Annotated in this window: 54 protein-coding genes, 1 tRNA gene and 2 pseudogenes (2 of these 57 running past the window's edge); 27 read left to right on the forward strand and 30 right to left on the reverse strand. The window is 70.2% G+C overall.

All coding sequences use genetic code 11. The annotated features are described in order from the left end of the window. Nucleotides 1-246, reverse strand: partial view of a 3-oxoacyl-ACP reductase FabG gene (fabG, locus tag AB0I60_RS04715; protein ID WP_360725864.1) — the start only. Its footprint begins 528 nt before the window's first position; only the first 246 of its 774 coding nucleotides appear in the window; its start codon is at nucleotides 244-246; the stop codon falls past the left edge of the window. Between the two features lie 112 nt (nucleotides 247-358). On the opposite strand from fabG, the gene AB0I60_RS04720 reads away from it, so the two are divergent. Continuing rightward, nucleotides 359-1,141 carry an SDR family NAD(P)-dependent oxidoreductase gene (locus AB0I60_RS04720; protein ID WP_360725865.1) on the forward strand — a complete coding sequence of 261 codons (783 nt, stop codon included), beginning with the start codon at nucleotides 359-361 and terminating at the stop codon, nucleotides 1,139-1,141. 5 nt (nucleotides 1,142-1,146) lie between these two features. Continuing rightward, nucleotides 1,147-2,118, forward strand: coding sequence for a zinc-binding dehydrogenase (locus AB0I60_RS04725; protein ID WP_360725866.1), 972 nt, complete (start codon nucleotides 1,147-1,149; stop codon nucleotides 2,116-2,118). 43 nt (nucleotides 2,119-2,161) lie between these two features. On the opposite strand, the gene AB0I60_RS04730 is transcribed toward AB0I60_RS04725, so the two are convergent. The 5 genes from AB0I60_RS04730 to AB0I60_RS04750 all read right to left on the reverse strand — a co-directional run bounded on the left by AB0I60_RS04730 (nucleotide 2,162) and on the right by AB0I60_RS04750 (nucleotide 5,956). Further along, on the reverse strand, nucleotides 2,162-2,656 hold the full coding sequence (locus tag AB0I60_RS04730; RefSeq protein WP_360725867.1) for a DUF6319 family protein: 495 nt from the start codon (nucleotides 2,654-2,656) through the stop codon (nucleotides 2,162-2,164). Nucleotides 2,657-2,737: 81 nt separating this feature from the next. Further along, complete coding sequence (locus tag AB0I60_RS04735; protein ID WP_360725868.1) at nucleotides 2,738-2,959, reverse strand: hypothetical protein; 222 nt, start codon at nucleotides 2,957-2,959, stop codon at nucleotides 2,738-2,740. Nucleotides 2,960-2,980: 21 nt separating this feature from the next. After that, the gene (locus AB0I60_RS04740; protein WP_360725869.1) at nucleotides 2,981-4,165 is read right to left on the reverse strand and encodes a S8 family serine peptidase; all 1,185 of its coding nucleotides are present in this window, start codon (nucleotides 4,163-4,165) and stop codon (nucleotides 2,981-2,983) included. Between the two features lie 123 nt (nucleotides 4,166-4,288). Further along, nucleotides 4,289-5,473, reverse strand: a complete 1,185-nt coding sequence (locus AB0I60_RS04745) for a cation:proton antiporter (protein ID WP_360725870.1) — start codon at nucleotides 5,471-5,473, stop codon at nucleotides 4,289-4,291. Between the two features lie 3 nt (nucleotides 5,474-5,476). Then, nucleotides 5,477-5,956, reverse strand: a complete 480-nt coding sequence (locus tag AB0I60_RS04750; protein WP_360725871.1) for a TrkA C-terminal domain-containing protein — start codon at nucleotides 5,954-5,956, stop codon at nucleotides 5,477-5,479. Nucleotides 5,957-5,975: 19 nt separating this feature from the next. On the opposite strand from AB0I60_RS04750, the gene AB0I60_RS04755 reads away from it, so the two are divergent. From AB0I60_RS04755 to AB0I60_RS04805, 11 genes are all read left to right on the forward strand, one after another. Then, on the forward strand, nucleotides 5,976-7,118 hold the full coding sequence (locus tag AB0I60_RS04755) for a DUF1015 family protein (protein ID WP_360725872.1): 1,143 nt from the start codon (nucleotides 5,976-5,978) through the stop codon (nucleotides 7,116-7,118). A gap of 114 nt (nucleotides 7,119-7,232) precedes the next feature. After that, on the forward strand, nucleotides 7,233-7,952 hold the full coding sequence (gene cmk, locus AB0I60_RS04760) for a (d)CMP kinase (protein WP_360725873.1): 720 nt from the start codon (nucleotides 7,233-7,235) through the stop codon (nucleotides 7,950-7,952). A gap of 35 nt (nucleotides 7,953-7,987) precedes the next feature. Then, nucleotides 7,988-8,602 (forward strand): lysophospholipid acyltransferase family protein, encoded by a 615-nt coding sequence (locus tag AB0I60_RS04765; RefSeq protein ID WP_360726806.1) that lies wholly within the window; start codon nucleotides 7,988-7,990, stop codon nucleotides 8,600-8,602. After that, a complete protein-coding gene (gene der, locus AB0I60_RS04770) occupies nucleotides 8,599-10,011 on the forward strand; it encodes a ribosome biogenesis GTPase Der (protein ID WP_360725874.1) in 1,413 nt (470 codons plus the stop codon). The genes AB0I60_RS04765 and der overlap by 4 nt, the downstream gene beginning before the upstream one ends. A 21-nt stretch (nucleotides 10,012-10,032) precedes the next feature. Next, complete coding sequence (locus AB0I60_RS04775) at nucleotides 10,033-10,695, forward strand: response regulator transcription factor (protein ID WP_360725875.1); 663 nt, start codon at nucleotides 10,033-10,035, stop codon at nucleotides 10,693-10,695. Continuing rightward, nucleotides 10,689-11,807 (forward strand): histidine kinase, encoded by a 1,119-nt coding sequence (locus tag AB0I60_RS04780; RefSeq protein ID WP_360725876.1) that lies wholly within the window; start codon nucleotides 10,689-10,691, stop codon nucleotides 11,805-11,807. Before AB0I60_RS04775 ends, AB0I60_RS04780 begins: the two co-directional genes overlap by 7 nt. Before the next feature lie 173 nt (nucleotides 11,808-11,980). Then, nucleotides 11,981-12,054, forward strand: a tRNA-Pro gene (locus AB0I60_RS04785). A gap of 412 nt (nucleotides 12,055-12,466) precedes the next feature. Then, on the forward strand, nucleotides 12,467-12,739 hold the full coding sequence (locus tag AB0I60_RS04790; protein WP_360725877.1) for a hypothetical protein: 273 nt from the start codon (nucleotides 12,467-12,469) through the stop codon (nucleotides 12,737-12,739). 451 nt (nucleotides 12,740-13,190) lie between these two features. Further along, nucleotides 13,191-14,492, forward strand: coding sequence for an IS256 family transposase (locus AB0I60_RS04795; RefSeq protein WP_360725878.1), 1,302 nt, complete (start codon nucleotides 13,191-13,193; stop codon nucleotides 14,490-14,492). Nucleotides 14,493-14,771: 279 nt separating this feature from the next. Further along, on the forward strand, nucleotides 14,772-15,122 hold the full coding sequence (locus AB0I60_RS04800) for a hypothetical protein (RefSeq protein ID WP_360725879.1): 351 nt from the start codon (nucleotides 14,772-14,774) through the stop codon (nucleotides 15,120-15,122). 246 nt (nucleotides 15,123-15,368) lie between these two features. Then, nucleotides 15,369-15,626 (forward strand): RNA-binding protein, encoded by a 258-nt coding sequence (locus AB0I60_RS04805; protein ID WP_360725880.1) that lies wholly within the window; start codon nucleotides 15,369-15,371, stop codon nucleotides 15,624-15,626. A 217-nt stretch (nucleotides 15,627-15,843) separates the two neighbouring features. On the opposite strand, the pseudogene AB0I60_RS04810 reads toward AB0I60_RS04805, so the two are convergent. After that, nucleotides 15,844-16,441 (reverse strand): annotated as a pseudogene (locus AB0I60_RS04810) (transposase); the annotation flags it as partial. 138 nt (nucleotides 16,442-16,579) lie between these two features. Between AB0I60_RS04810 and AB0I60_RS04815 the strand changes: the two are divergent. Continuing rightward, nucleotides 16,580-17,215 (forward strand): HNH endonuclease family protein, encoded by a 636-nt coding sequence (locus tag AB0I60_RS04815; RefSeq protein ID WP_360725881.1) that lies wholly within the window; start codon nucleotides 16,580-16,582, stop codon nucleotides 17,213-17,215. Nucleotides 17,216-17,584: 369 nt separating this feature from the next. Continuing rightward, complete coding sequence (locus AB0I60_RS04820) at nucleotides 17,585-18,622, forward strand: hypothetical protein (RefSeq protein ID WP_360725882.1); 1,038 nt, start codon at nucleotides 17,585-17,587, stop codon at nucleotides 18,620-18,622. On the opposite strand, the gene AB0I60_RS04825 is transcribed toward AB0I60_RS04820, so the two are convergent. Then, nucleotides 18,584-19,825 carry a glycosyltransferase family 2 protein gene (locus AB0I60_RS04825; protein WP_360725883.1) on the reverse strand — a complete coding sequence of 414 codons (1,242 nt, stop codon included), beginning with the start codon at nucleotides 19,823-19,825 and terminating at the stop codon, nucleotides 18,584-18,586. The genes AB0I60_RS04820 and AB0I60_RS04825 overlap by 39 nt on opposite strands. Before the next feature lie 479 nt (nucleotides 19,826-20,304). On the opposite strand from AB0I60_RS04825, the gene AB0I60_RS04830 reads away from it, so the two are divergent. The 5 genes from AB0I60_RS04830 to AB0I60_RS04850 all read left to right on the forward strand — a co-directional run bounded on the left by AB0I60_RS04830 (nucleotide 20,305) and on the right by AB0I60_RS04850 (nucleotide 29,718). Beyond that, entirely contained in the window at nucleotides 20,305-21,828 is a 1,524-nt protein-coding gene (locus AB0I60_RS04830) for an RICIN domain-containing protein (RefSeq protein ID WP_360725884.1), read from the forward strand. A 69-nt stretch (nucleotides 21,829-21,897) separates the two neighbouring features. After that, a complete protein-coding gene (locus tag AB0I60_RS04835) occupies nucleotides 21,898-23,430 on the forward strand; it encodes an RICIN domain-containing protein (RefSeq protein WP_360725885.1) in 1,533 nt (510 codons plus the stop codon). Continuing rightward, a complete protein-coding gene (locus AB0I60_RS04840; RefSeq protein ID WP_360725886.1) occupies nucleotides 23,430-24,626 on the forward strand; it encodes an RICIN domain-containing protein in 1,197 nt (398 codons plus the stop codon). The genes AB0I60_RS04835 and AB0I60_RS04840 overlap by 1 nt, the downstream gene beginning before the upstream one ends. A 185-nt stretch (nucleotides 24,627-24,811) precedes the next feature. Then, a complete protein-coding gene (locus AB0I60_RS04845; RefSeq protein ID WP_360725887.1) occupies nucleotides 24,812-28,594 on the forward strand; it encodes an FAD-binding protein in 3,783 nt (1,260 codons plus the stop codon). 725 nt (nucleotides 28,595-29,319) lie between these two features. Then, nucleotides 29,320-29,718: an RNA polymerase-binding protein RbpA gene (locus AB0I60_RS04850; RefSeq protein ID WP_184671041.1), complete on the forward strand. Its 399-nt coding sequence runs from the start codon at nucleotides 29,320-29,322 to the stop codon at nucleotides 29,716-29,718. 121 nt (nucleotides 29,719-29,839) lie between these two features. On the opposite strand, the gene AB0I60_RS04855 is transcribed toward AB0I60_RS04850, so the two are convergent. Both AB0I60_RS04855 and AB0I60_RS04860 read right to left on the reverse strand, forming a co-directional pair. Then, a complete protein-coding gene (locus AB0I60_RS04855) occupies nucleotides 29,840-30,649 on the reverse strand; it encodes a hypothetical protein (protein ID WP_360725888.1) in 810 nt (269 codons plus the stop codon). Beyond that, entirely contained in the window at nucleotides 30,646-30,876 is a 231-nt protein-coding gene (locus tag AB0I60_RS04860; protein WP_360725889.1) for a hypothetical protein, read from the reverse strand. Before AB0I60_RS04860 ends, AB0I60_RS04855 begins: the two co-directional genes overlap by 4 nt. A 1,044-nt stretch (nucleotides 30,877-31,920) precedes the next feature. On the opposite strand from AB0I60_RS04860, the gene AB0I60_RS04865 reads away from it, so the two are divergent. Further along, nucleotides 31,921-32,727, forward strand: coding sequence for an NYN domain-containing protein (locus AB0I60_RS04865; RefSeq protein WP_360725890.1), 807 nt, complete (start codon nucleotides 31,921-31,923; stop codon nucleotides 32,725-32,727). Nucleotides 32,728-32,848: 121 nt separating this feature from the next. On the opposite strand, the gene AB0I60_RS04870 is transcribed toward AB0I60_RS04865, so the two are convergent. The 4 genes from AB0I60_RS04870 to AB0I60_RS04885 form a co-directional block, all read right to left on the reverse strand. Beyond that, a complete protein-coding gene (locus AB0I60_RS04870; RefSeq protein WP_360725891.1) occupies nucleotides 32,849-34,117 on the reverse strand; it encodes a hypothetical protein in 1,269 nt (422 codons plus the stop codon). Nucleotides 34,118-34,133: 16 nt separating this feature from the next. Beyond that, complete coding sequence (locus AB0I60_RS04875) at nucleotides 34,134-34,412, reverse strand: hypothetical protein (protein WP_360725892.1); 279 nt, start codon at nucleotides 34,410-34,412, stop codon at nucleotides 34,134-34,136. Next, the gene (locus tag AB0I60_RS04880) at nucleotides 34,409-34,573 is read right to left on the reverse strand and encodes a hypothetical protein (RefSeq protein ID WP_360725893.1); all 165 of its coding nucleotides are present in this window, start codon (nucleotides 34,571-34,573) and stop codon (nucleotides 34,409-34,411) included. Before AB0I60_RS04880 ends, AB0I60_RS04875 begins: the two co-directional genes overlap by 4 nt. 393 nt (nucleotides 34,574-34,966) lie before the next feature. Continuing rightward, nucleotides 34,967-35,107, reverse strand: a complete 141-nt coding sequence (locus AB0I60_RS04885) for a hypothetical protein (protein ID WP_360725894.1) — start codon at nucleotides 35,105-35,107, stop codon at nucleotides 34,967-34,969. Between the two features lie 653 nt (nucleotides 35,108-35,760). Between AB0I60_RS04885 and AB0I60_RS04890 the strand changes: the two genes are divergently transcribed. After that, the gene (locus AB0I60_RS04890; RefSeq protein WP_360725895.1) at nucleotides 35,761-36,897 is read left to right on the forward strand and encodes a hypothetical protein; all 1,137 of its coding nucleotides are present in this window, start codon (nucleotides 35,761-35,763) and stop codon (nucleotides 36,895-36,897) included. Nucleotides 36,898-37,128: 231 nt separating this feature from the next. On the opposite strand, the gene AB0I60_RS04895 is transcribed toward AB0I60_RS04890, so the two are convergent. From AB0I60_RS04895 to AB0I60_RS04940, 10 genes and pseudogenes are all read right to left on the reverse strand, one after another. Then, entirely contained in the window at nucleotides 37,129-38,160 is a 1,032-nt protein-coding gene (locus tag AB0I60_RS04895) for a hypothetical protein (RefSeq protein ID WP_360725896.1), read from the reverse strand. 490 nt (nucleotides 38,161-38,650) lie between these two features. After that, nucleotides 38,651-38,965, reverse strand: coding sequence for a hypothetical protein (locus AB0I60_RS04900; RefSeq protein WP_360725897.1), 315 nt, complete (start codon nucleotides 38,963-38,965; stop codon nucleotides 38,651-38,653). A gap of 431 nt (nucleotides 38,966-39,396) precedes the next feature. Further along, complete coding sequence (locus AB0I60_RS04905; protein ID WP_360725898.1) at nucleotides 39,397-39,663, reverse strand: hypothetical protein; 267 nt, start codon at nucleotides 39,661-39,663, stop codon at nucleotides 39,397-39,399. Beyond that, nucleotides 39,660-39,959, reverse strand: coding sequence for a hypothetical protein (locus AB0I60_RS04910; protein ID WP_360725899.1), 300 nt, complete (start codon nucleotides 39,957-39,959; stop codon nucleotides 39,660-39,662). Before AB0I60_RS04910 ends, AB0I60_RS04905 begins: the two co-directional genes overlap by 4 nt. Before the next feature lie 27 nt (nucleotides 39,960-39,986). Further along, a complete protein-coding gene (locus AB0I60_RS04915; RefSeq protein ID WP_360726851.1) occupies nucleotides 39,987-41,021 on the reverse strand; it encodes a hypothetical protein in 1,035 nt (344 codons plus the stop codon). A 354-nt stretch (nucleotides 41,022-41,375) separates the two neighbouring features. Beyond that, a pseudogene (locus AB0I60_RS04920) lies at nucleotides 41,376-41,987 on the reverse strand (helix-turn-helix domain-containing protein); the annotation flags it as partial. A gap of 352 nt (nucleotides 41,988-42,339) precedes the next feature. Continuing rightward, nucleotides 42,340-43,179, reverse strand: a complete 840-nt coding sequence (locus AB0I60_RS04925; RefSeq protein ID WP_360725900.1) for a helix-turn-helix transcriptional regulator — start codon at nucleotides 43,177-43,179, stop codon at nucleotides 42,340-42,342. 171 nt (nucleotides 43,180-43,350) lie between these two features. Then, nucleotides 43,351-44,211 carry a sigma-70 family RNA polymerase sigma factor gene (locus tag AB0I60_RS04930; RefSeq protein WP_360725901.1) on the reverse strand — a complete coding sequence of 287 codons (861 nt, stop codon included), beginning with the start codon at nucleotides 44,209-44,211 and terminating at the stop codon, nucleotides 43,351-43,353. A gap of 171 nt (nucleotides 44,212-44,382) precedes the next feature. Further along, nucleotides 44,383-45,102 carry a 7-carboxy-7-deazaguanine synthase QueE gene (locus AB0I60_RS04935; protein ID WP_360725902.1) on the reverse strand — a complete coding sequence of 240 codons (720 nt, stop codon included), beginning with the start codon at nucleotides 45,100-45,102 and terminating at the stop codon, nucleotides 44,383-44,385. Next, a complete protein-coding gene (locus AB0I60_RS04940) occupies nucleotides 45,099-45,584 on the reverse strand; it encodes a 6-carboxytetrahydropterin synthase (protein WP_360725903.1) in 486 nt (161 codons plus the stop codon). Before AB0I60_RS04940 ends, AB0I60_RS04935 begins: the two co-directional genes overlap by 4 nt. 523 nt (nucleotides 45,585-46,107) lie before the next feature. On the opposite strand from AB0I60_RS04940, the gene AB0I60_RS04945 reads away from it, so the two are divergent. The 5 genes from AB0I60_RS04945 (at nucleotide 46,108) to AB0I60_RS04965 (ending at nucleotide 51,505) form a co-directional block, all read left to right on the forward strand. Next, nucleotides 46,108-47,391, forward strand: a complete 1,284-nt coding sequence (locus AB0I60_RS04945) for a helix-turn-helix transcriptional regulator (RefSeq protein ID WP_360726808.1) — start codon at nucleotides 46,108-46,110, stop codon at nucleotides 47,389-47,391. 14 nt (nucleotides 47,392-47,405) lie between these two features. After that, nucleotides 47,406-47,765 carry a hypothetical protein gene (locus tag AB0I60_RS04950; protein WP_360725904.1) on the forward strand — a complete coding sequence of 120 codons (360 nt, stop codon included), beginning with the start codon at nucleotides 47,406-47,408 and terminating at the stop codon, nucleotides 47,763-47,765. 83 nt (nucleotides 47,766-47,848) lie between these two features. Continuing rightward, on the forward strand, nucleotides 47,849-49,165 hold the full coding sequence (locus AB0I60_RS04955) for a helix-turn-helix transcriptional regulator (protein ID WP_360725905.1): 1,317 nt from the start codon (nucleotides 47,849-47,851) through the stop codon (nucleotides 49,163-49,165). Then, complete coding sequence (locus tag AB0I60_RS04960) at nucleotides 49,158-50,066, forward strand: aminoglycoside phosphotransferase family protein (protein WP_360725906.1); 909 nt, start codon at nucleotides 49,158-49,160, stop codon at nucleotides 50,064-50,066. Before AB0I60_RS04955 ends, AB0I60_RS04960 begins: the two co-directional genes overlap by 8 nt. A 50-nt stretch (nucleotides 50,067-50,116) precedes the next feature. Next, on the forward strand, nucleotides 50,117-51,505 hold the full coding sequence (locus tag AB0I60_RS04965) for a helix-turn-helix transcriptional regulator (RefSeq protein WP_360725907.1): 1,389 nt from the start codon (nucleotides 50,117-50,119) through the stop codon (nucleotides 51,503-51,505). Between the two features lie 81 nt (nucleotides 51,506-51,586). Here the strand turns inward: AB0I60_RS04965 and AB0I60_RS04970 are convergent, their stop codons facing one another. The 6 genes in view from AB0I60_RS04970 to AB0I60_RS04995 are tightly spaced (at most 18 nt apart) and all read right to left on the reverse strand, a layout consistent with a single transcriptional unit that may run on beyond the window. Beyond that, the gene (locus AB0I60_RS04970; protein WP_360725908.1) at nucleotides 51,587-52,216 is read right to left on the reverse strand and encodes a PIG-L family deacetylase; all 630 of its coding nucleotides are present in this window, start codon (nucleotides 52,214-52,216) and stop codon (nucleotides 51,587-51,589) included. A gap of 5 nt (nucleotides 52,217-52,221) precedes the next feature. Continuing rightward, entirely contained in the window at nucleotides 52,222-53,076 is an 855-nt protein-coding gene (locus AB0I60_RS04975) for a 5'-3' exonuclease H3TH domain-containing protein (protein WP_360725909.1), read from the reverse strand. Beyond that, entirely contained in the window at nucleotides 53,076-54,218 is a 1,143-nt protein-coding gene (locus AB0I60_RS04980; protein ID WP_360725910.1) for a glycosyltransferase family 4 protein, read from the reverse strand. Before AB0I60_RS04980 ends, AB0I60_RS04975 begins: the two co-directional genes overlap by 1 nt. After that, entirely contained in the window at nucleotides 54,211-54,753 is a 543-nt protein-coding gene (locus AB0I60_RS04985) for a phosphoribosyltransferase family protein (RefSeq protein WP_360725911.1), read from the reverse strand. The genes AB0I60_RS04980 and AB0I60_RS04985 overlap by 8 nt, the downstream gene beginning before the upstream one ends. 18 nt (nucleotides 54,754-54,771) lie before the next feature. Further along, on the reverse strand, nucleotides 54,772-55,749 hold the full coding sequence (locus AB0I60_RS04990; protein WP_360725912.1) for a radical SAM protein: 978 nt from the start codon (nucleotides 55,747-55,749) through the stop codon (nucleotides 54,772-54,774). After that, nucleotides 55,746-56,704, reverse strand: the 3' portion of a protein-coding gene (locus tag AB0I60_RS04995; RefSeq protein WP_360725913.1) for a glycosyltransferase. The gene runs 118 nt beyond the window's last position; only the last 959 of its 1,077 coding nucleotides appear in the window; its start codon lies beyond the right edge, outside the window; it ends in the stop codon at nucleotides 55,746-55,748. The genes AB0I60_RS04990 and AB0I60_RS04995 overlap by 4 nt, the downstream gene beginning before the upstream one ends.

A 56,704-nucleotide genomic window follows, 5' to 3' on the forward strand; every position in this document is an offset into this window, starting at 1 on the left:
CGCGACCCGCTGCACGGCCCGGTCCACGGCGGTGCCGTCGCTCACGTCCACGCCCACGGCCAGGGCTGTGCCGCCGGCGGCGGTGATCTTGGCGGCGGGTTCCGCGCAGCGGTCCTCGTCCAGGTCCAGCAGCGCCACGGCCAGGCCGTCCTGGGCGAGTCTCGTCGCCACGGCCGCGCCGATGCCTCGTGCGGCGCCGGTGACGATTGCCACGCGTGCTTCCGGTCCGGGCACGTCGACCTCCATCGTGTGGGCTAAGCAAGCGCTTAGGCGACTACCGGCGAAGCTACCGGGCCGGTCCGCTTGACGCCAGGGGTGGGGGCCGTGACCATACCGACTGGTCGGACGGGGAGGGCTGGTGGAGTTCTCGGGCAAGGTCGCCCTGGTCACCGGGGGTGCCAACGGGATCGGGGTCGGGGTCGCGCGGAAGTTGGCGTCGTCGGGGGCCGCTGTCGTCGTCGCGGACGTGGACGAGGCCGGCGGGGCTGCGGTCGCGACGGAGGTGGGCGGGCTCTTCGTCGCCTGCGACGTGCGCGATCCCTCGGCGAGCACGGCGGCGGTGGCCGCCTGCGTGTCGTCGTTCGGTCGCTTGGACGTCGTCGTGCTCAACGCCGGTGTTGCGACGGGGTTCGGGCTCGGGGACGACTTCGACGTCGAGCGCTACCGGAGCGTCATGGGGGTCAACCTCGACGGCGTGGTGTTCGGCATCCACGCGGCGCTGCCGGAGTTGGTGAAGAGCGGCGGGCAGGTCGTGGTCACGGCGAGCATGGCCGGGTTGATGGCGATGCCGCTCGATCCCTTGTACGGGGCCAACAAAGCCGCCGTGGTCGCGTTGGTGCGGGCGTTGGGGCCGGTGCTGGGCGCGGACGGCGTGGCGGTCAACGCGGTGTGCCCCGGGTTCGCGGACACGGCGATCATCGCGGGGTTCAAGGCGTTCCTGGAGACCGCCGGGATGCCGGTCCTGAGCGTGGACGACGTGGTGGAGGCGTACCTCGCCGTGTTGCGCAGCGGGGAGACCGGGCAGTGCTGGTACGTCCAGGCGGGCCGGCCCAGCGAACCCTTCCGGTTCCCCACCCCGCCCGGTCCGCGCGCCGCCGACGGTGGGCGCGTCATCCTGCACGATCCGTCCCAGGAAGGCTGAAACCGTTGCGTGCCATACAGATCACCCAATTCGGCGGGCCCGAGGTGCTGCACGGGGCCACGGTGCCCGATCCCGTACCCGGTGACGGGGAGCTGCTGGTGCACGTCAGCCGCGCGGGGGTGAACTACGCGGACACGCACCAGGTGGAGAACTCGTACCTGGCGGGCATGGAGTTGCCGTTGGTGCCTGGCGGGGAAGTCGTGGGGTGGGTCGAGGACGACGGCGGGAGGCGCCGGGTCGTCGGGCTCACGGCTTCCGGTGCGGGCGGGTACGCGGAGAAGGCGGTGGTGGCGGCCGGGACCGCGTTCGACGTGCCGGACGGCATCGACGACCTGACCGCGCTGAGCGTCGTCGTGCAGGGCACCACGGCGTGGTTGTTGCTGCGCAAGAGCGTGCACCTGGAACCCGGCGAGAGCGTGGTCGTCCACGCCGGTGCCGGCGGGGTCGGGTCGATCGCCGTCCAGCTGGCCAAGCGGTGGGGTGCCGGGCGGGTCATCGCCACGGCGTCCTCCGAGCGGAAGCGCGCCCTGGCCTTGGAGCTGGGGGCCGACGTGGTGGTCGACTCGCGGTCCGCCGACCTGACGGCGGCCCTGCGGGAGGCCAACGACGGGCGGCCGGTCGACGTCGTGCTGGACATGGTCGGGGGTGCGGTGACCGACCAGGGCATCGCGGCGCTGGCACCGTTCGGCCGGCTCGCCTTCTACGGCGTGGCCGGGCGGGAGGAGCCCGCCGCCGTCGAACCGGCCCGGCTGCTGTCGCACTCGACCGCCGTCGTCGGCATGTGGCTGCCGCACGCCTTCCGGCTGCCGGGCCGGGTGGTGCACCGGGCGGTGGGTGAGCTGTTCGACCTCGTGCTCGCCGGTGACCTGCGGGTCGTCGCCGGGGGCGAGTACGGGCTGTCCGAGGCGCGCCGGGCGCACGTCGACCTGCGGTCGCGGCGCACCACCGGCAAGCTGGTGCTGGACCCGTCGCGGTGACGGGGGAGGGGCCGCCCCTTCGAAGTGGGCGGCCCCGGCCTCGTCAGTCCTCGCTCAGCTCGGCGAGCGCGGCCTTCACCTTGGCCAGCTCGGCTTCCAGCTCCTCCATGCGGGTGCGGTGCTGGGAGCGGGCGGCCTCGATGACCTCCTCGATGCCGCCGGCGATGTCCTCGTGCAGCTCCTTGGCCGCCTTGGACACGGCTGCGGCCGAGATCGACAGGCCCTGCACGACCCGCTTGGTGCCGTGCACCAGGTCGGCCTGCCACTCGCCGTCGGCCGTGCCGGTGACGGTGAGCGTCAGCTCCACCGTGCGGGTCTTCTTGGCCGTGCTCTTGGCGGCCCGGGGCTTCGCGGGCTTGGCCGCCGGGGTCGCTTCCTCCTGCTTCGGGGGTGCGGCAGGGGCTGCTTCGTCCTGCTGCACGGGCTCGGCGGGCGCCACGGCGTCCACCTGGTCTTCCTGCTCCACGAGCGTGTCCGCCTGCACGTTCTCGTTTCCTCTCTGCGCTTCCGGCTCGACCCGGCCGTGATCATAGAACACGTGTTCGATGGTGGGTCGATTGCCCCGCCCAGCGTAGGGCGTGCCGGGCGGGGGAGCGCCGGCGGTCGGCCGTCCGGGGTGTCAGACCGGTGGCGGCAGCCGCACCGCGCGCTGCCGCTCCACGGCGGCGACGCCGGGCACGTCCCGGAGCTTCCCGATCGCCTCCGGGGCGACCGATCCGGTGACCACGCCCAGCGCCTCCAGCACGTCGTCCACGTCGAGGCCCGCCTCCCGCAGCGCCGCGACCACCGAGCCCAGCCGGGAGAGGCTGTCGTCGGCGACCGAGACCACGACTTCGTCCACGGGCGCCTCCGGCGGTCGGTGTCAGGGAGCCTGCACCAATCCTGCACCCAAGTCCGTGGAAGGCAAGCCCAACCGGCGCGCGGACTGCATCAGCCGCGCCCACAGCTCCCAGCCCCGGGCGTTGTACCGCTGCGCCATGAGCGCCGCGACCCCCGCCACGTGCGGGGTCGCCATGCTGGTGCCCTGGATGCGCTTGTGCCGGGTGTCCTCGCTCTTCCCGTTCCAGCTGGAGTACACGTTCACCCCCGGCGCGACCACGTCGACCTGCCCGACGGTGTCGACCGTGCCGCAGGAGAAGAACGCGATGGCGCGCTGGTCGTCGACCGCGCCCACGGACAGGATCGACGGGCAGTTCGCCGGGTGGCCGACCGGGGCGACCGCGCCCGGCCGCCTGCTCTCGTTGCCCGCAGCCGCGACGATGAGCGTGTTCTTGCCCAACGCGCGCTGGGCGGCCTGCTCGAAGATCTGCGAGTACGGCGTGCCCGGCCGGACCGCCGCGCCCAGCGACATCGAGACGACGGCGCACCCGTTGGCGACGGCCCACGCGATGCCGTTCAGGATCCCGCCGTCGGAACCGAATCCGGCGTTGGACAGCACCTTGCCCGCGTAGATCTCGGCCTCGTGCGCGACGCCGAAACCGGGTCCCCTGGCGGGTTTGCGGGGTCCGGCGGCGGTGCCGATGCAGTGCGTGCCGTGGCCGTGCGCGTCGTCCACCGCCTCGCCGGCGATGAACGAGTTGGTGAGCACGGTCCGCCCGGTGAAGTCCGGGTGGTCGACGGTGAAGCCGGTGTCCAGCACGGCCAGCCGGACGCCCGCGCCGCTCGCGGAGCTCAGCGTCGCGCCGATCGCCTGCAGGCCCCAGGTGAACACGCTCTCGTCCACCAGGGTGGAGCAGGTCTCCTGCGGCGCGGGCGCGGTCAGCGCCCGCACCACCCGCTCCGGCTCGACCACCGCGATCGGGCCGGGTTCGTCGGCGGCGCGGGCCAACCGCGTCACCTGCTCGGGCGCGGCGTTGACCACGGCCACGCCGAGCTCCTGGAAGATGATCCCGTCGGCAGCGGCGAGGTCCTCCGGCGTGACGGATTCGACGGTGCTGGCGGCGGAGATGCCGGCGACGCGGTTCATCTCGCGCGCGCCGGCCGCCACCGCGTTGTCCTCCAGCAGCACGAGGTAGCGGCCGGTGGTGGTGTTGGTGTCCTCGGGCATGACGACCCCCTTCGGGGTTGGGCGGCAGTCAAGTGCAACCCCGGTGACCGGTCGGGTTCAAGCGGCCGAACGTGGGGTGGTTGCGTCATGTCCGAGGTCGTGCGCCGCCGCTCCGATACCGGATCAGGCCGTGGCGGGCCGAGCGTCACGCTTTCGGCCTACCAAGCGGGCCAACGGTTCCACCACCCGGGCGGCGACCGGGCCCAGCACGGCCATCAGCAGCACGTAGGCCGTCGCCAGCGCCGCCAGCTCGCCGTCCACCGCGCCGGAGGCCACGGTGAGGCTGGCGATGACGATGGAGAACTCGCCGCGCGCCACCAGGGCCGCGCCCGCGCGGGCCCGGCCGAGCTTGCCGATGCCCTGCCGCTGCGCGGCCCACCAGCCGGTGGCGACCTTGGTCAGCGTGGTCACCACGGCCAGCGCCACGGCCAGCCCCAGCACCGGCGGGATCGAGCGCGGGTCGGTGTTCAACCCGAACACCACGAAGAACATCGCCGCGAACAGGTCCCGCAGCGGTTCCAGCATCCGGGTGGCGTTCTCCGCCGTGGATCCGGAGATCGCGATGCCGAGCAGGAACGCGCCCACCGCCGCCGACACCTGGAGCTGCGAGGCAACCCCGGCCACCAGCAGCGCCGAGCCGAGCACCTTGAGCAGGAACACCTCGGGGTCGGGGCTGTCCACCACGGCCGAGACGTACTTGCCGAACTTGAGCGCGATCACCAGCACCACGGTGATCGCCAGCAGCGAGACGCCGACCGCCGTCAGCCCGCCGACGAAGCTCACGCCCGCCAGCACGGCGGTCAGGATCGGCAGGTACACCGCCATCGCCAGGTCCTCGAACACCAGCACCGACAGCACCACCGGGGTCTCCCGGTTGCCCAGCCGGCCCAGGTCGCCGAGCACCTTGGCGATGATCCCCGAGGAGGAGATGTAGGTGACGCCCGCCATCGCCAGCGCGCCCACCGGTCCCCAGCCCAGGACGAGCGCGGCGATCGCGCCCGGTGCGGCGTTGAGCACGATGTCCACGACACCGGCCATCCACGACCGCTTGAGACCGGTCATCAGCTCGGCCGCCGAGTACTCCAGGCCGAGCAGGAGCAGCAGCAGGATGACGCCGATCTCGCTGGAGATGTGCGAGAAGTCCTCGATGCCGTGCAACGGGATCAGCCCGCCCTGCCCGAAGGCCAGGCCGCCGATCAGGTAGAGCGGGATCGGCGAGATGCCGATCCGCCAGGCCACCTTCCCCAGCAAGCCCAGGCCGAAGAAGACCGCGCCGAGTTGGACCAGTGCGATCGCTGTGTCGTGCAACGCTCAGCCGTCCAGGATGTCGGCTGTCTTGGCCAGCCCGTCGACGGTGCCCACCACGACCACCAGGTCGCCGCCCGCGAACAGGAAGTCCGGCCGGGGCGACGGGTGCACCGCGCCCGAGCGCACCACGGCCACGATCGAGGCTCCGGTGCGGGTGCGCAGCTCGGTCTCGCCCAGCGTGCGGCCGTCGAAGGTCGAGCCCGGCACGATCGGGAACTGCTTGGTGGAGATGCCCGCCACGTCGCGGTGCTGGTCCTCCAGGTGCGCCACGAGCTGCGGGGCGCCCAGCAGGCCGGCCAGCGTGCCCGCCTCGACCGGTGTCAGCGGTATCGACGCCGAGCAGTTGTCGGGGTCGTCCTTGCTGGAGACGATCAGCTCGAACTTCCCGTCGCGGTAGGTGATCACCCCGATCCTGCGGCCGGCTCGGATCATGAAGTCCTGTCGGGTGCCGATTCCCGGCAAGGGCGTGACCTCGACGTTCATGCCAACCATCATAATCGGCATGACTGTTCGGGTGCGGGCCGTGCGCGGCGGCTGGGTGGTCCGGGACCGGGTGCCGGGTCCGGACGTGGACGAGTTCGCCGAGCCCGAGCGGGTGGTGGCGGCGCTGGCCGCCGCGCGCGGCGAGACCCTGCTGGCGGTGCAGCACCCGCACCGCACCCCGTCGGCGCTGGCCGCCGGGCTCCGCCTGCTCGACGCGTTACCGCAGGCCAGGAGCACTCTGGCGCACCTGCGGCGGACCGCGTACCGGCAGGTCTCAGACGTGGTCGCGCCCTACCGGGTGGACGGACCGGACGGCACCGCGTACGGGCTGCTGTGCCTGGCCGACCCCTCCGCCGTCGGGCACACCGAGGAGGTCTACCCCGACGTCGTCGCCGAGCGCGCCGGCGTCCTGGCCGGGCTGGGCTGCGTGACCAGCGCCGCACTGCTGGTGCCGGTGCCCGGCGACGGGCAGCGGGGTGCCGAAGTCGTGCCCGAGCGCTCGGAGCTGACCCGGCTGGTCGCCGAGGTCGACTCCGCGCCCGCCGTGTCCGTGGTCGACCCGGGCGGCCGGCGGCACTGGCTGTGGCTGGTCGGGCCCGGTCACCACCAGGACGCCCTGCTGGCCGCCGCCGGCGCGCACCCGCTGATGGTCGCCGACGGCAACCACCGGGTCGCGGCGGCGGCAGCCGCCGGCCTGACCGGGCTGCTCGCGCTCGTCACGGCCGGGCCGGACCTGCGCGTCGGGCCGATCCACCGGGCCCTGGTCGGCACCGGGCTCGGCCTGGACGACCTGGCGGCGGCGTGGCGCGGGATCGGCCTCGACGTGACCGCGACCGACCCGTCCACCCGGCCGTCACCGGGCGTGGTGGTCGCGGTGGCCGGCGCGCGGGCGCTGCGCGTCGGGCTGCCGCCGTCCGGGCTCGACCACGCCGTCGTGGAGTCGCACCTGCTGGAGAAGGCCCTCGGCCTGGACCCGGAGAGCCCGCACGTGCGCCCCGTCACCAACGGCGTGCCGCTGGACGTCGAGGCGTTGCTGCTGATCGCACCCGTGCCGGTCGCGGACGTGCTCGCGGTGCACGCGTCCGGCGGCCGGATGCCCCGTAAAAGCACCTACTTCACCCCCAAGCCGCGCAGCGGTCTCCTGCTGGCCGACCTCGACTGACCCGGGCCCGCGCACGGCTCACCGCCCCCGACCCGGGCCGATTCGGGTGTGACGGTTCACACCAGGCACAATAGGAGGTTGACGACAGGGCACGCGTGCGAGGAGGAAAACCCGGTGGGACACGGTGAGCTGCGTGGCGTGGTGGCCCTCGACGGGCCGTCCGGCACCGGCAAGTCCTCCGCCGCGCGCAGGCTGGCGGCGACGCTGGGCGCGCGGTACCTGGACACGGGCGCGATGTACCGCGCGGTGGCGCTCGCGGTGCTGCGCGCGGGCGTGGACCCGGCCGACGCCGCGCGCGTCGCCGAGGTCGCCCGCGCCACCCGCCTCGACCAGGGCGACGACCCGGAGCGGTCGACCACGGTGGTCGACGGCGTGGACGTCGGCGCGGAGATCCGGGGCCCCGAGGTGACCCTCGCGGTGTCCCCGGTGTCGGCCGTGCCCGAGGTGCGCGAACTGCTCGTCGCCCGGCAGCGCGAGATCATCGACGCCGCGCTGGGCAGCGCCGGCGGCATCGTGGTCGAGGGCCGCGACATCGGCACGGTGGTCGTGCCCGACGCCGGCCTGAAGGTCTACCTGACCGCCGACGCGCAGGCCCGCGCCCAGCGGCGGACCAAGCAGGACAACGCGTCCGGCCGCACGTCCACAGTGGACGCGACGCTGGCCGACGTGCAGCGGCGCGACACCTACGACTCGACCCGCGCGGTCTCCCCGCTGCGGCCCGCCGACGACGCCGTGGAGCTGGACACCACCTCCCTAGACCTGGCCGGCGTGCTGGCGGCCCTGGTCGAGCTGGTGGAGCAGCGCGGGCTGCGGGTCGCGGCGGTGACCGGGTGAACGAGGACCTGCCCGAGAGCACCTGGCCCTGGCTGATGGACCTCGGCCGGCTGATCGGCCGCTACCCGGTCGCCAAGTCGTTCCGGGTGCGCCTGGCCGACCAGGCAGGCATCCCGAGGACCGGGCCGGTGGTCCTCGTCGCCAACCACAGCTCGATGGTCGACGGGCCCATCCTGTTCGGGGTCCTGCCCCGGCGGGTGGTGTTCCTGATCAAGCAGGAGATGTTCCGGGGCCTCGCCGGGCGCGGGCTGCGGCGGATCGGCCAGCTCGCCGTCCGCCGGGGCGTGCCCGACCGCGCGCCGCTGCTCGCCGCCCAGCAGGTGCTGCGCGGCGGCGGCGTCGTGGGGGTCTTCCCCGAGGGCACCCGGGGCTCCGGGGACGTGGCGCAGGCCCAGCAGGGCGCGGCGTGGCTGGCCCGCTCGACCGGCGCCCTCGTGGTGCCCGTCGCGTGCCGGGGCACCCGGCGCCCCGAGGGCTCCGGCCGGAGGTTCCGACCCGTGGTGGACGTGCTCGTGGGCACGCCGTTCGAGCTGCCCGCCGACAAGGGTCGGCAGGCGCTGGAGAAGGCGACCGAGCAGGTCCGCGACCGCTTGGCCACGCTGGTGGCCGAGCTCGACAGCAGGCGAAGCGTGAGCGGAGAAGCAGGATGACGGACTTGGACGGCACCTGGGCGGACGAGTCCGAGTGGTCGGCGTTCGACGGTGACGGCACCGACGGCGAGGACGGGGGCGGCGTCGTGCCGCAGCCCGTGCTGGCCGTCGTCGGCCGGCCGAACGTCGGCAAGTCGACGCTGGTCAACCGGATCATCGGCCGCCGCGAAGCGGTCGTGCAGGACGTGCCCGGCGTGACCCGCGACCGGGTCGCGTACGACGCGCTGTGGAACGGCCGCAAGTTCACCGTGGTCGACACCGGCGGCTGGGAACCCGACGCCACCGGCATGATGGCCTCCGTCGCGGCGCAGGCCGAACTGGCCATGAGCACCGCCGACGCGATCGTGTTCGTGGTCGACTCGACGGTCGGCGCGACCACCACCGACGAGGCCGCCGTGAAGGTGCTCCGGCGCTCCAAGCGCCCGGTGATCCTGGTCGCCAACAAGGTCGACGACGAGCGGCTGATGGGCGAGGTGGCCATGCTGTGGTCCCTCGGCCTGGGCGAGCCCGTCCCGGTCAGCGGCCTGCACGGGCGCGGCTCCGGCGACCTGCTGGACAAGATCCTGGACGCGCTGCCCGAGACGCCGCGCGACACGTTCGGCGCGAACGCGGGCGGCCCCCGCCGGGTCGCGCTGGTCGGCCGGCCCAACGTCGGCAAGTCGTCGCTGCTCAACCGCCTCACCGGCGAGGAGCGCTCGGTGGTCGACGCGGTCGCCGGCACCACCGTCGACCCGGTCGACTCGCTGGTCGAGCTGGACGACGAGGTGTGGCGGTTCGTGGACACCGCCGGCCTGCGCAAGCGGGTGAACTTCGCGTCCGGCGCGGAGTACTACGCATCGCTGCGCACCAAGGCCGCGATCGAGTCCGCCGAGGTCGCCATCGTGCTGCTGGACGCGTCCGAGCCGATCAGCGAGCAGGACCTGCGGGTGCTCACCATGGCCGTCGACTCCGGCCGCGCGGTCGTGCTCGCGTTCAACAAGTGGGACCTCGTGGACGAGGACCGCCGCTACGCGATGGTGCGCGAGCTGGAACGCGGCCTCGTGCGCGTGCCGTGGGCCGAGCGGGTGAACATCTCCGCGCTGACCGGCCGGGCCGTGCGCAAGCTCGCCCCCGCCCTGCGCACCGCGCTGAACTCGTGGGACACCCGGGTGCCCACCGGACGGTTGAACTCGTGGCTGGGCGACCTGATCGCCGCCACCCCGCCGCCGGTGCGCAGCGGCAAGCAGCCCAAGGTGCTGTTCGCCACCCAGGCGGGCACCCGGCCGCCCACGTTCGTGCTGTTCACGACCGGTTTCCTGGAGGCCGGCTACCGCCGCTACATCGAGCGCAAGCTGCGCGAGGAGTTCGGCTTCGAGGGCAGCCCGGTGCGCATCTCGGTGCGGGTGCGGGAGAAGAAGCCGAAGAGGTGACGTGTTGCCCCGGGCGGCCGAATGGGGTTGCCTGACGACGTGCCGGTGCGATTGGTCCTCGCGGACGACGAGGCGCTGCTGCGACGGGGGCTGCGGGTGCTGCTCGAAGCCGACGGCCGGGTGCAGGTGGTCGGCGAGGCGGCGGACGGCGCGGCCCTGCTCGACGCCGTGCGGCGGTACCGGCCCGACGTGGCGCTGGTCGACGTGCAGATGCCCGGCATGGACGGCCTGGCCGCGCTGCGCGCCCTGCTGGCGTGGACGAACCCGCCGGCCGTGGCCGTGCTCACCACGTTCGACCTGGACGACTACGTGGCGACGGCGCTGGAGCTCGGCGCCCAGGGCTTCCTGCTCAAGGACGCCGAGCCGGAAGCCCTGACCCGCGCCGTCGTGGACCTGGCGGCGGGTGGGGCGGTCCTCGACCCGAGGATCACCGCCCGCCTGCTGCCCCGCTTCCGCACCGCCGGCAGGTTCCGGCAGAACCCGCAGCTCCACGCGCTCAGCGCGCGGGAGAAGCAGGTGCTGGCGCTGCTGGCGAACGGCCAGTCCAACCACGCGATCGCCACGAGCCTCGGGTTGAGCGAGGCGACCGTGAAGAGCTACGTGTCGACGGTGCTGACCAAGCTGGGCGTCGAGAACCGGGTGCAGGCGGCGCTGGTGGCCCACCAGGTGGGCGGTGCGTGGTGATCGTCGTGGAGCTGCTGGCCGTCGTGGTGCCCGCCGCGATGGTGCTCCTGGCGGACGGCGGCCCGCACCCGTGGTCCATCCCCGCCGCCCTGGTCGCCTGCGCCCTCCTGCCCCTGCGCCACTGGCACCCGTGGCTCGCGGTCGTGGCCTGCCTCCCGGCCCTGGCGGGCGGCCTGGGCTGGCCCCCCGCCGTCGTGGCCCTGTACCGCGTCGGTCGCAAGTCGCCACCGTTGGTGATGATGCTGTGCGTAGCGGCGACCACGACCTTGCCGGCGACGTTAGTGGTGGTGGACCAGCAGTTGAGGGTGGGCTCGATCCTGCTGACGTACGCGTTCAGCCTGTTCATGTCGGGAGCCCCAGCGGCCCTCGGGGCGCTGATCGCCACCCGGGAGAAGCTGACGGAAAGCCTCGCGGCGGTGTCCCGGGCGAGGGAAGCGGAACTGGAGGCGAGGGAGACCAGCGCCCGTGCGTCGGAGCGCGCGCTGATCGCCCGTGAGATCCACGACGCCGTGGGCCACCACGCCACCCTGATAGCCGTCGAGTCGGCGGCCTTGGCGGCGACCACGGACGATCCGGAGACCAAGGAAACCGCCAAACGCTTGCGCGCACTGGCAAAAGAGGCACTGGCCGAGATGCGAGCAGCCCTCGGCCTGCTGGCCGCAGAACCCAACCAAGGCCACGACGACATCCCCCAACTGGTGGACCGCGCGACAGCGGCCGGCTTGACCATAACCCTGGATGCGGACCTACCGGTCGCCCTGCCGGCGTCGGTGAGCCGAGCGGCGTTCCGGATCGTCCAGGAGGCACTGACCAACGTGACGAAACACGCGCCCGGCACACCGGTCCAGGTGCGACTGTCCCAACGCGACGGGACGCTGAAGATCGTCGTGGACAACGGCGTCCCCACCACCCGCCCCACCCCGCCGGACTCGGGAGGAACGGGCCTGCACGGCCTGTCGGAACGCGTGGCGCTGGTAGGGGGGAGGCTCACGACGACGGAGCGCACTGACGGGAGCTGGACGCTGGAAGCCGACCTACCGACCGGTCCGTCGAAAGTTGACAGAGATGACTCGACTTTCGGCGGTAGTGCACGAACCGCGACGAACGCATAGTGACAAGGCGTCGATCCGGGGGAACGGCAGTCGACCGAGGGGAACCGGAAGCCCGTCCCAGACGGGCTTCCGCCCCAGGTCAGACCCCATCGATCGACAACACGGGGGGCCGTGTCGGGGGCCCGTTGTCGGGTGCGCTAAGCTATCCGCGCACCCCGACAACGGGATGCGGCCGGGACGTGGCGCAGTTTGGTAGCGCACTTGACTGGGGGTCAAGGGGTCGCAGGTTCAAATCCTGTCGTCCCGACGGTCTGAGGAAGCCCGCTGGATCGGCGCGATAAGCGCAGGTCAGCGGGCTTTTTCGTGCGCTCGTACCGATCTTGGAATCGGTCACGGGACGGTTACGAAACGATCTTCGTGGGTGCTGTGAAGGAGCGGATAAGGAGCGACTCGCTCCTTATTTTTTGCCAACGCCAAGTGGGGTCGCCACCCGAACGGGTGGTTCTGCCGAATCTGCCCCGACCTGGCCCGATCTGCGCGGACCGACGTGAACCGACGCGAACCGGGAGGCTCGTTGAGGGTGTACTGGTCGACGATGCGGCGTCGAGCAGGCGGCGCTGCGGTCGGTCGCCGAGTCCGACCAGGTGGTCGGTGACGGCTCCAGCGGAAGCGCGGATCGGTTCCGCCGGGACGAGTCCGACGGTGTGCACAGTGCTCGGGTGGCGGCGCTGGAGACCGAGGTCGACCCGGATGCCGTCGTCGACCGCGAAGGAGTGGAGGTTGTCGGCACGGAGTACTCCGCGCCGGAGATCGACGAGCGGTGGCGCGGGTTGACGGTCTGGCCGGACTTCGCCGCGTTGTTCTCCGAGCGCGGCTGTGGCGGAGAGGACTGTAAGAGGTGTGCGGCGGCGATGCTGACGCTGCAGACGCGAACCTCATCCTGTGCAGGTTCGTCTCCTGGGCGGAGTGCCAAAGGATGGGAAGGGGGCTGACCTGGGGATTTGTTCCGGCAGCTTGGTTGTGGAGGCGCGCTTCGCGCTGGAGCGGCCGGATGTGTCAGGAGGCGGCGGAGGGTAGGTCTTGACCCGCTCGGCAGGACCAGTCGTTACAGACAGGCCTTCGCTTCGCTGTGAACGTCCGCTTCAGCGGATGCGGGAGACAGGAGCCGCGTCATCAGGCATGGGTTGGCGTGCCTGGAAAACCTTGAAGGGTGCCGAAGGGCTGGCGGCATCCTTGCTGGTCGGAATTTGTCGGTGGTGTGCGTCAGACTGATGGTGTCGGCGTGGCCCATGAACGGGAGTGGACGGTTGGACGAGGCAGAGATCGCCAGGTATCTCGAGCTGGGTCGGGAGAACGCTCGGATCATGGACCTGGCTGCGAATCACTGCCAGCACGGGGACTGTAAAACGAGTGGTGTAACTCCTGATCAAGGATACGCACCTGATGACCGAGATGATGTCCGACGTGGAGAACGCTGAGGACGCCAAGCCCGAGACCGCCCTGGACGGCCTGGACGGCCTGGACGAGCAGTTGGTCGACCGGTTGGTCAGCCGGGCCCGGGCCGGTGGCCTGAAGCTCACCGGCGAGGGCGGGGTGCTCCAGCTTCTGACCAAGCGGCTGCTGGAGTCCGCCCTGGAGGGCGAGATCACCGACCACCTGGGCTACGACAAGCACGACCCCGCTGGCCGGGGCACGGGCAACTCGCGCAACGGCACCTGCTCCAAGACCGTGCTCACCGACGTGGGACCGGTGGAGATCGACGTGCCGCGCGACCGCAACGCCGAGTTCGAACCGCGGATCGTGGCCAAGCGGCAGAAGCGGCTCACCGGCGTGGACGAGATGGTCATCTCGCTGTTCGCCAAGGGCCTGACCACCGGTGAGATCTCCGCGCACCTGGCCGAGGTCCACGGCGCCGAGGTGTCGCGGCAGACGATCTCCACGATCACCGACAAGGTCGTGGAAGGCATGGTCGAGTGGCAGAACCGGCCGCTGGACCCGGTCTATCCGGTGGTGTTCATCGACGCCATCCACGTGAAAATCCGTGATGGCCAGGTGGCCGACCGGCCGATCTGCATGGCGATGGCCGTGACCTGCGAGGGCCACCGCGACATCCTCGGGATCTGGGCCGGGGACGGCGGCGAGGGCGCCAAGTACTGGCTGCACGTGCTCACCGAGCTGCGCAACCGCGGCGTCGCCGACGTGCTGATGCTGGTCTGCGACGGGCTGACCGGCCTGCCCGACGCGGTCACCACGGTCTGGCCGCGCACGATCGTGCAGACCTGCATCGTCCACCTGCTGCGCAACAGCTTCCGCTACGCCGGCCGCCAGCACTGGGCCACCATCGCCAAGGCCCTCGAACCCGTCTACACCGCCCCCGCCGAGGCCTCCGCCGAGGAGCGGTTCGCCGAGTTCACCGACGTCTGGGGCAACCGCTGTCCGGCCATCGTCCGGCTCTGGGACAACGCCTGGGCCGAGTTCGTGCCCTTCCTCGCCTTCTACGTCGAGATCCGGCGGGTGATCTGCTCGACCAACGCCATCGAGAGCGTCAACGCCCGCATCCGCCGCGCGGTCAAGGCCCGCGGCCACTTCCCCAACGACCAGGCCGCGCTCAAATGCGTCTACCTCGCGGTGATGAGCCTGGACCCGACCGGCACCGGACGCAAACGCTGGATGATGCGCTGGAAGCCCGCCCTGAACGCCTTCGAGATCGCCTTCGACGGCCGCCTAACCGCCGGACGCAAGTAACCCTCTTCAACCCGAGTTACACCACTCGTTTGACAGACCCTTCGAGCTGGCCTGTAGCGGCGTGGAATGCCGGTGGCGCTTGCGGTGAGGTGAGCGGTCCGGCACCGCACCGGAGGTCGGCGGTGACGGGCCGGGTATGCCGGCGCGGTGTTTCATTCCATCGTGTGGCTTGTTTCCGTTACGGGCGGAGTGGCACCTAACGTGGCCGGTGAGCCGATTATCACCGGGAGGTAAGGCCGATGCAGCGTTCAGCAGACGGGCGGCGACACCGCCGCGGCGTTGGTCTACGACCAGCAGGGATCCCTGTACGTCTGGCGGCACTACGACCGGGACACCGGACGAATGAGGGTGCTCTTCCCACACGACCGGGTGTCTACCGAGGCCGGAGAGCTTCCCCTGCTGCGGATCTCCGTCGACGACTCGATGTCCATGGCGGAGCTGGAGGGTTCCCGCGGCCCGCACGGGTTCAGTGCCGTCGGCAACCTGCGGGACGGTATTGCTTTGTTCGTTCCGGGCCATCGATGGAACCTGCGCACCGACCGCAGCGGGGGCGAGCAGCGGTTGGTGTTGGACATCGTGCGGGAGGGCAGGACGACCGACACCAAGCTCATCGTGTCCCTGTCGGAGTGACGGCCATCCGGTGTGATGCAGGATGCACCCGCCAGGGCCGTGCGCGGCGTGCACGGTCCGACCGGAGCGCCGCGACGATCTTTGCATGCCTCACCGGCCACGGGCACGAGCGGACGTGTCGGGTGAACCGTCACCCGGTCGGGTCGCCGACGCCGACACCGGTCACATCACACCACGTACCCCCGAAGGGCCGGGGGCCGTCGTCCCCGACAACGATCGCTGCCGTTCGACAACGAGGAGACAGTGATGGCAATCAAGCTGTATGTGGGCAACCTGGCAACCGAGACCACTGACGAAGGACTCCGAAACGCCTTCGTCCAGTACGGGGAGGTCGTCGACGTGGCCGTCGAACGTGACGCCGAGACGGGCGGGTCCCGGGGCTTCGGCTACGTGGAGATGGCCTCCCGGGCTAAAGCCGACGTCGCGATCGCCGAACTCAACGGACACCACCTCCAAGGACGTCCGCTCGCCGTACGCGAGCACCGCGCACGACCCGGCCGCTGACACCACCGGATGACTTCCGTGCGGCATCGCGCCGCCCTCGCCCGGACGTGATCCCGCGGATGCGCGCGGTCGTCGATATGGGCGTGGGCAGCGTCCTGGACGAGCCCGCTCGCGCGAGGCGCGGTGTCCGGGGTGGGTCGATGGAGTCGGCGGCGACGTTCGGATCGAGGTGACTCGGGCGGTGGTCGGGCCCCGGCGCAGGGCTGCCGGGGTGTCCCTATGTGGTTGTCGAGCCGCAGTCGGGTCGACCGGGTTCGCGGTGTCTTCGGTAGTGGGTCTTGTCGTAGAACCTGGCGAACAGGACGTCGCAGCGGCGGTGGGTGAGTTCGGTCAGTGCGGCGTTGTGTTTCGTCCCCTGATCGCGTTTGCGCTGGTAGCAGGCGCTGCTGGTTGGATTGGAGAGGTCGGCGAACGTGGTGAGGGAGAACGAGCGTCTGAGTTTGCGGTTGCCGATGCGGGCCGGGTGCTCGCCCTTGATGGTGCTCCCGGAGATGCGGGTGACCGTGGCGACGCCGGCGGAGGTGGCCAGGGCGAGCGAAGCCCATGAACCCGAAGGCGTCGCCGATCTTGAGCAGGATGCGGGCGGCGGTCCTGACCCGATGCCCGGCATCGAGATCAGGACCCAGCGGGAGGGTGGGCATCGAGTATCCCCTCGACCACGGCGCGACCGGTTTGCATTGCAGGAGAACAATCTCGAGGCTGTCGGCCAGGCGGAGCAGCACCGTGTCTGCAGCGGCGGTGCCCGGAACGACGACGGTCTGCTCCTCCAGCGCGGTCGGGATCGAGGTGACGAGTCGTCGCCCACGCGGGCTGCGTGGGTGGTGGCGATCGCGGTGACCTTGCGGCGGCGTTGGCGATGCCGGTCGGGCCGCTGCTGCCAGCGACCGGTACTGCCCATGTGAATGCGCCAAGAGACTGAACGGAGGTGCGGTGGTATGCGGTTGTGGTCGCGGATGGTGACGGCGGCGGGAGTGCTGTCGGCAGCGATGGTCGTGCCGGACGTGGCGCACGCCGCAGAGCCGGCTGAGCGGATTCCGCTACGGGAGGCGGTGGCACGGCTGGTCGTGGCCGACGAGCAGCGGGACGGCTACGACCGCGACTTGTTCAAGCACTGGGTCGATGCGGATCACGACGGGTGCCACACCCGTGCCGAGGTGCTGCTGGTCGAGTCGGTCGAGGCACCGGAAACCGTGGGTCGGTGCACGCTGGTCGGTGGGCGCTGGCACTCCTACTACGACGATGTCGAGGTGGACAACGCGCGTGGTCTAGACATCGACCACATGGTGCCGTTGGCCGAGGCGTGGGACAGCGGGGCCTTCGGCTGGACGACGCAGCGGCGACAGGACTACGCCAACGATCTGGACGAGCCGGCGGCGCTGGTGGCGGTGACCGCACGGTCCAACCGCAGCAAGGCTGATCAGGACCCCTCCACCTGGCTGCCGCCGCACGATCCCGCAGTATGCCGCTATATCACCGACTGGGTCACGGTGAAGATCCGGTGGGCTCTGGCGGTCGACCCGGTCGAACACGAGGTTCTGGACGCTGAGGCGGCGCGGTGCCCGGATCTTGTCGTGGTCGAGCCCGCGTGACGACCGCTTGCGGATCGGCGGTCATGGTTCGGTGGCGTGTGGGTTGGCGGCTTGCCATGGGGTGGGAGGCGTCGGGCCCTGGGACCGCTGTCGGCTGCGAAATTCCCTCGATGGCGTCATTCCCGCGCGCCTTGATGCGAACTTCCGGAGCGCACGTGTACCGGGGCTGTCGCGTGGTTCCTCCTCGGAGGTGTGCCGGTGACCTGAACGGGGGACGGGGGGTGGCTGCGGGTGAGTGCCGTGAGTGCGGTGGGGGTCGGCCGGGACTGACGGGTTGGTCGGATGGTCGTTACGGTGCGGGGTGTGGTGTTCCTCGACATCGTTCCGGTCGGTCCGGCGGGTGCGGGCAAGAGTTGCCTGTTGGCCGCGATGAGACAGGGATTGGAGCAGTGGCAGTCGGCTCCGGCGCCGTCGCTGCGGCCCCACCCGGTGACCGCCCTCGCCTTGGAGGAGGCGTGGCTGTCGATGCGGACCGGCGGTGCTGGCGAACCCGCGGGTGGTGGGCGGCAGGCGCTGACCGACTTGTGGTTCGAGGCGGTGCCGGAGGGCGGAGGGCCGTTGTTCGAGATCCGGTTGGTCGATTACGACGGCGACGTCGCGATGGCGGCGGGGGGACGGCATCCGGTCGGCCGTGCTCTGGCGGCCCGGGTCCGCGCGGCCGACGCGGTGCTGTGCGTTCTGGACGGACGACGGGTCGCGGAGCTGCTCGACGGTGACCGCGACGGCTTCGAGCGGGACATGGCCGGGGTGTGGAAGCTGGCCGCGGGCCGGGGCAGGGCGGTGCGGTTCGTGGTGACCAAGTGGGACCTGCTGGAGGGTCGGGTCCCGTTGTCGCGGGTGCGCGAGGCGTTGCTGACCGTTCCGGGTTTCGCGGCCGTGCTCCGGCGCTGCTCGGGGCGGCCCGGCGGGATGGTGTCGACCGCGCTGGTCCCGGTCAGCGTCGCGAGTGAGGACGCCGGGAGGCAGGCGGTGGTGCCGTTGTTGTCGGTGCTGCCGCAGGTGTTGCGGGAGGCCGCCGGTCACCCGGGACGGGCGCGGGGGCGGAGCAGGGCGTTGGCGGCGGGGGTGGGGGCGAACTGGTTGTCCCAGGCGGTCACGGCGGTGGCGGTGCGGCAGGTGCTGCAGCGCCTGGTGGACGCCGTGCCGGAGCGCGGTGCGGCACGCCGCTGTGCGGGGCACGCGGCGGTGGGGGTGTCGATGCTGGTGGAGGCGGCGGTGCGGGCGTGGTGCGATCGCGTGGTGAACTCCGAAGAGGACGTGGGAGCGCGGGGGCGGGGCGTGCTGTTGGCCCGTGCGGCCCAGGCGTACGAGTGGCAGCTGCGCGATTTCCACCGCCGGTTCCCGGCCGCGGACCTGACCGGCGCGGTGTCACCGGCACCGAGGCTGCTGCGCCGCAGGGGCCGTTGAGCGGCGGTGCAGCGCCCGCGCGCCGAGCAGCGCCGTGGCGACCGCTCCGGTCGAGAGCAGGAATTTGCGTCGCCTGGTCATGGGGGTCAATGCCGGTCGGCGGCCGTGTCGGCCGGTCCAGGTGGTCAGGCTGCGCCCCAGCACCCATTCGCGGAACAGCCACCAAGCGGTCAGCGGGCCGGTGAGGTACTGCAGGGCCAGCCAGCTGGGCAGGCACTTGAAGGTGGTACGCCACCCCAGCTGTCGCGCGGCCACGGCGACCGACGCCGCGGAGATGATCACCCACAGCGGGCTCCACCAGCTGCGCAGGCCGCGCACCAGGCCGTGCCGGGCCAGGTATGGCAGCAGGCTGCAGGTGGCCAGTCCGCCGATCAGCGAGTCGATCACCTGGGAGGTGACCACGATGAACGATCCGCCGTCCATCGCCGGGGCCCGGTGCTTGACCATGGTCTGGGCGAACCCGGCGGTCCAGCGGTGCATCTGCGAGAGCAGTTCGGTGAGCGAGGTGGGTTCCTGGGTGTAGACCACCGCCTCGGGGGTGAAGCCGACGCGGTGGCCGAGGCGGTGCAGGGTCCAGGTGAGGTTGAAGTCCTCGGTGATGTTGTCGTCGGGGTAGCCGCCGACCGTGCGCAGCACCTCGGTGAGGTGGCAGTTGGCCATGCCGCTGAGCACCAGTTGGCGGCTGAACACGTCCTGCAGTGGACGGACCCAGCCGTTGGCGATGGCGTGGTAGAGCGTGCGGTAGCGGCTGTAGGGGGTGCTGGTGTCGGCGGGCAGCGCCGACGGGCAGGTCCCGGCATAGCCGCGGCGCAGGGTGTCCATCATCTGTTCCACAGCGCGAGGTGACAGGGTGGCGTCGGCGTCGAGCGCGACGACGGCGTCGCTGGTGATCCGGGACAGGGCCATGTTCTGCGCCGACGCCTTCGACCCGCCCTCGCCCTCAAGGACGACCACTCCCATGGCGCGGGCGATCTCAGCGGTGCGGTCGGAGCAGTTGTCCGCGACCACGATGATCTGGTCAATCGGATAGCTCTGCGCGCGGCAGGACCGGATGGTGTCCGCAATGGACGCTTCCTCGTTGTGCGCCGGAATCACCATCGACACACTGCTCGGGAATACTGACCATCCTTCTTTCGTAAAGCGGCCCGAGGTTGTCCCATTGTCTTCCGTCACTACTCTCAGATGTGTTTGTTGTGGCTCCATTCGAGCACGCTCCCAATCCAATCCGAACCAAGGCCGACACTGTCAGCAGGACCGCGCCGATACCGGTACTGGCCATCAGGGACATAACCCTCCCCATGTCTGGTCCCACTACACAGCACCGTTGTCCGGCACGCACATCCGGCATGCCCCGATCAGGTGCAGAGCGGTGTCGACGGCGGTATCGCTGACGGTGAAGGCGAGGCGATAATCCGTTCCGGATGTCCCCTCGGCGGGGGACGGAATCACCGGCATGGCCGAGACCGTCGGTGCCGGCGTACGTCTCGCGGTGTCTGCGTGTCGACGTCGATGCCCTGCACGAGTGATTCCCCGCCCTTCGAGCATTCGGCGGCGGGACTGCACACCTTCGGGTTGACCGGCCGGTCCGGTCATTCCATTCCGGGGCCGGAATTGTGATCCTCGGTTGGAGGTCCCCCACTGTGCGGAGACCCGTGGACCACGGACGAGGAGGCCGCTACACCATGCCCACCACTACACCGCTCTCACTGTCCAACATCGAGATCACGACCAACCCCGACTCGACGGCGAGTCACCGGGAGCCGGTGCAGGTGCAGCTGCCCGGAAGCGGCGTGATCCCCAAGATCGACGTTTACTTCGTCGTCGACAGCACGGGCAGCATGAGCGGCATCATCAACGCCGTCAAAGCCCGCGTCGAGGAGATCCTCAACCGGCTGGTGACCGAGGCGGGCACGGTGGGGGCCGACGTGCGGTTCGGTGTCGGCAACTACCGGGACATGGGTTTCCCGGTGTCCCAGCGCTTCCACCACCAGGTCTCGCTGACCTCCGACTCCACGGCTGCCGCGGGCGGTATCCGGGCATGGGACGTCGCCGGCGGCACGACCACCGCGGAAGGCCAGTTCTTCGCCTTGGACCACCTCGCGCAGCCGCCGGGCGGATCGATCGGCTGGCGCAACGACGCCAAGCGGATCATCCTGTGGATCGGCGACGCGCCCGGCCACGACCCGATCTGCCAGGCCGTGTCGGGTCTGACCTACGACATCACCGAAACCTCGGTGATCACCAAGCTCCAGGCGCAGGGCATCGTCGTGCTGGCGGTCAGCACCCCCTCGGGTTCGAGCGGTCCCGGTCTGGACGCCGACCCGAAGCCGGTGTCGGACGGCAGCCCGTACGTGGGCAACTGCGCCATCGGCGGGGCCGCGGGGCAGGGCAGCCGGATTGCCGCCGTGACCGGCGGCACCTACGCCGAGGGCATCACCCCGGTCACGATCGTCGACACCATCATCAACCTGGGCACCACCGGCATCAGCACGATCGGCAACCTGCGCCTCGTGCCGGACCCGGTGATCGCGCCGTTCGTGCACATCCAGCCCGCCGGCTACGGCCCCTTCCCGGGCACGACCGCGCAGGTCCTGGACTTCGACCTGGAGTTCCCCAGCGCCAAACCCGGCGCCGCGAGCACGGTCACCGTGCAGCAGTCGGTGCAGGGTGCGGTCGAGGTGGTCGTGGACGGCGTGTCCACCGGATCGATCACGGTGAAGGTCACCGTGCCCGACCTGAGCGGCCGCTACAAGATCCGCTGCACCCTGAGCAACCTCTACCTCCAGCTCGACGACCCGAACTGGAACGGCGACGGCGCCAACGTCGACCAGAACACCGACACCGGCCTGGACGCGCAGTGCTGGGAGCTGATCCCGGTCAGCGGCGGCGGGTACCGCATGAAGAATTGCGACTCGGCCCGCAACCGGTACCTGGAAGTCGTCGGCATGTCGACCAACAACGGTGCCGAGGTCCTCACCCGCGACGACCCCAGCGGCCCGCACAAGGAGTGGCTGTTCATCCCCGCCGGGGTCTCCATGAGCGGCAGCCCGGTGTTCCGCATCCAGAACCTGCACTCCGGCAAGGTCCTCGATGTCAAGAACCAAAGCCTCGACCCCGACGCGAGGGTGAGTCAGCAGGGCTACTGGGGCGACTATCCGACCCACCAGGAGAAGCACAACCAGCACTGGGTCCTGGAACGTGCCTGACACGACCGACGGTGACGCACGCCGCACCCCGTAGGGGCGGTCCGACGGCGAGATCAGGAGAACCACAGCATGCCTAGCACCGCCCAACTCTCCCCGAACAACATCGACGTGACCACGAATCCCCACTCGACCGGTGGCCATCGGGAGCGGGTCGAGGTCCGACTGCCCGGCAGCGGGGTGATTCCCAGGGTCGACGTCTACTTCCTGGCGGACAACACCGGCAGCATGGGGAGCATCATCGGCGCGGTGAGCGCCCAGGTCGAGGACATCCTCAACCGCCTGGTGACCGCCGCGAACGGGGTGGGCGCGGACGTCCACTTCGGCGTCGGCAACTACCTGGACATGGAGGACCCCCAGCCCGACCGCTTCCGCAATCAGGTGCCCCTGGGGCCCGCGCCCGGCACGGCCGCGGGCGGGATCCGCGCCTGGACGGCGGCGGGCGGCGGCAGCACCGTCGCCGAAGGCCAGTTCTACGCCTTCGACCAGCTCGCGCAGCCGCCGGGTGGGTCGACCGGCTGGCGCGCCGACGCCAAGCGGATCGTCGTCTGGATCGGCGACGCGCCCGGTCACGACCCGATCTGCCAGGCCGTGACGGGCCTGACCTACGACATCACCGAACCGTCGGTCACCGCCGAGCTCCAGGCGCAGGGCATCTTCGTGCTGGCCATCAGCACCGCGTCGGGCGGCGCGAACACCGGGCTCAACGCCGACCCGGTGCCGGTGTCCGGCGGCACCGTCTACCAGAGCCTGTGCGGCGTCTTGGGCGGGATGGCCGGACAGGGCTCGCGGATCGCCGCCGCGACCGGCGGGCAGTACCGCGACGGCATCACCCCCGCCACGGTGGTCCAGACGATCATCGACCTCGGCACCGCCGGCATCACCACCCTGGGCAACGTCAGCCTCGTCCCGGACCGGACCATCGCCCCGTTCGTGCACGTCCACCCCGTCGGCGGCTTCGGCCCCTTCACCGGCGCCCCTCCGAGCGCCCTGGACTTCGGGCTGGAGTTCCCCGCTGCGACCGCCCCGTCGGGCACACCGGCGACCCGGGAGATGTCGATGCGGGGCGAGGTCGAGGTGATCGTCGACGGCGTGACGACCGGCTCGACCACGGTGAAGATCACCGTGCCGGACCTGTCGGGCAAGTACAAGATCCAGAGCATCCTCAGCGACCTCTACCTCCAGCTCGACGACCCGAACTGGACCGGTGACGGCGCCAACGTCGACCAGAACGACTACAGCGGCCTGGAGGCGCAGCACTGGGAGCTGATCGCGGTCCCCGGTGGCGGCTACCGCATCAAGAACTGCGACCCGGCCCGCAACCGGTACCTGGAAGTCGTCGGGATGTCCCACGACGACGGCGACGAGGTCCTCACCCGCGACGACCCCGGCGGCCCGCACAAGGAGTGGCTGATCATCCCCGCTGGCTCCTCCGCCGCCACCGGCGCGGTCTCCCGCATCCAGAACCTGCACACCGGCAAGGTCCTGGACATCCAGGGCGGCAGCACCCAGCGCGACGCCCCGGTCTTCCAGTACTTCTACTGGGGTGACTACCCCACCTACCGGGAAAGGCACAACCAGCACTGGCGGCTGGAGCGCATCTGATGGCCGCGCCCCTGCACGTCCCGCTCATGCTGGTCAACACCGCCAGCGGCAAAGCCCTCGGCGCCGACGGCGCACGCGTTCGCCAAGGCTGGCCGGACGCCGACGACCCGGCACAGCACTGGTGCCTGGAACCCGTTCCCGCCGCCCGGCACACCGTCGTGGTGAAGAACACCGCCACCGGCATGCTGCTGTCGGTAGCCGGCGCCGCCGGGCACAACGGCGCCGAGGTCGTGCTCGCGTCACCGCAGGAACCACAGCGGCACCAGCACTGGCGGCTGGTGCCGCTGCGCGCCGGCGAACACGCCCTGGCCAACCTCGCCAGCGGCAAGTACCTGGACCTGTGGAACGCCGACACCGACCACGAACCCCGACTCGCCCAACACGACTTCTGGCACGGCCCCCAACAACGCTGGTCGCTGCGACCGGCCACCCGCCGCCGCAACACCCGGGCCGTGCTCACCCTCGTCCGCGACGAACCGGACTTCTTCCCCCGCTGGCTGGATTACTACTCCCGCTTCTTCGCCCCGGAGGACATCCACGTCCTGCACCACCAGCCGCCGGCCGACGCGCGACCCGACGACCGGTTCGTGCGCACCCCGATCCACCACGAGGTGTTCAGCAGCGACTGGCACCGCGACATCGTCCAACACCACCAGCACGACCTCATCGACCGCTACGACGTCGTGCTCAGCACCGACGTCGACGAGATCGTCGCCCCCGACCCGCGGTTCTGCGATCTCGGCGGCTACCTCGACCGCTTCGACCGGGATTTCGTCAACTGCACCGGCTACGAGGTCCTGCATCTGCACGACCGCGAACCCCCGCTCGACCCCGCGCGCGGCGTCCTGGCCCAGCGTTCCACCTGGTTCGCCAACCCGCTGTACTCCAAGCCCCTGCTCGCCCGCGTACCGATGACCTGGTTGGGCGGCTTCCACGAACGCGTCGACCACGCCACCGACCAGGACCCGAACCTGTACCTGATCCACCTGCACCGCATGGACTACGACACCTGCCTGCGCCGCCACCGCACCCGCACCACCCACCAGACCGCGCAGGACGACATCGACAACTACCGCGGCTACCAGAACCGCATCGTCGAGCCCGAGCAGTTCCACCACTGGTTCTACAACGACCGGGTCAACGGCGAGCCCATCCACCCCGAACCCGTCCCGGAGCACTGGCGGACCCTCGTCTGAGGCGCACCCCGAGGTCCCCGAGCCAGGCCGAGCGTCCCGTGCGTCGCCAGGCCGACGACGCGAGTCGGCGACGCAGGGTGGTCACCCACCGCTCTCTTCGAATCGGCATGTTGTCGCCGATCGAGCGAGGCGTTCACGCGTTCGGCAGATCGACTCCTACTCCGGTTGGCTGCATGATCGTTTCTGTGTCACACACCTGCGCCCCGGAGTGGGACGTCGCCGAGCGGCAGGCACGCGGCTGGGCCGTCCGCGTCGGGTTGACCGCCGACCCGGACAGCGCGCGTGGAACAGCCAGGACGGGACACGGCCGCATGGCGGGCTGGTCGGCGCCGCACGGCTCCGGAGGGGCGGAGCTGGGACTGCTCGCGCGGTGGAGTGCGTTCATCGCGGTCGTCGACGACGGCTTCGACCGCGAGCAGGCCCCACCCGATCGGGTGCGGGCGCTGTTGGACGAGCTGATCGGGGTGATGGAGGGAACCGGCACGTCGAGTGGGCACCCGGCTGCGGTGGCGCTGGCGGAGCTGTGGCCGCGCACCCTGATCGGGGCCGTACCCGGCTGGGCGGCGCGGTTCGTCGGGTTGTACCGGCGGTTCGCCGACGCCACCTGCGCTGAGGTCGAGCTGCGCGCCCGCGGCACGCGGGTGGGATTGGCGGACTACCTGGCGTTGCGCCGGCACACCATCACGGCGTTGCCGATGATCGCGCTGGTCGAACGCGCGATGTCCGTGCACCCCGACCTGGACGACCTGCGTGACGTCACCGCCGACATCGTCGCGTGGGCCAACGACATCGCCTCGGCGAAGCGGGAGTTGGCCGAGGGCGCGGAGAACCTGGTGGGTGTGCTGGCCCGCGAGCACGGCTGCGACCTGCCGGAGGCCGCCGCGCGGGCGCGGATGATGCTGGAGCGTCGTCTGGAGGACTTCGACGCCGCCACCGGCGATGCCGAGCGGATCGCGGTGTTGCGCCGGTTCCGCGACGGGGCGCTGGCCTGGCAGGGGGAGACGCACCGCAATGCGCCGGGAGCGCTGCCCGGCAGCGGCGGGCGCGGCATCGGGCCGTTGGTGCGGCACCTGGCGGTGGCGGTGCGCGGCACGGGCGCGGTGGACGACCGGTGCGGCAGCCGCGTGCTGGAGTCGGCGCTGCTGCTGGCCCTGCTGCGCGCCGACGACTCCCACCCGCACGAACGGCGACGGCTCACCGACTTCCTGACGCGCGGGCGACCGGACGCCGATGCGGTCGACGCCCTGCTGATCGACGCGTGCCTGCACCCGCGCGACACCGCGCCCCGGGTGGCCGAGCGTGCCGCCGCGCTGCCCGCGATGACGGGTCGGGGCACCGCGGGCCGGGGCCGGTTGAAAGAGGTCATGCTGCGCACGGTGCTGCACCTGCTGTGCGGCGCGCCGCTGGATCACCGGGACGCACCGGCGGCCGTGCCGCCGGAGGGGATCACCATCTTCACCGACGTGCACCTGCTGGCCACCAGGATCATCCACGCGCACGCGTGCGGACGGCCGCACACGGTCTCCGACGTCGACCGCGACCGGCTCGTCGGTCTGCTGCGCGGCAGCCGCGACCGGCTGCTGTGGGAGGCCAGCGCCACCACCCACCTGCTGGGCCTGCACGCCGTGCACACCTTCCGCCGCACGGACCGGGCCGTGGCCGACGGCCTGCTCCGGCTCACCCTCGCGCTCAACGACGACGGCGGGATGCCGTTCCTGGACAGCCAGGACCTGTGGCTGACCGCCGTCGCCGGGCTGGAGTTCACCCACCACCCTGAACTCGCACCCCTCACCCGCCGCATGGCCGACCTCGTCGCGTCCTGGCAGGCGCCCGACGGCGGCTGGCCGTTCGCCACCGGCATGCGCCAGACCGACGTGGACACCACCACCAGGTGCGTGGAATTCCTCAACACCATGCCCACGCGGCATCCGGCGGCTCTGTCCCGGGCCACCGACTACCTCACCGTGATCGCCCACCCCGACGGCGGCTTCCCGACCTGGGTGCGCGGCGACCAACCGGACCTGGACATGACCGCCGGCGTCATCCTCGCCCTGGCCCCGGCACCGGACCGCCACCGCGAGCTGCTCACCCGCGCGGCGGACTTCGTGCTGGCCGCCCAGCGCCCCGACGGCACCTTCGAGCGCAGCTGGACCATCAGCGAGTCCAGCGCCATCCAGCGCGCACTCGACGCCCTGCACGCCACACCCGACCTGGCCGCGAGCCCGGAGGTGGCAGCGGCGACGCGGCGCGCGGTCGCCCGACTGGTCGACACCCAGCACGCCGACGGCGGCTGGGGCCACACCCCGGACGAGCCCGGCGACGTGCTGTCCACCGCCCAGGCCCTGTCAGCAGTGGCACGCCACGGCCCGCCCGAGGCCGCGCTACGCGCCCTCGCGTACCTGACCGACCACCAGGACGACGACGGCGGCTTCACCTCACGGCCCGACCAGGTCGGCCCACGACCGCTGCCGTTCGACTACCCCGTCCTCGCCGACCTCCACGCCCTCACCGCGCTGCGCCGCGCCAGGACCGCCGCCAGGACATCCCGATCCGTCCCGTCGAACAGGCGGCGACGGTTCGCCGGCCTCGCCGAGGGCATCGAGGGTCTGGTGCTGGAACCGGGTGACGCCGCCTACGAGCAGGCCCGGCTGCTGGTCAACCAGCGCTTCGACACCGTGCGCCCACAGGCGGTGGTCTACCCCGCCACACCACACGACGTCGTCGAGTGCGTGCGCTACGCCCGCGCCGGCCGAGTCCCGTTGGCATTGCGCTCCGGCGGCCACAGCTACGCCGGCTACTCCACCGGCCCGGGTCTCGTCCTCGACGTCGGCGCCCTCGACACCACCCGGGTCGCCGGCGGCCGAGCCCGGATCGGCGCCGGGGCCAAGGCAGGGCAGGCGCACCTGGCACTGGCCGCGACCGGTGCCGGACTGCCGCTGGGCCGCTGCCCCACGGTCGGCGTGGCCGGCGTCACCCTCGGCGGTGGGATGAGCGCCTTCACCCGAACCTGGGGCCTGGCGTGCGACCGCCTGCTCAGCGCGGAGATCGTCACCGCGGACGGCAGCCTGCGCCGGGTCGACGCCGAAGCCGAACCCGACCTGTTCTGGGCGCTGCGCGGCGGTGGCGGCGGCAACTTCGGCGTGGTGACCGACCTGGAGTTCACCACCACCGACATCAGGGACCTGTCCTTCACCACGTTCCTGCTCACCTGGCCCGAACGCGACCTGCCCGCCCTGCTGCGGGGATGGACCGCCTGGCACACCGACCCCGCCACCCCACGCGAGATCCGCAGCGTGGTCGAACTGCTCAGCGACCGGGGCAGCCCCGCACCACCCGCGGTGACCGGCACGTTCACCGGCACCCCGGCCGAACTGCACCCGGTGCTGGACCGCATGGTCGCCGCGATCGGCCACCCCGAGACCGGGCGCACCCTCGTGCCGTGCGGCTACGCACAGGCGGCCTCGGAAGCCGAACGCTGGGGCGGCGGCACGTGGGGCGCACGGGTCGCCTTCGCCGCCAAGTCCCACATCGTCCGCACCCCGATCACCCCGACCGCGGCGCAGGACCTCGCCACCGCGGTCCGCCGCATCCCCGGATGCGGCGGAGCGAGCGGCCTGGTCCTCGAAGCGCTCGGCGGTGCCGTCTCCGACCTTCCACCGACCGCGACCGCGTTCCCGCACCGCACGGCGCTCGGCGTGGTGCAGTACCACTCCTACTGGGACCAGCGCACCGACCCGGACGACGTCCGGCGACGGCTGACCTGGCTGCGCGAGGTGCACGCCACGATGCAACCGCACCTGGGCACCGGCGGCTACACCAACGGCATGGACCCCGAACTGACCGACTGGCTCACCGCCTACCACGGCGACAACCACCACAAGCTCCGGCGGGTGAAGGCCACCGTCGACCCCGACGGTCTGTTCACCTTCCCCCAGTCCATCCCACCCGACCACGACCGGCACCCCTGACCGCGCTGTGCGGAAGCAGCCGCGTGGTGCGCTCGGCGGCATGGTGACAGCGGGCACGTGCGGTGATCGGCAAGTGCGGCGAAGTAACCAACGGCGTCGATCCGGACGGCGTCACGCCGGCCCATGCCGCCGCGATCGGCCCTTGACCGGTTCCTACCCCGAACAGGACGGTGGTTTCACGTGGATGGCACGGCTGCGCCCACGACCTTCCCGGCATGCCGTTGACCCGGGTAAGCCGGGTCAACGATCACCCGAAGAGGTCGCCGTCGTCGACACCCGCCACACCACACCGGCTCCCCGGACAACCCGGAACCGTCCTCCCCGACATACACCGCCGTTCGACGAGGAGACGATCGACGCAAATAACGCGATACGAAAAACCTGAGGCCCATACCACCGACGAACGACTCCGCGACACCCTCGCCGGGGGTGCAGGAAGTCCGTCGTCGGCCGTCCGACCCCTTCCCCGTGCCGAAAGCGCATGCCAACGGGGGGCGGAAGCCACGCGCCAAGCGTACTCATGGCGGACGACGAACCTAGCCAATGTACTCAATGTCGATCGCCTCAACACTTGATCCGGTTAAGGATCCTGTCCGGGTTCGGTGTGGTGCTGCGCGGGCGCGGCGGCGCTACCCGGACCAAAACCAAAGCCTCATAGCCCGACGCCAGCGGGCACGAGAACGGCTCGCGACACCAGCCCACCCGATACGCGAGCGGAGATCATGATGCCCAGACGGGTCTTGCGGGGCTACCGCCTGGGGACACCCACCGGCGAACCGGATCGCGAGGCACGGCCGGCACCGCGGGTGCAGGTCCGCTTCGCGTGCCGCAGAGGGCACGAGTTCACCGTGCCGTTCTCGACCGACGCCGAGATCCCCGCCGTCTGGACCTGTCCCCGACACGGCATCGAGCACTGCCTCCGCATCGACGACGATTCCGACTGGCAACCACCCAAAGGCAAGCCTCCACGCACGCACTACGTCATGCTGCTGGAGCGACGCAGCGTCGCCGATCTCGAAGTCCTCGTCGACCAGGCCCTCGCAGGCATCCGCCGACAGCGCAGCTCGCCCTACGGTCGCGTTCCCATCGGCGACCGGAGCTACGGCTTCCGCTTCGAGCCGTGACCCCGCGCTGCCCGAGGCGTCGCTCGGGAAGCGCGGATCGTGAAGTTGCCGCTGCGTTCGACATGCTCGCTGGTTGTCGGCGTGCGCGTTCGTACGGCACGCGCACGCCGGCCAGTTGGCATTACCCGAGCACCACGACCACAACGATGAGCGCAACGACCGCCAGCAGGAGCGCAACGAGCAGCGTGGCGTTCACCGAAGAGGTTGTTCGCGCACTCGTCCCGCTGGTCTCGTCGGCCCGCGCCGGTCGATTGATCACCGGCGAGGGGATGCTGCGGCGGACAGGACGATTGCGCTCGGAACGTAGACGTTCCCACGCCATCAGGAAGTGCCCGACGTCGTTCGGGCGTCCGGCGTGTTCACACAACACAGCCAGCAAAACCCGTACGCGGTCCTTGTGCGCCGGCAAGGACGGCTCGTCCGCGTTGCTCTCAGACAGGTACCTGCTCAGAGTCGATCGTTCCCAGGTGTGCTTCGGATTCTGCTTCCGCATCTTCTCCGAGAGCTCCCGAAAGGTCAGCTCGTCCTTCATCGACCTCAGCGCGTCTCTGAACAGCGCTTTGGTGGTGAGAGCGGCGATGTCCGGCGGCAGCGCGTCGCGCCGCGGGAGATGCTCTGCCAGCTGTCGATAGGTGCGCTGGCAGACGGCGACGTCATCGTCGTCGGCCCACAGCTCGCGCAGGATCGTGGCGTAGACCTCCCACTCGACCAGCGGCGGGGTGGCGGCGAAGGCGGCTCGCACGTCTTCGAGCGGAAGGCCGGTGCGATCGGCGAGCAGCACGTCGGTCCAGGTCTGCCCGTCCTTGGGCTGCTCGTAGAGGCTGTTCAGCACGGCCTGCAACGGCCACGCGTCGGGCCGCCTGCCGCCGGCGCCGAAGCCTCCGGGTCCGCGCTGGTTGAAGTTCGATTCGGGCATGTCGATCGTGGTCACCTTGCTGCGCCGTCACGCGCAGGGCCCGCCTGCTTGTTGGTCGTCGATCGCACCGCCGTGGTGATGAGCCAGGCCGCGACACCGGCCGCGCCCGTGAGCGGTTGGCCGAGCAACACCAGGACGACGACGAACGCCGCGGCGATGGTGAAGGTGCCGATCTGGACGAGGGGGGTCGCGCCGCAACTCGTGCGAGGCGTGATCGCCAAGGGTGCCGGAAGCACGGACATCGGATGGTCTCCAAAGGGTTGGACGTCGGGTGAACGGTGAAGTCCCGATCGCGAGGGCAAACCGACTGGTGGTGGCCGCCACGGCCCCGCGAGGGCTTCACCATCTTCACCGACTTTCCGACGCAAACACCGACCTGGACCGAAATTCGATGTGCCGACATCAAGGTGGGCTGCCTCACACTTTCTGGGGCTTGGCGAGGAGGGCGTTGGATGCGCCGGAAATGCGCCTCTACCTGGGAAAACTCGGGGCGAGCGCTGACCGTCTGCCCATTACCGCTGGTCAGACGGGGTGGGCGGCCTGTCCCATATGCCCTCGTTCAGGGGCACTGACGGTGACGGCACGGCATACCGTGGAGGCGCCCTCCGGGCACACCGATGGCCGTATGCAGGGCGAACAGGTTCCGAAGGCACTCTTCTCAATGGACGTCGGGTGGACTTCGGGCTCAAAGGTTGGGCGTTCCTCGTGGCCGCGAGGGGCGCCCAACCTGTCCCATTCCGCTGGTCAGACGGCCTGTAGCGAGCCGGACCGCGTGTAAAGTGCCTGCTCAGCGCGTTGCACCCGTCTAAAAAGGATGGTCTGGAGCCTGCATCACTGCTGGTCAATCGACTTCTTCGAGCGCATATTCGGCGAGAAAGCCCTGGTCCAGCCCGGTCCACTCTCCCCATCGGGCATGTCGAGGCGCCAAACCAGGCGCTCAGACCTCTCCGGACGCTCCGAAACCGCTGCTCACAGGCCATACCCGCCTTCTCGACGCGTGCAGCCTGCCCGACCGTGGCGCCGAAAGGAAAGCCGTGTTTCCGCAGGTCACGATCGTTTGACTTGCTTTCGTGGTCTCGAGACTTGCCGATCGAGGCGCGGTACGACGCGAACAGAACCCTGTCGCCGAAGACGAACGTCCGATAAAACCGCTGTTCAATCCCGGTACACGGGTATCGGCGAGGCCCGGATCGAGGTCAGCCGGCACCGAGCTGAGGGCGAATATGCGGGCGTGCTCAGCCGGTCGCGGCATCAAGCCGCGGTTTGGAGCCGTCGATGGGCAGGAGGTGCAAGCATTCGCAGCAGAAGGCCGGGCCCAGCAGGTCAACGCCTCGGTCGGGGTCTACGTGGACTTCGAAAACCTGGTCTGCGGCGCGGGCCGAGGGCTGCCCGGTCGGGCCAACCCGGTGCCGTACGCCGCGATCACCCGGCTGTGCCGGGACTACGGCAACGCGGTCATCCGCCGCGCGTACGCGGACTGGGCGAATCCGCAGTTCGGGCGCTATCAGCAGGACCTGGCGATGAACGGCGTCGACTTGATCCAGGTGGTCCGTTTCGGCGTGGTCCGCAAGAACGCCGCCGACATCCGGATGGCCGTCGACGCGATGGAAACCCTGATCACCCACCCCGAGGTCAGCGTGTTCGTGCTGGTCGCGGGCGACGGCGACTACACCCCGCTGGTGCAGCGGCTACGGGAGTTCGGCAAGCACGTGGTCGGGGTGGGAACCGAGGCCAACGCCGGCCCGCGGCTGGTGTCGGTGTGCTCGGAGTACAAGTACTGGGGCACCCTGGTCGCGCAGGTCGAGCCCGAGCCGGGCGACCACCTCGCCGACGAGTTCGACATCACCACCGCCGAGAACCTGCTGGTCACGGTTACGGAGCAGGCCACCGTCGCCACCCCGACCGCCGGGTGGGCCAAGAACAGGATGACTTCCCTGGACCCGGCGTTCGACGAGCGCAACTACGGCTGTCGCAGCTTCCGAAACTTCCTCGCCCGCGTGGCGCACCGCGTCACCGTGGTGGGTGCCTCGGGCGACGACATCACCTTGGCGCTCACAAGCCCTGTTCCGGTTGACCAGCCGGAACAGCCCTGAACCGCGCCGAGTCGGACATCGATCCGTCAGGGCGCGAGGTCGAGGTACTGCTCGTCCCATCGCCGGCGTGATTGCACGAGTCGCACACGGCAGCTTCGAAGGTCGAGGAGGTCGTGGGGCCTCACGGTTGCAGTGGAGGCGGGGTGTCCCAGATGTGCACCCTGTCCGTCGTGACGAGGGGCTTGTCGGCGGGCCCTTTGATGTGGGCGGGTACGACCCGCTCCTCGTGTTCGCATCCGCCGTCGGCGTGGGCGCGCGGGTTGAGGCAGGTGTTGCGCCGGTAGGGGCGGACCGGCCAGCGGCGGTTCCATTGCGGTGCCCGGCGGCCGTGGGAGGCTGCCGTGTCCTCGGCGGTGGCCTGTGCCGAGGGCCGGTGGCGGGTGTGCACCCGCACCAGCTGCACGGTTCCGGGGCCGAGGATGCCGGCTCGTTTGTCGCGTTTTTGGCCGTGGCGTGGTCGGGGCATGGTTTCGGTTTCGGTGAGCTGGGCGTTGCCGGTCTGTCCCATCAGTTGCCAGGCGGTGTAGACCACATGCGCCCACCGGCTTGCGTTGTCCTGATGGGGTCGGGGTAGTGGCTGGTCGAATGGCAGGACGAGTTCGTCGTGGGTCTGCAGCCGGGCGGATCCCGCGAGGGTTTCTCGTGCGGCCAGGTTGGCAGCGGTGAGCGTCGCGCCCGTGTGCGTGTCGATGGCCAGTGGCAGGTCGGCGGGGAGGCTGTCCCAGCCTTTGCCGCCGGTGGTCCAGAAGGTCAACCAGACGCCGTCGAACTCGGGGGGCAAGGGCGCTGCGCCTGGTGGTGTGCGGGGTGTCCAGCGGATCTTGCGGGGTGCTCCGTCCAGGTCGAGGTCGGCCGGGCTCCACTGCGACCATGAGACGCCCACGACGGGAAAGGTCAGCCGCAGTCCCTCGTCCAGGTCGGGGGCCGCGGTGGTCCACGGGCCGGTCAACGCTGCGGCGAGGTCGACATCGAGGCCGCCGATGGGGTGGGCGAACAGCATCAGCCCGGATTCGGCCGGCATCCGACGGGCCCGGACCGGTTCGTGGGACGGGGTTGCCGCTGCCGCGAGCGCCAGCGAGGTCATGTCCTCGTCGACCCAGTACAGCTGCGCCTGGCGCAGCCGTCGCTGCTCGCAGCGCGCCATCAGCATCCCGCCCGTGATGTCGATGGCGGCGGTCTGCTCGGGCGGGCCGGAGATCGTCGGGATCAGCGGGCTTCGTCCACCGGCCACACGCATCATGAACTCCCGGCCACAGGGTGGCCGGAGTACCTGCTCGCACATCTGGATACGCAGGTCGGGCAGTTCCGAGGGATGCGGCACCACCCACGCCCCCAGGAGGGCGGACGTGGTCACCTCACGGCTCGGACGTATGGCGCGCTCGGCGTTCATGGAGAGCCCGTTCTGGTCAGATGCGGCGCAGCGCCTCGAGGACGCGGTCCAGAAGCGCGAGATGCCCGTCGTCGCAGCGCTGTCCTTGCAGCGCGGCGCGCTCCTGGCCGATGTCGGGGGAACTCGGGAGCAAGCCCCGCTGGGGAAGGTCTCCCGGACTGGGCAAGTATCGCGTCGGCTCGCTGTGGTCGACGTAGAGCGCGGAAGCGTCGACGGTTCGGGCCGCCACGGGCAGCGGCACTGCGGGCGGGCGACGCCGAGTCGGCATGGCCACCACGGCGTACTGCCCGTTCACCGCACGACTTCGGTCCTGAGGGGAGCGGCCCGGTGGTCGAAGCCGCGGGGTTCGTCGTGGTCGGGCCAGAAGCGGCTACCGCGCAGCACCCGCAGCAACGGCAACACCTCGTCCCGCAGCTCCGGCGTCATCGCGATCAGCATCACCTCGTGCGTCTGCACTGAACCAAGCTCGCTTTCCGCACAGTCAGGCGTCCGGGATCGGGAACGGCCTGCGGCGACCGGTCGGGGGTCGGCCACCGCAGGCCGGAGGCCAGTCAACGGCGTCGCCCACCGCGATCACCAGAGCGGCCGTGCGGCGGCAACAGAGCGTCCACAAGGCGGTACCCCGCCTGATCAGGGATTTCCTGACGGAGGCTGTATCGCCCGAACGTGTACGGGCAGCAGGTGGTCGGTGGCCGACCGCAGGGCGACGGCGGGGGCACGCATGGGGCACCACCGGTCGTACGTTGCGGAAACGGGCGAGGACTGTGCGCTATGGGAGACCGGAGCAAGCAGACGTGCGATGGCGGCACGGCCACGCACTCCGCTGGCCGCTGCTCGTGAAGCCGCCGGTCACACCCAGGAAAGCCCCGCTGTCACGCCGAACGTCGAGCGCACCACCATCGGCCGATGCGTGTCCGAGTGGTCGGAGCCGGCAGGGGTGTGGCTGTTCGCCGTGATCCCGTCGTTGGTTTCGCCCGCCGGCCACGCCATCGCTGGAATCGTCGGTCGTCTCTCTGGTTCGAACTGAGGTTGCGTCGTCGATGTCGGCGGTCGGGTACGACACGCCGGCGACCCGTGAGCCGCCCGAATCCGTACTTCCCGGGAGAGTGACGGGGGCGCTGACGATATCCTTCGACCGGCGTCATGCTGTATCGGCCGGCGCTGCATCGATAAGCACTGAGAGTTGACGGACTATGGACTGCTGTCCGCACTATTACGGTATGGCGGGTGCCTGCGGTGTAACGCGGTCCGCGCTTCCCTCGGGTGCGTCGCAGTCCGCAATGTCTGCTGTGGGCGGGCGGCCCGAATGGGTGAATTTGTGTGTCCTGTCATTCGGCGGGAGGGTGCCGTGTCGTGTGCGCTGGCGTTCGTCGATCGCGGGTCCGGTGTGGTGGTGTCGCGGTGGAGATCTCCTGAAACGGCAGGTGTATGCCGTGCGCAACCCTTGAGCTGCGGATACGCCGTCACCGTGATGGGTGGTGGGGCGGTCACCCGCTCGGGTTGTGCGTTGACGGACGGTGCGTGCGCGGAGGCGAAGTTGATCTAGGTGTGGCGGAAGTCCGCGTTTGTGGACATTGTTCCGTGCCCTGGACGCTCACGATATGCGTAGTGCAAACCCCTCGAAGGCCGGAACGTGGGTTTCGGTGAGCGAGGACGAGGATGTTCCTGCTTCGTTGCGCGCCCAGGGCGCGTTCATTCCGCGACCGCTGCCGGGGGACCTGTCCATGCGGACGAGGACCTTCAAGGTGTGTGCGGAGGCGGAGGGGTTTCTGGGGCGTTTGAACGAGGCGTCGGGCCGATTGACGGATCCGGCTCCCGGGTCGCCGTTGGTGCGCTCGACGCAGGTACGCGAGGTGCAGAGTTCGGCAAACGTGGACGGAGTGAGCGCGGCGCTGCTGGAGGTGCTGGTCTCGCAGTTGCCCGGTGTGCGGCCGGGCAGCGCGGTCAATCCGAAGGTCGCGCTGTATCTGCGGGCCAGCGACACGGCCTTCGACGCGGTCCGGGACGGTGCGCCGATCGACGTGCGGCTGTTGTGCCGGGAGGCCGCCGCCTTCGCCGGCGGCGATGTGGGGGTCGACGACGTGTGGCGCGATCGCCACGTGTGCCTTGGCGACCCCGGCGAGCCGGAGGCTTTCCTGTTGGCCGCCCCGCCCGGGCCGGACAGCGTCGCCGGGCTGGCGCAGTTCGTCGACTGGTCCGCCCAGGACCTGCCCTTTCCCCTGGTCGCCAAGCTGGCGCTGGGGCACTATCAACTGACCGTGCAGATGCCGTTCAGGTACGGCAACGGGCACATCGCCAGGATTCATGTCGGTCTGGAGTTGGTGGCCTCGAAGACGTTGCACGGGCAGGTGCTGCCGATCTCGACGTGGATCGACGGCAACCGTGCCGAGTACTGGTCGCGCATCTCGCGCGTGGTGCACGAGGGGGACTACGAGCAGTGGATCGAGTTCTTCGCCCGCGGTGTGCTGGAGGTGTGCCGGCGTGAGTTGTGGTTGATCGACAGTCTGGGCAGGGAACGCGACGCGCTGCTCAAGAGGATCTCCGGCCGTAACACGGGCAACATCCGGCGCATCGTGGCGGAGTTGGTGTCCACGCCGGTGACCAACCACCGTCAGGTCGTCGAGCGGTACGGGATGTCCAAGACCAACGCCATCGACCTGTGCAAGCGTCTGGCCAACGACGGCATCCTCGAACCGCTGGATTCCAAGGCGTACAACAAGGCCTACTGCAACCGTGAGCTCGTCCGCCTGTTGAGTCTGCAGGACCCGCTCCGGCCGTGACGCGTCCCGCCTTCGTGGGCGCCGACCGGCCTTTCCCGTCCCCCGCTCTGTGCAGAAGGGTTTCCGTGCTCCTCCTCGACTTCCACAACCGTGGACACCACCCGTCACGTCGCCGGGGCCTGCGCGCCCGGCGTGCCGTCGCGTGGATACCGGGTCGCGGCGTGATCATCGCACTGGCCGTGCTGGTGGCCCTTCTCCTACAGCGGGTGGTCCGCCGTCGGTGGGGACGGGTCAGGCGGGCAGGTCGTCACCGGGCCGCAGGCGGACCAGTGCCCTCGCCCGGTCGGCCTGCTCGTCGTCCACGTCCACCAGCAGCGCCAGGGCCCGGTGCCAGGCTCTGAGCGCCACGGGGTGTGCGCCGCCGGTCCAGTGCAGCCGCCCGAGCGCGACCAGCAGCAGACCGTGCCGCCGCGGCGACGGCGGGTCGGCGTCCCGGAACGCCAGGTCGGCCTGCTCCCAATACCGCACCGCCGCCTCGGGCCGGCCCGCGCCGACCATGACCTCGCCCAGCAGCGTCAGCGCGTCGGCGGAGTCCGCGCCGCCGACGCGGCGGCGCTCGCCCACCAGTTCGAACGCCGCGTCCAACGCCCGATGCCACCGTCCCGACCGCCCGAACACCTCCACCAGCATCCGCAGCACCGTCGCGATCCGTGCCTCGTCGCGGACCTGGTGCCACGTCGACAACGCGCGCACCAGTTGCGACTCGGCCAGCACGTCGTCACCGGCCTCGGCGGCGACCCGGCCGCCGCGCTCGAGCAGGCCGGCCAGGATCACCGGGTTGCCCCATGTCCTGGCCGCGCGCTCCCCGCAGTCGGCCAGGGTGCGCCGCCATGCGGCATCGGCGCGCAGCCGCAGGTCGGCCGAGGTCGACACCCACAACGCCCAGGCCAGCTCGCAGAGCCGTTCGTCGACCCCGGCGGTGCCCGCCAGCGACAACACCGCGACGAGATGACCGCGGTGGGCACGGGTCCACCGCGCGGCCTCGACCGGATCGGGCACCGGGCCGCCGTGTACCGCGGGCCACCCGGCGTGCTCCTGCGGCGCCACCGTCACCGCGACCCTCACCGCGACCCGGGCCAGGTGGGTGACCAGGAGCGACCGTCGCGGGTCGTGTCCGGCCCGACCGTCGACCGGTCGGGCATCGTCGACCGGGGCGAACCAGCCCGGTCGCGTCTCGGCCACTTCGCCGGCGGCGAGGAGTCGTGCGACCACGGTGGCGATCTCCTCCTCCGCCTCGCCCGACATGACCGACAGCAGTTCCACCGACAGATCGGGGACGTCGAGTGCACCAAAGCACCCCACTATCCGATCCGCCCGTCCGACACGCCCTGAGTCCGGAGGTATCCGTCTCTCGTCCACCGCACGCACACTCCCGGCGCAGCCCCACGCTCCACCCGGCCACCCGCCACCGCCGACGGCCCACCTCATTCCCGACGCACCCGCATCACCGCACGGCCCTCCATCATCCGCGAACCGACATCCGCTGGAAACCCGCCCACCGTCTGCCACCGCACATCACCCGTCCGGTCCACACCCACCGCTGCCGTCCGCACAGGCGACGACCGCTCGCCTTCACGGCACGGAGGCGGCAGGCCGGAGGTGCGGTCATACGCCGCCCTACGTGCGCTCCCGAAGGCGCGCACACGGCGCTCCTGCCTGGTCCGACAGCGGCCGACCCGCAGTGCGCGGCAGGGCGACGGCGAGTGAGGCGCGCATCGGGATGTCGGGCGCGTTCGGGTCGGTGGGCCGTTGTCTAGGCGGTGCGGTCCTCGGGCAGGCGCAGGGAGTCCAGGAAGCGCCGTGCGGAGTTCTCGGCGGAGGTTCCGGTGGCGTCCTCGACCAGTCCCAGCAGCATGACCAGGGCGTCGTGCCCGAAGTGGGTGAAGAACCGGTGCATGTCCGGTGCCCACGGCCCTTCGAAGCGGACCACGACGTTGTCGAGGGTGTCGACCATGACCGGGTGGCCGTCCACGTCGGTCGTCCGGCATGCCGGTACGCGGTTGACCAGCCGGCGCAGACGCGCGACGTCGGACTCGAACCGCAGGCGCTGATGCAATGACATGCCCATGGGCCCAGACTCGCACACACGTTCGATCGTCTGGTCGAGGATTCCGGACCGGACAGTGTCGTCGGCTCGCGCAGGCCGTGCCGCGCCGGGACGCGTCCAGCCCGCCGAGCGACAGCGGCGGCCTCGTGGCGGTGGACGGGAGGCGACGACGCCGGCGAGGACGGGATGCGACTCGGTCCGCAGCGGCCCGTCGAGTACCGCCGCGGACTCGGACACGCGGTTCCGTTCCGCGTCGCCTCGGGTGTACCGGGCCCGCCGAAATCCCGTGCCGTTGCCGGACCGGAGTGATCGGATACCGACCTGCCACAAAGTCACCCTTTCCTGACCGGCGATGATTCAGGTCGTCGTGCTCGTCGAAGTCGATGGTCCGATGCGGACGGTCGGTGCCGGTCGCCCCTCGAACCGTGGTGTGCGGTAGCGGTGGTCTGCTGTCAGTCGGCCAGCCCGGGCAGGGCCGCGCGCAGTTGTCCGCCTGTCCGGTGCAGGAGGGCGGCGGTGTCGGCGAAGGTTCGTGCGGCGAGCGCGCAGTTGTCCGTTGCGGCGGCCGGGGTGTTTTGTGTGCTGCCTTTGACGGTTTCTCCGATGTCCTGGGTGAGCAGGGCAAGGCGGTCGTGGCTCGCGTGGAGGGCTTGGGCTGTTCCGTGGATCAGTTCGGCGAGGTCGAGGAGGACTGTGCGCAGGTGCGGCGTCTCGGTCATGGCGTGCGGTTTCTGTCCGGTTCGGTGAGCAGCGCGGTGACGTGGTCGCTGTAGTCGCGTAGTTGTCGGTCGGCGTGGTGGAGGCCGGCGATGGTGCGTTCCAGCGCGGTGAGTGCGCGGCGCAGCAGCACTCCGGCCTGCCGGATCTGCGGGTCGGGGTGGCGGTCGTGCAGCCAGATGAGGGTCTTCTCCGCCGCGATCAGGTCGGCTTGGTGGGCGGTCACGGTGGTGCACTCGCGTTGTACGGCTTCGTGTGCGGTGTCCAGCTTCGCCAGCACTCGGCCGAGCAGCCCCATGGTGGCCGGTCCTTTCCGTGGGCGGGGTCAGGTGTGGTGGTGGCGGGGCGCGGTGGGGTGCAGGACGGTGAACTCGGGGTGGGGGCGTGGTGGGTGTCCCGGGGGTAGGGCGAGCAGGGCGTGGGTGTGGCGGCGGCGCTGGGTGAGGGCGTCGCGCAGTGGCGGGTCGAGGGGGCGGTCGTGCGTGGGGTCGAGTGCGTTGTCGACGAGGGTGAGGATGTGGTGCCACTGGGCTCGTGCGGCGTCGGTTCCGAGGGTGTGGTGGCGGATGTGGCCGATGCCGAGCAGGGCGTCGACGCGTTCCACGATGGATCGGGGAACGCCGGTGGCGGTGGCGGCTGCGGCGGCGAGCAGGTGTTCGGCGGTGGCGAGGTCGCCGGTGTGGGTGAGGATCTCGGCGTGGGCGATGCGGGTGAGCAGCCGGTGGTGGGGGTCGGGGTGGTCGCGCAGCAGCGCGTCCAGCACGTGCAGCAGGCTGTGGGCGTGTTCGACGTGGCCGCGTAGCCAGGCGAGACGGATGCGGCGCCACAGCAGCGCCCGGGTCCAGGTGACGGCAGGGCCGTCGGGGTTGGCGGCGAGCGTGCGGTGTTGCAGGTCGAGCAGTGCGCCGGCGGTGGCGAGGTGCCCGTGGGCTGTGTGCCGGCGTGCGCCGAGTTCGCAGAGCACGGCGCGGTCGTGGAGTCGGTCGGGGCGGTGGGTGGCGGCCAGGCCGAGGTCGGTGAGCCTGGTGATCCAGGGTGGGCCGGGCCGGTGGTGGGCGAGCAGGAGCAGCAGGGTGACGAGGTCGACGACCTGTTGGTTGTGGCCGGCGAGTGCGGTGGTGGTGACGGTGTCGACCAGGGTGTCGTGGTGTCGGGCGATCCAGTCGATGATGCGGACGTCGGTGAGCGGCGGGATGGTGAGGAGGGGGCCGAGGGTGGGGTCGTGCAGTGCGCGGTGTAGGAGCAGGTCGAGTCGGGACGTGGTGGGGGTGCGGTGGGTGATGCGGCGGTAGCTGTCGTGGAGCAGGGTGAGCAGGAGCGGGGCGGGCGGCGGGGCGGGCGGCAGGATCAGGCGCGGCATGCTGTTCGTGGAGCTTTCGTGACCGGGTTCTGGTGGAAACGGGGAGGGGCCTGTGCCGGTTTGACCAGCACCGGTCAGGCGGTTAGGGCACGGGACGCGGGATCGGCGGGCGCAGCTCGTGGTCGACGGGGACCGGGCCGCCGCCAAGGCCCGCCGTGGCGTCGTCCACGATCGGCGAGTTCCGGTTGTCGCGGCTGTCCGAAGGCGGTTCGGGTGTGTTGTGCGTTGCGGCGGCACAGAGTGCGGTGCGGCGAACGCGCATGACTGCGTTGCGCACCGCAGCCGGGCGGATCCGGTTCCGGTTGTGTGGCGTGGTCCGGTGGGTGCGCGGCGTATGGCGCCGTTGCGTCGCATCAGCCGCAGGACGGTGGAGGCGCTGACGCCGAACCGGTCGGCGATCGGTTGGCAGGCCTGGCCTCTCCGGTAGAGGGCGAGGGCGGTGGCGCGTTCCTGCGAGGTGAGGCTCCGGCCGCGGCCTGCGGCCGGTCGGATGGTGATGCCGGCTTGGGCGAGGACTCTGGTGACGGTGCTGTGGGGGCGGTCGACCCCGGCGGCGACCTGCACGACGGTCGGCCACCTGCCGTCGCCGGTCCGGGTGGTGTAGAGGTCGACGATCCGTTTGCGCAGGGCGACGGTCATGGCGCGGTGCCGGATGCGGGGTGCGTGGTGGGTGTCGAGCACGGTGACGACGGCTGTGCGGGAGCAGCCCAGTCGGCGGGTCAGGGCCTCGACGTTCACCGTGCGCCCGGCGGCGTGTGCGGCGGCGGCCTCGCGCAGGATGATCGCCTTCTCTCGCGCTCCGAACCTGGCGGCCGGTGCGAGTCGTTCGCGGTAGACCTGTCGTTGCACGGTGGTCAGGTGGCGGCCCAGGACGAGGGCGATGTCGCGGGCGCTGAACCTCGGCCGTCCGTGCCGGTCGCGGGAGGCCGACAGGTGCCGGACGACGTCCTTTTCCGCCTCGGTCATCCGCACGCTGCGCGGTTCGCGCCCTTCGTTGCGGCACAGGGTGCGCACGGTGGTCTCGTCGCAGCCGACCAGCGCGGCGATGGCGGGCGGGGTGTGGATCGCACGGCCTCGCGTGTCGCGGGTTTTGGCCAGCGCGCGGATGGTGTTCTTGTCCTGCTCGGTCAGTCGTTTCCGGCGGTCCGGCGCGGTGCCGGTCGCCTTGCGCCTGCCGGTACCGCCGGAGCCGGCGATCGCGGTGGTGACCGGATCGTGTGGCGGACAGCGACTGTCCGAAATGGATTCGAGATTGTCCTGGCGGGGTGTGGTGAGCACCGTGCTTCTCCTTTCGTCGGTGCCGGGACGGGTGCGGGGGTCAGCCGGGTGCGTGGTGGTCGTCGGCGATGCGCCGCAGCAGGTCTTCGAGCTGTTCGTCGTGGAGGGCGAGTTGGTCGAGGCGGTCGAACAGGGTCAGGTACTCGCGGACGTCGTGGGGGTCGGTGATGGTGGCGTTGCCGGTCAGCACGCTCAGGGTCACCACCCGCTCGTCGTAGACCTGGAAGTTGTGCAGCGCGACCGGGCTCCCCTCCACCGTCCACGGCACGACGCCGACTACGACGTTGGGGCGGCGCATGGTCCGGATTAGGTGGTCGATCTGCTCCCGCATGAGGCCGGCGGGGCCCGGCCGCCATCGCAGCGCACTTTCGGCGAGCAGGAACACGAACTGCCTGGAGGGGTCCTCCATCCGTCGTCGTCGCGCGCGCAGCGACGCCGTCGCGGTGCGGAGTTCGTGTCCGGGGGCGGGGTGGAGCACGAGCTGCAGGTAGTTCTCGCTCTGCAGCAGTGGAGGTATCCCGGCGTTGTGGAAGATCCGGCTCGTGGTGGCGTTGGCCTCGATCCGCGTGGTTTCCTGCTGGTGGCGGTGGCCGCCCCGGTGCAGCACCACCCGGCGGATGTCGCCTTCGGCGTGCAGTCGGCGCGTGAGCTTGACCAGTTCGGTCCTGGTTTGTCTGGTCGCCGCCAACTCGGCGACCAGGCGCTCCACGTCGGCGACGGACGGCAGCAGCATCCCGTTCTCGATCTTCGACAGCTTCGATTGGCTCATCCCGACGGCCCGTGCGACGGCCGTGCCGGTCATCTTCGCCTCGGTGCGCAGCCTGCGGAGCTCGCGCGAGAGCCGTTCCCTGGACAGTTTCGAGCGTTCGGGCGTGGTCATGGCGGTGTGGTCCTTCGTGCGATGTGCTCGGCCGGTCGGCGTGGGCGGAGGTGGCCAGGCCGCCGTCGCGGCCGTGAAGGTGTCCGGGGCCGATGGGACTCGTCGGTGGGTCCGGTGGTGTCCGAGTGGCCTCCCGGCTGCGGGAGGGCCGGGTGTCGGAGGGCCTGGTGGTCATGAACCGGCGGTCCGGTCTGTCGTGGTGTGCTCGATGAGCAGGGCTTGTGCCTGAGGGGGTGTGAGCCCGTGTGCGGCTCGGTCGAGCCAGGACCGGCTGACGTCGGTCAGCACCACGGCGGGCATCTGGGTGCGCGTGGTCCGGGCCGCTGCGGCAAGGTGCCGGTGGCCGTCGAGCAGTTCGACCGGCCCACCTCGGCCGGGCAGGCGGTGCACCAGCAGGGGGCGGCGCAGACCGTGGGCCTGGATCGAGGCGGCCAGTGCGGCGAGCTCGCCCAGGTTGCGGTGCAGGTTGCGGGGGTGGAGCCGGACGGTGTCGCGGTGGATCAGGACGACGGGCACGCCGATGCCCCACCCCGACATGGCGCGCAGCCTGGTCAGTGCCCGGTTGTAGGCGACGCGGACCGCGGTGGGGGTGCTGCCCGTCCGGCGGGCGATCTCCTCGTGCGGCAAGTCCAGCACGCAGTGCAGGACCACGACGAGACGACTCCGCTCGTCCAGATGCGACAGCAGTCCGGCGGTTGTGGCCTCGTCGTCGGTTGGCCTGGTGCCGGCGTGGCGGTGCCGGTCGAGCCGGTGGACCAGGTCGGTCATGTCCTCGACGGGGCGACACAGCCAGGTTGCCGGTGTCCGGTAGACCTCTGCCACCCGCCGTCGCACGATCACCGCAACCCAACCCTGCATCGACTCCGGCGTGCCGACGTAGCGCGGCAGTGCGGTCAGCACCGACAACGACGCGTCCTGCACGAGATCGTCGTGCGACAGGTGCGCGGGCAGCGGCAACCGGCAGTACCGGCGCACCGTGGCACGGATGAACGGCTGCAACTGCCCGACCCGCGCGCGCAGGTCGCCGTTCACCTCCGCATGACGGAGTCGGGAAGGCGCCCGTCGTGTTCAACGACGCCCTCACACGGTGGGTAGAGAGTCGGGGCGCGTGGTGCTCGTGGTGCTCTCGTGGCTGACCGACGAATTGTGGTCAACCGTGCATGTCGGGTTGAACGAGCCGTATTGGCCGACTGGCACATCGGGCTAGCGGGCACGGGCGTTCTCCCACAGCATGATGTGCAGCCGGGAGGTCAGGTTCCAGCCTCGGGCCAGTACCGGGTCTGCCGGCAACCGCATACGGTCCAGCACCGTTGTGCTGTCGATGCCTTCGGGCATGATCCATACCGGATCGAGCCGATACCGGGCTACCAGCGTTTCGACTTCGTCCAGGTCCAGCACGGACTGGACGACGAACTTCCAGATCGCCTTACCCGACTGCACGAACTGGTGCAGTGCGGTGGGACGGTGGCGGTGCCGCTCAGGCAGCCCGGAGTGCGTCAGCTTCGGCGAGACGATGAAGCGGGTGACCGCTTCGACCACGGCCGGATGGGGAGCGATGGTGCCGGAGGTCTCCACCTCGGTCTCACCGGCGAGGCTGTTCTGCATGATGGAGGCCAGGAGAGGTTCCAAGGCCCGTTGTTGAAGCAAGGGCTCGCCACCGGTGATCACCACCAGGCATTCGGGCACACCGGACAGCCAGTCCAGTACGTCGGCGACAGCGATATGCCGCTGTTCGGCGGTCGGGTGGTGACGTCGGCGATCCCAGGTCTGTGGGGTGTCACACCAGCCGCAGGTCAGGTGGCAGCCGTACAACCGCACGAAACGAGCCAGCCTGCCCTGACTGGGGCCTTCGCCTTGGTAGGTCGGACCGAACAATTCGTTGACGGCCAACGTCGCGGAGGTATCTGGCGCTGCGGGGCTCATCGCGGCACCGTGGGTTCGTAGACGGCGGTGTTGAGCCGGGTCTCGCGGACCAGAACCTGTTCGACCCGTGCACCGTCGGCGCGGGGAAGCCCGGCCATGACGCTCTCGGCGACCCGCCCCAGCAGGACCGCGACAGCCTCGACGGTGGGCCACGGCAACCCGCAGGCGAGCTGCTCGGCGACGTCCTCCGGGCGCTCGGCGCCGAAGCGGAGCACCCGGCTGCCCTCCGCGACCAGCGGCTCGACAAGCCGGTCGCACGCGCCGAGCATCGTGGCGTGGTCGAGGTGCCCGTCGATCCACCGCCGCAGCCCCACCTTGAGCGCGCCGAACTCCACCACGGTCACCTCGGGACCCAACTTCGGTGCGCTCACCGTCACTGCGACCGACCAGGAATGACCGTGCAGGCTCACGCACTTGCCATCCACGTGCGGCAGCCGGTGCCCGGCCTCGAACGAATGCACGACGGTGACCTTGTGCGCCATCAGCGGACCACCGTGCCCGGCTGGCGTATCGACCGCGGCGACGACACCTCTCGCATCTGCACTGGACCGAACTCGCTTTCCGCTTTGTCAGACGGCCGAATCGAGTACGGCTGCGGCGACCGGTCTGGGAACGGCCACCGCAAGCCCAGGCCCAGTCAACGGCGTCGACCACGCGGTCCACCAGAGCGACTATGCGGCGAAGGAGAGGCGTCCACGCGGCGACGCCCTTCTTGAGCAGCATTTCGCTCGACGAGATCACCAGTGCCGCCTTCGAGAGCAGCGAACAGATCGACGACCCCGACGAGGACTTCCTCCGTGACAGAACAAGCGGGCCCACCGAGCCCACAGCTCAGAGCGCCGATGAGGCGGCCACTGGGCGGCGATGAGACGACACTGCGTGTGACCTGCATAAACGACTCTTCCAGAGCCGTAGTCCGAACGGGTGCAACTCGCCGAGCGGGTGATCAGCCTTGACCGGTAGCCGGCTATCGTGGCAGGTGACCAACGGTGTGAGGTGACGTTCATGGGCAACCGGCGAGATGCGTTCGCCGCGCGGCGTGAGCAGATGGGCTACACCCAGGAGAGCTTCGGGGCGGCGGTGGGTGTGGAGTTCTCCACTGTCGGACGCTGGGAACGGGGTGACCTGACCCCGCAGCCGTACCGCCGCCGCCGTATCGCCAAGGCGCTCGATATGAGCCTCGACGAGTTGGGTGCGTTGCTCGCGCCACCCCGGCAGACGTCTACCGTTGCCGTGGTACCAGCCGACCTCGCGGAGGCCGACGACATGAACCGTCGAGACCTGTTGCGCTTGTTCAGCATGACGGGCGCGTTGCTCTCGCTGCCTGCTGACGAGGCAGCTCTTGGCGATGTCGACCGGCTCGCCGGGGCGGCTCGCACCGGTTCGGTGGACATGTCCGGGGTAGTGGAATTCGCTCAACTCAACTCCCATCTTTGGCGCGTGTTCGCGTTGACGCCGACCAAGGCGCAGGTACTGTCGTTGGTCCGGGCCCAACTCGATGTGCTCACCGACGCTCTGCGTCGACCGCAGACTCCGGCCATTCGACGGCGTCTGTGCGAACTGGCCGCCGACCTGTACCAGCTGGCCGGTGAGATTTTCTTCGACGGTGATCGGTACACCGACGCGGCACACTGCTACGCGTTGGCGGCGACAGCGGGCAGGGAGGCAGCCGCTTCCGACCTGTGGGCCTGTGCGTTGACCAGGCACGCCTTCATCGCCGTATACGAGCGCCGGTTCGCCGAGGCTGTGCCGCTGCTCGACCTAGCCGCCGACCTGGCTCGCCGAGGTGATCCCGCCCTCTCGACCCGACAATGGATTGCCGCAGTGCAGGCAGAGACCTTCGCAGGTCTCGGTGACCCGGACACCTGCCAGCGCGCACTCGACACGGCCGCCGAGGTTGAACACCTGCAGGGCACGGTCCACAACGGCGGCTGGCTTCGGTTCGACGGCTCCCGCCTGGCCGAGGAACGCGGCACCTGCTACGTCCACCTGGGCCGCTACGACCTCGCCGAGGCCGCCCTGACCGATTCGCTCGCCGGACACCTGACCGCCCGCCGGAAAGCCGGTGTGCTCACCGACCTGGCCATGATCGGAGTGCATCGGCGCGATACTGATCAGGTCGCTACCTACGTCGACGCCGCCCTGGCCACCGCCCGCCAGACCGGCTCCGGAGTCATCGCACGCAAGTTGCGCGGCCTCCAGCCGAACCTGGCTCCTTTGCTACCCGACCAGCAGATCCAGCGACTCGACGCCGAGATCACCGAACTCGTCGGCAACCGCGCCGCATGATGGAGGACGACAGAATGCAGAACGACCGTGGCCGCGTGTTCCGCGAGGCATGGATCACCGGAGTCACCAAGCACTACCCCGGTGAGCCCAAGCCCGGCTACATCACTCCGTGGGACGAGACCCCCGAGTGGGAACGCGATGCCGCGACCGCCGTGTACGACCAGGTCCTCGCCTTCATCAAGGCCACCGACGGCGCCACCGCCAAGCTGACCCCGGACCAGAAAGGCCGCTTCGTCGCACTGTGCTGGATCGGCCAGATCTACAAGCACTTCCCGGAGCCGAAGCCGTCCTACGTCGCGGACTGGAACGACTTGCCCGACTGGCAGAAGGCCACGGACATCGACATCTTCGAGCGCATCGAACAGGACGCCTGACCGTGTGACGGCATCGGCAGACCTGCGATGCGGCCACCTGCAGACCAGGCTGGTGGCCGGATCGGGCAAGCGAGGTGAGCGACATGGGCGACAAACGCGAGGCGTTCGCGGCTCGACGTGAGGCGATGGGCTTCACTCAGGAAGGGCTCGCCGCTGCTGTCGGTGTGGAGTTCTCCACCGTCGGGCGGTGGGAACGTGGTGCCTTGACACCTCATCCGTGGCGGCGCCTTCGGATTGCGCAAGCGCTGGGCGTCTCCCTCGACGAGTTGAACGTGCTGCTCGGACAAGACCCCGCCCACGGCTCACGGCACCTGCCGCAGGCGGTCACAGGACAAGCGACCCGGGGACGAGCCCGGCAAGCCTCCCTGGTGTCGAGTTCGTCTGCTCCTGCGCTCACCACCGTGTATGACCCCGCCGGAAGCCCGGACATGGGGCAGGTGCCCGCCGAGTTCCTCGAGTCCCTCACCATGACCGTGGAACCGCCGCGGCGGATCGGGTGGGCCGAGGTCGAGCAGGTCAAGCTGATGACGAGCACGCTGGCCGCCAGCGAGAACCTGTATGGCGGGGGCATGGCCGGTGAAGCAGGGGCCGCGCATCTGCGATGGGCTTGCCACCTTTTGAGTGCCCGAGCCGGCACCGCCGTCCAAGCGGGAATGTTCGAGGCCATCGGAAACCTCGCGGAGGTGGTAGCGTTCTCGGCTTTTGATGTCGGAAATCACGACGCAGCGGCTCGGTGCTTCCGCTTCGGTCTATGGTGCGCCGAGCAGGGCGGCTCGTGGGAGTTGCGTGCCGCGACCCTCGCCGACATGGCACGCCAAGCCATCCATCTCGGCGACCTGGACGGCGCGTTGTCCTTGATCGAATTCGCTCAGGTGCGAACCGACCGGCTGACCGCCACCGCGCAAGCCATGATCGGCGTGGTCCGGGCCCGGTTGTTGGCGATGCTGGGCCGCCACAACGAAGCGCGAGCCGAAGTCGACCGCGCGGACGCGTACTTCGCTCAACGGCAACCGGAGGCCGATCCGCGCTGGCTGGTGTACTACGACGAAGCCGAACACGCGGGAAGCAGCGCGCGGGCACTTACTCCGCTCGCCGTCGCGAAAAAGCAGCCAGGGTATGCCGCCGAACGTCTCGTCACGGCGATTCGACTGCACAGCGACGCCTATCCGCGCTCGCGGGCCTTTTCCAGAGCGCGCCTGGCTACCTTGCACATGGCGATCGGAGATCCGCGTGAAGCCGTACTCCTCGGACGGCAAGCCGTCGACGACGCCGCAATGTTGCACTCACGACGGATGGACGAGGAACTCGCCAAGTTGGCGCGGGCGTGCCAACGACATCGAGCGATACCCGAAGTGGCCGAATTCTCGACACTCGTCGAATTCGGTACAGCCGATGTCTGATGTGCACACGAGCCCGGTCCTGTCCGGAGATCCGCGTGACGTTCTGACGGTGGCGGCAGGCAAAGCCGGTGTGCCTACCGCAGAAGCGACCTTGATCCGCGACGGCGCGAACGTCACCTACGAGATGGCCGGCGGTGTCGTGGCCCGCGTGGGCCCGCCAGGCTCGCAGCCAGCCGCCGCACGTCAAATCCAGGCGTCGCGTTGGCTGGCTGACGCCGGGATCGCCGTCGTCCGTGCCGTCGACGACATCGACCAGCCCACGGTTGCCCGGACTCGACCTGTGACGTGGTGGGTACAGCTTCCTGAGCACCGCCACGCCACCCCGGCCGAACTGGGCGCAGCCCTGGGCCGCCTGCACGCGCTGGCCGTACCAGAGTCACCTTCGTTCCCCGTCGTGAACCCTTTCGAAGGGCTACGCGAATCAATCGACGGCGGTACCGCCTTGTCGGAGGATGACCGAGGCTGGCTTCGAGATCTTGCGAAGCGGCTCCACGATGAGTATTCGACGCTGACCACGAGTCGGCCTCGGTGCGTCATCCACGGCGATGCGTGGCAGGGCAACGTTGTTGTCCCCAGGGCGGGTGGCGGCCCAGTGTTACTGGATCTCGACCACGTCGGGATCGGCCCTAGGGAGTGGGACCTGGTCTCATTGACGGTCGACTACACCGACTTCGCCCGGCTCACAGACTCGGACTACCAGGCTTTCGTAGACGCCTACGGCGGTTATGACATGACCACGTGGTCCGGATACCGCACCTTGGCGACGATCAGAGAACTACGTTGGACAGCCTTCGTCCTCGGTAAAGCCAAGACCAGCCCGGAAGCAGCTCGACAGGTACGACACCGGGTGGCGTGCCTGCGTGGCGAGATCGAGCGGCCTTGGACGTGGTCGGCGTTTTAAGTCGGCCACCTCTGACCTACTCGTACATCGAACATCTGAGGTGGTGAACGTTGAACCGGCGAGAGCGGCTGGCTGGACGTCGTGAAGCGTTGGGGTTCACCCAGGAGTCGTTCGCTCGTGAGATCGGCGTCGAGCTGTCCACGGTCGGCCGATGGGAACGAGGGACACAAGATCCTCAACCGTGGATGCGCCCCAAGATGGCGAAGGCGCTCAAGGTATCGGTCGACGAGCTCGCCGCCCTCCTGACCGGAGAGGCGTTGCGGTCTGCCGATCCGGTTGATGCGGGCAACGCACTCGGTCCCGAGATCGCCGAACATGTCCGTCAGAGCCAGGCGGAGTGGCTCAGAGTCCGTCGCGCTGCCGGCGCGCGGGGGCGGGAACTGGCGGAACTGGCCGCTTGGCTGTACCCGGTCAGCAAACGTGCACCCGGCGGACATGTATTGACCGGTCCGGGCTGGCTGTTGGACACGCCCGTGGAGTTGGACTCGGCGCGGCTGACGTTTACCGAGGCCGCGCGTCCGGTGCCGAAGCTCAAACCGACGGACCACGTTCTGCCGCTCACCGCTCGTGGCGAGCGCTATGCCAGTTATAGCCGGGCCGTGCGGGACCTCGTACGGCCTCGACTGTTGGAGAACCGACTCAGCTACCGGCTGTTGGAGGTGTCCCAGCGCAATGGACCGGAGCTGATGTTCGGGACTACCACATTCTTCGAGGTGTTCGACATCAAGGAGTGTCTCGCTCACGAGTTCAAGGCCGCCTGGCTGGCATCGGGGGGGTCGGTCCCAGACTGGAGCGCACTGCCGCTGCGCTCGACGATTGGCGACCCGTTCGACCCCTCCCGGATGTTGGTGTCACCTGGCATCGGCACTCTGACGATCCGCAAGGACCGGCGAGGAGAGCACCGGTTCGTGATGCACCAGCGCGACGGCCGCGCCGTCGCCGACGGCGGCGGCATGTGCACCGTCATGCCCTCTGGAGAGTTCCAGCCTTCGTCGCTCGCCGCGGTCGACGTGCACAACGACTTCTCCTTGTGGCGCAACATCATGCGCGAATATTCTGAGGAGTTCCTCGGCAACCCTGAACACGACGGGGCCGGGGCTGGCTCCATCGACTACGCGGAGCAGGAGCCGTTCCGTTCTTTCGAGCGGGCTCGCGCCGACGGCCGATTTCGACTATGGCACTACGGCTTGGTGATGGACGCCCTCACCCTAGGCGCGAACCAGCAGACCGTCGCTGTGGTCGACGACGAAGTCTTCGACCGATTGTTCACCAGGTTGGTGGCGACGAACGACGAGGGGCACGTCGTCGGCGAGGGCGGCCGAACCGACATGCCCTTCACCGGTGAGGCGATCGACCGGCTCGAGCCCCGTCTATCAGCCAGTTCTTTGACGTTGCTGCGTCTGGCATGGCGGGATCGTCGACATCTACTCGGACCATGAAGCGAGTAAGCCTGCTTCGAGGGCTCGCAAAGTAACGCAGCGTACTTCCCTTGACAAGCCCGTTTAAGCGGCTGGCTGCCCCTATAGGGTGATAGCTGCGGGGAGGCGCCCGAGGCCGGGTAGTGGGACGAAGTTCTCAGCGTGCGAGACGCCGATGCGTGCGCCCCACAGTCGGGCGAGATTCTCGGCCATCGGCGCGAAGTGTTCGGCGATGGGCTGTGAGGAGTGCGTGGCAAGCGCGTGTTGCTTGGTGACCCAGGTGGTGGTGATGTCGATGGTGGTGTGGGCGGGAACGGGGCCGTCGAGGGTGAGGCTGTTGTAGGTGTCGGTGGTGTAGACCCGCCGAGGGTGTCCGGTGGCGATCACGACTTCGGGAAGTGCCTCCAGCACGGCTTCGGCGATGCGCCGGTGGTCGGGGTGCACATCGCGCAGCGGGTGGGTGAGCACAACTTCGGGGCGCGTGTCCAGCAGCAGTTCGCGTACTGCCGCTGCGGTGGGCTCGTTGATCTCGTGGTGCCCTGCGCCGAGTACGGCGGCCCCGGCTGCAGCCTCGCTGGCACGGGGCTCGGGGTGGCGCGGGACGGCAACGGTGACGTCGGCACCAGCGGCGGCGCAGAGAGCGAGCGTGCCGCCTGCCCAGAGTTCGGCGTCGTCGGGATGCGCCATCACGGTCAGGACCGAGGTGGGTGTGATGAACGCGGTCGTGGTCACCGGAGTCACCACAGTCCGAGCTTGTCGATGACCTCGGCGGGCGTGGGCAGTGCCCTGCTGCTGCGGCCGACAGGTAGCAGGGGCAGGGCGAGGTCGGTTCGCATCCTGATCAGGTCGCGCCAGCCGAGTACCTGGTTCCAGGTTTGGGCGACGGCCTTGCCTTTGGTGCCGGTGAGTCGTCCGGCGTCGGCGAGCTGGTCGAGGGTGAGGCCGCCGGCCAGGAGCTTGGCTGCGGTGCCCGTGCCGACGCCGCGCACGCCGGGGATGTTGTCGGCCGGGTCGCCGGTGAGGGCCCGGAAGTCCGTCCACTGAGCTGGTTGGACCTGGTAGCGGTTGAACACGGTGTCGGGTTCGATGTGGCGGCGGCCTCGCTTCATGGCGGTGTTGCGCACCCGGACGTGGTCGTCGATGAGCTGGTAGAAGTCGCGGTCACCGGACATGATCCACACTCGACGTTCGGGGTCGTTGCGGCGGACGTGGGTGACGAGGGTGGCGATCACGTCGTCGGCTTCGGCCGTCTCGATCTCGATCCACGCCGGCTCGTACGCGGTCAACGCTTCCTGGACGTGCGGGATGGCGCGGATGGGTTTGAGCGCGGCTTCGTCGAGGACGCGGTTGGCCTTGTAGTCGCTGTCGGTGGCTTGGCGTTCGGCAGCGCCGTGCTGGCCGTCGAACACCACGATCACCTCGGGCGGCGAGGTGAACTCCTCGCGTATGGCTACGCGCAGTAGTGCGAAGAAGGCGAACTCGGCGGTCAGATCGCGGGTTCTGTCGCGCGAGTGGATCGCGGCGGGGAAGCCGAAGGCTCCGCGCCAGAGCAGGTTGTGGCCGTCGACCAGCAGGAGTGGGACATCGGTCATCACCGCACCGCCTTGAGGAAGTCATGGGCGACTGTGGTGGGCAGATAGTCCCGCGAGCGGTAGTACGCAGCCCGTGATAGCGCTGCGTAGCGTATCGGATCGTCGAGGAGTGCTTCGGCGGCATCCCACAGCCCGAACTCGCCGTGGGCGCGGGGTACCACGACCCCGCCCGCTCCGTCTCCGGTGCCGATGAGCGCGGGCAGGTTGTCCACGTCGAAGGCGACGACCGGGGTGCCGACGCTCATGGCCTCCAAGGCGACGAGCCCGAAGGTCTCCTTGGTCGAGGGCACGACGACCACCGCGGCGTCGGCGAGCCACGGCTGGACCTGATCCCAGGGCAGACCCCCGTGGTGGATGCTGCACATGAGCAGGTGGGCGGCGGAATGGGGGCAGCGGCGGTACTCGGTGGCCTGTGCGCCGGCGGCGTGCTCGAACCCGGCCTCGGCGAGGACGACCTCGATGCCGCGGTCGACGAGACGACCGGCGTCGAGCAGGGCGCGGACGTTCTTCTCCGGCCCGAGCCGGGCCAGCACTCGCACCGGGCCGCCCTGCCGCAGCACCTCGCGCCGGCGGGCATCGGGCGCGCTGTGCTCGTCGAGCAGGGCGTTGGACACGATCCGCCAGCAGGTGCCGTCGTAGCTCCGATCGTGGGCGTGACCGAGGACGGTGGCCGATGGCGCGACCACCACGTCGGCCCGTTCCAAGGCGGGCACGAGGTCCTGGTCATGGCCGACGACGTGCATCGCCAGCACCGTGCGCACCCCGTCGCAAGCTGGAGCGAGGCGCCCGAGTCCCCACAAGGCATCGACGTAGACAGCGATGTCGACGCCGTGGCGGCGGTAGAGGGCGCGCATGTCGGCGGCGATGATCTCGTCCTGGCCGTGGGTGCTGATCGCCTCGCGCAGTTCATCGTCGTCTGCGGGGAAGGTGACCCCGACCGATCCGAGCACCACCAGGTCCTCGTCCATCCCCTCGTCGGTGGCCTGATCGGGCTCGGTGGCGGTGATGATCAGGGTGCGGTGTCCGAGCCGGCGCAGGCCGTGGGCGAGGGCGGCGGTGGCGCGTTCCATCCCGGCCGGGGCGTCGGGGGTGTAGGAGGCCAGGACGAACGCGACGGTCAGCGGCTGGATTGCGTCAGGCATGGTTGGTCACCCGCTCCGGGATGGGAATGTCGGTGGTCGGCTGGTCGGGGCGCTTCTCCCAGGGGAAGCTGACCCAGTCCGACACCGTCCACACCGAGTAGTCGGGGCCGTTCTGGGCCCCGGTGTTCAGACACAGCGTCGCGGTGATCACTCGGGTGTCCGGGGCGAGGACCGGGGTGAGGACGTTGCGGAGTTTGTGCAGGGTCGCGCCGCTGCCGCAGATGTCGTCGACCACGAGGATCGTGCCGGCGAGCTTTTTGCGGCCGAGGGTGCGGCGGAAGGCGTCGAAGTCGACGGCGACCCTGCCGGTGGCCTGCCGGTACAGGCCGTCGTCGGCGTTGTGCCGGGCCTGGACGCTCCGGGGTTTCACGCCGAGTCGGCCGGCGAGGATGCGGGCGGGTGCGAGGCCGCCGTTGGCGATGCCGATGACGTGGTCGACCTTCGGGTGGTCGCGGCTGATGGCGGCGAACAGCAGCAGGCAGGCGTCGCTCAGGGTCTCGGGGGTGACCCGCCAGATGCGTTGGTGCTCGAACACGCGCTGTGGGGGTGCGGTTCATGCCGAACCGTCCCGTCCGGTCAAGGCCAGGCTGACCGGCCCGGTCAGGGGCCGCAGGGCGGCGATGGCGGTGGTGTCAGGTGTGTTGCGCCAGACCTGTCCGTCGGCGCGCACGACGGTGAACCCGGCGGCGTCGGCGCGGGTACGCAGCCGCACCGGAACCGGGGTCGTGCCGAGCGCGGCGACCAGGTGGCGGGCGTCTTCGTCAGGCACCTGTTCGGTGGTGGCGAGTGAGGCCCCGTCACCGAAGGGCAGGTACTGCAGGACGGTCACGCCGTGGACGCCGAGATGATCGGCCAGCTCGACCAGCTCGGGTAGCCCGGCGGCGGTGGAACGCATGAGCACGGTCTGGATCTGGGTCGGGATGCCGTAGGCGAGGGCGGCGCGGATGCCGGAGACGGCTTTGGCGAAGCAGCCCTTGCCGCGCCACCGGTCGTGACGCTCGGGGTCGGGGCCGTCGAGGCTGACCCGGATCGCGTCGACCCGGCGGGCGAGGGCTTCGGCGCGGCGGGGCAGGTGGGTGCCGTTGGTGGTGACGCTGACCGCGCAGCCGCCGTCGACCAGCACATCGAGCAGGGTGGGCAGGTCGCGGATGAGCAGCGGTTCGCCGCCGGAGACGTCCACACCGAGAACCCCGGACGAGGCGATCCTGGCGGCGACCTCGGCGCGCTCGCCGCGGACGGGTTCCGGGACTGTCTTGTCGTCCAGGCAGTGCGGGCAGGCCAGATTGCAGCGCACGATGGGCGACCAGCACACGCTGACAGGCATCACGTCGCCCAGCTCACCGGGGTGGACTTCCGGTAGCGAGGTGATGCCCTCGTTGGTCAGGGCGGTGCGTCCGGCGAGGATCGGCTGGCCGATTCGGTGGGTCGAGCCGGTGAGCGGGTCGTAGACGACACCGGTCCCGCCGCGCGTGCCGCAGCCGACCATCCGGCCCGCCGAGGCGCGGCCGTTGGTCGTGGTGGTCGTGGTCATGGGCGTCCCTCGCAGTGGGTGAGCAGCTCGGACATGGATGCGGTGAAGGCGTGGGTGCGGCCTCGCGGCGCGGGCAGCTCCAGCAGGTCGCGGTAGCGGGCCAGCGTGCGCGGCCAGCCGACGAGCTTGTGCTGCCACTGCTCGGCGGCATCGGGTGGGTCGAGGTGGAACCCGACGGCTTGACGCAGCGGGATGACCAGCAGCCCGGCGGCGATCAGGCACGCCCCGAGGTAGGTGTCCTCCATGCCCCACCCCAGTCGGCCGAACTCCGCGTCGAAGCCGCCGACATCGAGCACGGCGGCGCGCGGCACGGCGACCAGGGCGGTGACGACCATGCGGGGCAGGTCCCAGTCGTAGTAGGACTGCCCATACCCGAGGTCGATGAAATCGCGGGTGTCGTCGAGTGGGCGGCCGTCGAGCGGCTCGGGCAGCGTGATCCCGCTGTAGGGCAGCGTGGTGTGCGGAGGTGGTCGCCACACGACCCGGTGGTCGGCGGCGAGGTTCGGGATGCGGCCCAGGATGGCCGGGTCCTGGGAGTGGACCTCGTGGCGCAGGTTGTGGCGGAAGCCGACCAGCACGCTGGTGTCGGTGGCGCGGGTGGCGACGTCGGTGATCACGTGCGGCGGGATCACCATGTCGCCGTCGAGGTAGAGCACCGTCTGCCCTGTGGCGAGGGCGGTGCCGACGTTGCGGGCGGTGGCCGCGCCCATCCTTCGCGGCAGCCGCACCAGTCGGTCGACCACCCGGTGCCGCGCGGCGACGTGGGCGGTGTTGTCGGTGCTGGCGTCGTCGACGACGATGACCTCGAACTCGTACCGGTGGTGCTGGGCGTCCAGGGCGTCGAGCACGGTCGGCAGGCTGTAGCCGACCTGGTGGGCCGGGATGACCACCGAGACGGTGCGTGCGGACGCCAGCCAGCAGTCCGACGGGGTGGGCTGGTGCCAGCCGACCCCGT

The organism is Actinosynnema sp. NPDC050436 (assembly GCF_040655415.1).
Classification (GTDB): Bacteria; Actinomycetota; Actinomycetes; order Mycobacteriales; family Pseudonocardiaceae; genus Actinosynnema.

Bases quoted from the DNA above. Each gene is read 5' to 3' on its own strand.
- AB0I60_RS04740 (WP_360725869.1), bottom strand. From the start codon at position 4,165: ATGCCCGAGGACACCAACACCACCACCGGCCGCTACCTCGTGCTGCTG.
- AB0I60_RS04750 (WP_360725871.1), bottom strand. From the start codon at position 5,956: ATGAACGTCGAGGTCACGCCCTTGCCGGGAATCGGCACCCGACAGGAC.
- AB0I60_RS04755 (WP_360725872.1), top strand. From the start codon at position 5,976: ATGACTGTTCGGGTGCGGGCCGTGCGCGGCGGCTGGGTGGTCCGGGAC.
- AB0I60_RS04765 (WP_360726806.1), top strand. From the start codon at position 7,988: ATGGACCTCGGCCGGCTGATCGGCCGCTACCCGGTCGCCAAGTCGTTC.
- der (WP_360725874.1), top strand. From the start codon at position 8,599: ATGACGGACTTGGACGGCACCTGGGCGGACGAGTCCGAGTGGTCGGCG.
- AB0I60_RS04775 (WP_360725875.1), top strand. From the start codon at position 10,033: ATGGGGTTGCCTGACGACGTGCCGGTGCGATTGGTCCTCGCGGACGAC.
- AB0I60_RS04795 (WP_360725878.1), top strand. From the start codon at position 13,191: ATGACCGAGATGATGTCCGACGTGGAGAACGCTGAGGACGCCAAGCCC.
- AB0I60_RS04805 (WP_360725880.1), top strand. From the start codon at position 15,369: ATGGCAATCAAGCTGTATGTGGGCAACCTGGCAACCGAGACCACTGAC.
- AB0I60_RS04815 (WP_360725881.1), top strand. From the start codon at position 16,580: ATGGTGACGGCGGCGGGAGTGCTGTCGGCAGCGATGGTCGTGCCGGAC.
- AB0I60_RS04820 (WP_360725882.1), top strand. From the start codon at position 17,585: ATGAGACAGGGATTGGAGCAGTGGCAGTCGGCTCCGGCGCCGTCGCTG.
- AB0I60_RS04825 (WP_360725883.1), bottom strand. From the start codon at position 19,825: ATGGAGCCACAACAAACACATCTGAGAGTAGTGACGGAAGACAATGGG.
- AB0I60_RS04830 (WP_360725884.1), top strand. From the start codon at position 20,305: ATGCCCACCACTACACCGCTCTCACTGTCCAACATCGAGATCACGACC.
- AB0I60_RS04835 (WP_360725885.1), top strand. From the start codon at position 21,898: ATGCCTAGCACCGCCCAACTCTCCCCGAACAACATCGACGTGACCACG.
- AB0I60_RS04840 (WP_360725886.1), top strand. From the start codon at position 23,430: ATGGCCGCGCCCCTGCACGTCCCGCTCATGCTGGTCAACACCGCCAGC.
- AB0I60_RS04850 (WP_184671041.1), top strand. From the start codon at position 29,320: ATGCCCAGACGGGTCTTGCGGGGCTACCGCCTGGGGACACCCACCGGC.
- AB0I60_RS04860 (WP_360725889.1), bottom strand. From the start codon at position 30,876: ATGTCCGTGCTTCCGGCACCCTTGGCGATCACGCCTCGCACGAGTTGC.
- AB0I60_RS04870 (WP_360725891.1), bottom strand. From the start codon at position 34,117: ATGAACGCCGAGCGCGCCATACGTCCGAGCCGTGAGGTGACCACGTCC.
- AB0I60_RS04885 (WP_360725894.1), bottom strand. From the start codon at position 35,107: ATGGCGTGGCCGGCGGGCGAAACCAACGACGGGATCACGGCGAACAGC.
- AB0I60_RS04900 (WP_360725897.1), bottom strand. From the start codon at position 38,965: ATGGGCATGTCATTGCATCAGCGCCTGCGGTTCGAGTCCGACGTCGCG.
- AB0I60_RS04905 (WP_360725898.1), bottom strand. From the start codon at position 39,663: ATGACCGAGACGCCGCACCTGCGCACAGTCCTCCTCGACCTCGCCGAA.
- AB0I60_RS04910 (WP_360725899.1), bottom strand. From the start codon at position 39,959: ATGGGGCTGCTCGGCCGAGTGCTGGCGAAGCTGGACACCGCACACGAA.
- AB0I60_RS04915 (WP_360726851.1), bottom strand. From the start codon at position 41,021: ATGCCGCGCCTGATCCTGCCGCCCGCCCCGCCGCCCGCCCCGCTCCTG.
- AB0I60_RS04925 (WP_360725900.1), bottom strand. From the start codon at position 43,179: ATGACCACGCCCGAACGCTCGAAACTGTCCAGGGAACGGCTCTCGCGC.
- AB0I60_RS04935 (WP_360725902.1), bottom strand. From the start codon at position 45,102: ATGAGCCCCGCAGCGCCAGATACCTCCGCGACGTTGGCCGTCAACGAA.
- AB0I60_RS04940 (WP_360725903.1), bottom strand. From the start codon at position 45,584: ATGGCGCACAAGGTCACCGTCGTGCATTCGTTCGAGGCCGGGCACCGG.
- AB0I60_RS04945 (WP_360726808.1), top strand. From the start codon at position 46,108: ATGGGCAACCGGCGAGATGCGTTCGCCGCGCGGCGTGAGCAGATGGGC.
- AB0I60_RS04950 (WP_360725904.1), top strand. From the start codon at position 47,406: ATGCAGAACGACCGTGGCCGCGTGTTCCGCGAGGCATGGATCACCGGA.
- AB0I60_RS04955 (WP_360725905.1), top strand. From the start codon at position 47,849: ATGGGCGACAAACGCGAGGCGTTCGCGGCTCGACGTGAGGCGATGGGC.
- AB0I60_RS04960 (WP_360725906.1), top strand. From the start codon at position 49,158: ATGTCTGATGTGCACACGAGCCCGGTCCTGTCCGGAGATCCGCGTGAC.
- AB0I60_RS04975 (WP_360725909.1), bottom strand. From the start codon at position 53,076: ATGACCGATGTCCCACTCCTGCTGGTCGACGGCCACAACCTGCTCTGG.
- AB0I60_RS04980 (WP_360725910.1), bottom strand. From the start codon at position 54,218: ATGCCTGACGCAATCCAGCCGCTGACCGTCGCGTTCGTCCTGGCCTCC.
- AB0I60_RS04990 (WP_360725912.1), bottom strand. From the start codon at position 55,749: ATGACCACGACCACCACGACCAACGGCCGCGCCTCGGCGGGCCGGATG.